The sequence below is a fragment of the Allochromatium palmeri genome, from assembly GCF_009720725.1.
GTDB lineage: Bacteria > Pseudomonadota > Gammaproteobacteria > Chromatiales > Chromatiaceae > Thermochromatium > Thermochromatium palmeri.
In genome coordinates, this window is record NZ_WNKT01000025.1 from 1 (window position 1) to 54,187 (window position 54,187).

Annotated in this window: 51 protein-coding genes; 21 read left to right on the forward strand and 30 right to left on the reverse strand. The window is 60.7% G+C overall.

The annotated features are described in order from the left end of the window. From GJ668_RS11880 to soxZ, 6 genes are all read left to right on the forward strand, one after another. Positions 1-294 (forward strand): transposase (locus GJ668_RS11880; protein WP_186343029.1); only part of this gene is annotated, 294 nt, incomplete at its 5' end. 71 nt (positions 295-365) lie between these two features. After that, complete coding sequence (locus tag GJ668_RS11885; RefSeq protein WP_155450368.1) at positions 366-1,409, forward strand: AAA family ATPase; 1,044 nt, start codon at positions 366-368, stop codon at positions 1,407-1,409. Beyond that, positions 1,402-2,580 (forward strand): vWA domain-containing protein, encoded by a 1,179-nt coding sequence (locus GJ668_RS11890; RefSeq protein ID WP_155450369.1) that lies wholly within the window; start codon positions 1,402-1,404, stop codon positions 2,578-2,580. Before GJ668_RS11885 ends, GJ668_RS11890 begins: the two co-directional genes overlap by 8 nt. 46 nt (positions 2,581-2,626) lie before the next feature. Continuing rightward, positions 2,627-4,078 (forward strand): M48 family metalloprotease, encoded by a 1,452-nt coding sequence (locus GJ668_RS11895; protein ID WP_246194826.1) that lies wholly within the window; start codon positions 2,627-2,629, stop codon positions 4,076-4,078. After that, positions 4,075-4,539: a thiosulfate oxidation carrier protein SoxY gene (gene soxY / locus GJ668_RS11900; protein ID WP_155450371.1), complete on the forward strand. Its 465-nt coding sequence runs from the start codon at positions 4,075-4,077 to the stop codon at positions 4,537-4,539. Before GJ668_RS11895 ends, soxY begins: the two co-directional genes overlap by 4 nt. Before the next feature lie 64 nt (positions 4,540-4,603). Beyond that, positions 4,604-4,918: a thiosulfate oxidation carrier complex protein SoxZ gene (gene soxZ, locus GJ668_RS11905; RefSeq protein WP_155450372.1), complete on the forward strand. Its 315-nt coding sequence runs from the start codon at positions 4,604-4,606 to the stop codon at positions 4,916-4,918. Between the two features lie 49 nt (positions 4,919-4,967). Here the strand turns inward: soxZ and GJ668_RS11910 are convergent, their stop codons facing one another. Continuing rightward, positions 4,968-5,633 (reverse strand): protein-L-isoaspartate O-methyltransferase family protein, encoded by a 666-nt coding sequence (locus tag GJ668_RS11910; protein ID WP_155450373.1) that lies wholly within the window; start codon positions 5,631-5,633, stop codon positions 4,968-4,970. A 143-nt stretch (positions 5,634-5,776) separates the two neighbouring features. On the opposite strand from GJ668_RS11910, the gene queF reads away from it, so the two are divergent. Genes queF through GJ668_RS11925 form a run of 3 tightly spaced genes read left to right on the forward strand, consistent with a single transcriptional unit; the run spans position 5,777 to position 7,689 of the window. Continuing rightward, complete coding sequence (gene queF, locus GJ668_RS11915; protein ID WP_155450374.1) at positions 5,777-6,166, forward strand: preQ(1) synthase; 390 nt, start codon at positions 5,777-5,779, stop codon at positions 6,164-6,166. A 45-nt stretch (positions 6,167-6,211) separates the two neighbouring features. Continuing rightward, the gene (rsgA, locus tag GJ668_RS11920; RefSeq protein ID WP_186343067.1) at positions 6,212-7,210 is read left to right on the forward strand and encodes a ribosome small subunit-dependent GTPase A; all 999 of its coding nucleotides are present in this window, start codon (positions 6,212-6,214) and stop codon (positions 7,208-7,210) included. A 14-nt stretch (positions 7,211-7,224) separates the two neighbouring features. Then, positions 7,225-7,689: an EVE domain-containing protein gene (locus tag GJ668_RS11925; RefSeq protein WP_155450376.1), complete on the forward strand. Its 465-nt coding sequence runs from the start codon at positions 7,225-7,227 to the stop codon at positions 7,687-7,689. A 34-nt stretch (positions 7,690-7,723) separates the two neighbouring features. Here the strand turns inward: GJ668_RS11925 and GJ668_RS11930 are convergent, their stop codons facing one another. The 5 genes from GJ668_RS11930 to GJ668_RS11950 form a co-directional block, all read right to left on the reverse strand. Further along, a complete protein-coding gene (locus GJ668_RS11930) occupies positions 7,724-9,532 on the reverse strand; it encodes an ATP-binding protein (RefSeq protein ID WP_186343068.1) in 1,809 nt (602 codons plus the stop codon). A gap of 28 nt (positions 9,533-9,560) precedes the next feature. Continuing rightward, the gene (locus GJ668_RS11935) at positions 9,561-9,917 is read right to left on the reverse strand and encodes a hypothetical protein (protein ID WP_155450378.1); all 357 of its coding nucleotides are present in this window, start codon (positions 9,915-9,917) and stop codon (positions 9,561-9,563) included. A 32-nt stretch (positions 9,918-9,949) separates the two neighbouring features. Further along, positions 9,950-10,288, reverse strand: coding sequence for an SET domain-containing protein-lysine N-methyltransferase (locus GJ668_RS21090; protein WP_186343069.1), 339 nt, complete (start codon positions 10,286-10,288; stop codon positions 9,950-9,952). After that, the gene (locus tag GJ668_RS11945; RefSeq protein ID WP_155450379.1) at positions 10,285-12,633 is read right to left on the reverse strand and encodes a Tex family protein; all 2,349 of its coding nucleotides are present in this window, start codon (positions 12,631-12,633) and stop codon (positions 10,285-10,287) included. Before GJ668_RS11945 ends, GJ668_RS21090 begins: the two co-directional genes overlap by 4 nt. 66 nt (positions 12,634-12,699) lie before the next feature. After that, positions 12,700-12,906, reverse strand: coding sequence for a hypothetical protein (locus GJ668_RS11950; protein ID WP_343032212.1), 207 nt, complete (start codon positions 12,904-12,906; stop codon positions 12,700-12,702). A 126-nt stretch (positions 12,907-13,032) separates the two neighbouring features. On the opposite strand from GJ668_RS11950, the gene GJ668_RS11955 reads away from it, so the two are divergent. Together GJ668_RS11955 and GJ668_RS11960 are read left to right on the forward strand one after the other, a co-directional pair. Then, positions 13,033-13,737 carry a 4'-phosphopantetheinyl transferase family protein gene (locus tag GJ668_RS11955; RefSeq protein WP_155450381.1) on the forward strand — a complete coding sequence of 235 codons (705 nt, stop codon included), beginning with the start codon at positions 13,033-13,035 and terminating at the stop codon, positions 13,735-13,737. Between the two features lie 43 nt (positions 13,738-13,780). Beyond that, complete coding sequence (locus GJ668_RS11960; RefSeq protein ID WP_186343070.1) at positions 13,781-14,596, forward strand: undecaprenyl-diphosphate phosphatase; 816 nt, start codon at positions 13,781-13,783, stop codon at positions 14,594-14,596. Between the two features lie 91 nt (positions 14,597-14,687). Here GJ668_RS11960 and GJ668_RS11965 read toward each other — a convergent pair whose 3' ends face one another. Genes GJ668_RS11965 through GJ668_RS11985 form a run of 5 tightly spaced genes read right to left on the reverse strand, consistent with a single transcriptional unit; the run spans position 14,688 to position 18,179 of the window. Continuing rightward, entirely contained in the window at positions 14,688-15,128 is a 441-nt protein-coding gene (locus tag GJ668_RS11965) for a type IV pilus modification PilV family protein (RefSeq protein ID WP_155450383.1), read from the reverse strand. Further along, positions 15,125-16,312 (reverse strand): hypothetical protein, encoded by a 1,188-nt coding sequence (locus GJ668_RS11970; RefSeq protein ID WP_155450384.1) that lies wholly within the window; start codon positions 16,310-16,312, stop codon positions 15,125-15,127. Before GJ668_RS11970 ends, GJ668_RS11965 begins: the two co-directional genes overlap by 4 nt. A 19-nt stretch (positions 16,313-16,331) precedes the next feature. Then, entirely contained in the window at positions 16,332-17,252 is a 921-nt protein-coding gene (locus GJ668_RS11975) for a PilW family protein (RefSeq protein WP_155450385.1), read from the reverse strand. Then, positions 17,236-17,769: a GspH/FimT family pseudopilin gene (locus GJ668_RS11980; RefSeq protein ID WP_155450386.1), complete on the reverse strand. Its 534-nt coding sequence runs from the start codon at positions 17,767-17,769 to the stop codon at positions 17,236-17,238. The genes GJ668_RS11975 and GJ668_RS11980 overlap by 17 nt, the downstream gene beginning before the upstream one ends. Continuing rightward, positions 17,760-18,179 (reverse strand): type IV pilin protein, encoded by a 420-nt coding sequence (locus tag GJ668_RS11985; RefSeq protein WP_155450387.1) that lies wholly within the window; start codon positions 18,177-18,179, stop codon positions 17,760-17,762. Before GJ668_RS11985 ends, GJ668_RS11980 begins: the two co-directional genes overlap by 10 nt. Before the next feature lie 187 nt (positions 18,180-18,366). Between GJ668_RS11985 and GJ668_RS11990 the strand changes: the two genes are divergently transcribed. The 5 genes from GJ668_RS11990 to GJ668_RS21265 all read left to right on the forward strand — a co-directional run bounded on the left by GJ668_RS11990 (position 18,367) and on the right by GJ668_RS21265 (position 22,856). Further along, positions 18,367-18,996, forward strand: a complete 630-nt coding sequence (locus tag GJ668_RS11990; RefSeq protein WP_155450388.1) for a MotA/TolQ/ExbB proton channel family protein — start codon at positions 18,367-18,369, stop codon at positions 18,994-18,996. Next, complete coding sequence (locus GJ668_RS11995; protein WP_155450389.1) at positions 18,993-19,421, forward strand: ExbD/TolR family protein; 429 nt, start codon at positions 18,993-18,995, stop codon at positions 19,419-19,421. Before GJ668_RS11990 ends, GJ668_RS11995 begins: the two co-directional genes overlap by 4 nt. Continuing rightward, positions 19,418-21,193, forward strand: coding sequence for a lipid A export permease/ATP-binding protein MsbA (gene msbA / locus GJ668_RS12000; protein WP_155450390.1), 1,776 nt, complete (start codon positions 19,418-19,420; stop codon positions 21,191-21,193). The genes GJ668_RS11995 and msbA overlap by 4 nt, the downstream gene beginning before the upstream one ends. A 102-nt stretch (positions 21,194-21,295) precedes the next feature. Continuing rightward, positions 21,296-22,768 (forward strand): 2Fe-2S iron-sulfur cluster-binding protein, encoded by a 1,473-nt coding sequence (locus tag GJ668_RS12005; RefSeq protein WP_155450391.1) that lies wholly within the window; start codon positions 21,296-21,298, stop codon positions 22,766-22,768. Continuing rightward, positions 22,737-22,856, forward strand: a complete 120-nt coding sequence (locus GJ668_RS21265; RefSeq protein WP_425482488.1) for a hypothetical protein — start codon at positions 22,737-22,739, stop codon at positions 22,854-22,856. The genes GJ668_RS12005 and GJ668_RS21265 overlap by 32 nt, the downstream gene beginning before the upstream one ends. Positions 22,857-23,216: 360 nt before the next feature. Here GJ668_RS21265 and ubiG read toward each other — a convergent pair whose 3' ends face one another. From ubiG to rpsF, 17 genes are all read right to left on the reverse strand, one after another. After that, positions 23,217-23,969: a bifunctional 2-polyprenyl-6-hydroxyphenol methylase/3-demethylubiquinol 3-O-methyltransferase UbiG gene (gene ubiG, locus GJ668_RS12020; RefSeq protein ID WP_155450394.1), complete on the reverse strand. Its 753-nt coding sequence runs from the start codon at positions 23,967-23,969 to the stop codon at positions 23,217-23,219. A gap of 106 nt (positions 23,970-24,075) precedes the next feature. Continuing rightward, positions 24,076-26,133, reverse strand: a complete 2,058-nt coding sequence (brxL, locus tag GJ668_RS12025) for a BREX system Lon protease-like protein BrxL (protein WP_155450395.1) — start codon at positions 26,131-26,133, stop codon at positions 24,076-24,078. 11 nt (positions 26,134-26,144) lie between these two features. After that, complete coding sequence (gene pglZ, locus GJ668_RS12030; RefSeq protein WP_155450396.1) at positions 26,145-28,643, reverse strand: BREX-1 system phosphatase PglZ type A; 2,499 nt, start codon at positions 28,641-28,643, stop codon at positions 26,145-26,147. A 2-nt stretch (positions 28,644-28,645) separates the two neighbouring features. Continuing rightward, complete coding sequence (locus GJ668_RS12035) at positions 28,646-30,367, reverse strand: DUF262 domain-containing protein (protein ID WP_155450397.1); 1,722 nt, start codon at positions 30,365-30,367, stop codon at positions 28,646-28,648. After that, entirely contained in the window at positions 30,367-31,851 is a 1,485-nt protein-coding gene (locus GJ668_RS12040) for an AlbA family DNA-binding domain-containing protein (protein WP_155450398.1), read from the reverse strand. The genes GJ668_RS12035 and GJ668_RS12040 overlap by 1 nt, the downstream gene beginning before the upstream one ends. Further along, positions 31,848-32,084, reverse strand: a complete 237-nt coding sequence (locus GJ668_RS12045; RefSeq protein WP_155450399.1) for a DUF2281 domain-containing protein — start codon at positions 32,082-32,084, stop codon at positions 31,848-31,850. The genes GJ668_RS12040 and GJ668_RS12045 overlap by 4 nt, the downstream gene beginning before the upstream one ends. A 47-nt stretch (positions 32,085-32,131) precedes the next feature. Then, the gene (pglX, locus tag GJ668_RS12050; RefSeq protein ID WP_155450400.1) at positions 32,132-35,623 is read right to left on the reverse strand and encodes a BREX-1 system adenine-specific DNA-methyltransferase PglX; all 3,492 of its coding nucleotides are present in this window, start codon (positions 35,621-35,623) and stop codon (positions 32,132-32,134) included. 4 nt (positions 35,624-35,627) lie between these two features. After that, complete coding sequence (locus tag GJ668_RS12055; RefSeq protein WP_155450401.1) at positions 35,628-36,167, reverse strand: hypothetical protein; 540 nt, start codon at positions 36,165-36,167, stop codon at positions 35,628-35,630. Beyond that, positions 36,164-37,228 carry an AAA family ATPase gene (locus GJ668_RS12060; protein WP_155450402.1) on the reverse strand — a complete coding sequence of 355 codons (1,065 nt, stop codon included), beginning with the start codon at positions 37,226-37,228 and terminating at the stop codon, positions 36,164-36,166. Before GJ668_RS12060 ends, GJ668_RS12055 begins: the two co-directional genes overlap by 4 nt. After that, on the reverse strand, positions 37,225-40,743 hold the full coding sequence (brxC, locus tag GJ668_RS12065) for a BREX system P-loop protein BrxC (RefSeq protein WP_186343071.1): 3,519 nt from the start codon (positions 40,741-40,743) through the stop codon (positions 37,225-37,227). Before brxC ends, GJ668_RS12060 begins: the two co-directional genes overlap by 4 nt. A gap of 14 nt (positions 40,744-40,757) precedes the next feature. Further along, a complete protein-coding gene (locus GJ668_RS12070) occupies positions 40,758-41,369 on the reverse strand; it encodes a DUF1788 domain-containing protein (protein WP_246194828.1) in 612 nt (203 codons plus the stop codon). Further along, positions 41,366-41,980, reverse strand: coding sequence for a DUF1819 family protein (locus GJ668_RS12075; RefSeq protein ID WP_155450414.1), 615 nt, complete (start codon positions 41,978-41,980; stop codon positions 41,366-41,368). Before GJ668_RS12075 ends, GJ668_RS12070 begins: the two co-directional genes overlap by 4 nt. 148 nt (positions 41,981-42,128) lie before the next feature. Continuing rightward, on the reverse strand, positions 42,129-45,794 hold the full coding sequence (dnaB, locus tag GJ668_RS12080; RefSeq protein ID WP_222930783.1) for a replicative DNA helicase: 3,666 nt from the start codon (positions 45,792-45,794) through the stop codon (positions 42,129-42,131). Positions 45,795-45,939: 145 nt separating this feature from the next. Then, on the reverse strand, positions 45,940-46,389 hold the full coding sequence (gene rplI / locus GJ668_RS12085) for a 50S ribosomal protein L9 (protein ID WP_186343072.1): 450 nt from the start codon (positions 46,387-46,389) through the stop codon (positions 45,940-45,942). 49 nt (positions 46,390-46,438) lie between these two features. After that, the gene (locus GJ668_RS12090; protein WP_155450404.1) at positions 46,439-47,344 is read right to left on the reverse strand and encodes a hypothetical protein; all 906 of its coding nucleotides are present in this window, start codon (positions 47,342-47,344) and stop codon (positions 46,439-46,441) included. A gap of 53 nt (positions 47,345-47,397) precedes the next feature. Continuing rightward, the gene (gene rpsR / locus GJ668_RS12095; RefSeq protein ID WP_007042066.1) at positions 47,398-47,622 is read right to left on the reverse strand and encodes a 30S ribosomal protein S18; all 225 of its coding nucleotides are present in this window, start codon (positions 47,620-47,622) and stop codon (positions 47,398-47,400) included. A gap of 42 nt (positions 47,623-47,664) precedes the next feature. After that, entirely contained in the window at positions 47,665-48,060 is a 396-nt protein-coding gene (gene rpsF, locus GJ668_RS12100) for a 30S ribosomal protein S6 (RefSeq protein ID WP_155450405.1), read from the reverse strand. A 226-nt stretch (positions 48,061-48,286) separates the two neighbouring features. On the opposite strand from rpsF, the gene GJ668_RS12105 reads away from it, so the two are divergent. Both GJ668_RS12105 and GJ668_RS12110 read left to right on the forward strand, forming a co-directional pair. Next, on the forward strand, positions 48,287-48,772 hold the full coding sequence (locus tag GJ668_RS12105; RefSeq protein WP_155450406.1) for a cyclic nucleotide-binding domain-containing protein: 486 nt from the start codon (positions 48,287-48,289) through the stop codon (positions 48,770-48,772). A 170-nt stretch (positions 48,773-48,942) separates the two neighbouring features. Beyond that, on the forward strand, positions 48,943-49,161 hold the full coding sequence (locus GJ668_RS12110; RefSeq protein WP_155450407.1) for a YgaP family membrane protein: 219 nt from the start codon (positions 48,943-48,945) through the stop codon (positions 49,159-49,161). Positions 49,162-49,232: 71 nt separating this feature from the next. Here GJ668_RS12110 and GJ668_RS12115 read toward each other — a convergent pair whose 3' ends face one another. Beyond that, on the reverse strand, positions 49,233-49,811 hold the full coding sequence (locus GJ668_RS12115; protein ID WP_155450408.1) for a hypothetical protein: 579 nt from the start codon (positions 49,809-49,811) through the stop codon (positions 49,233-49,235). Positions 49,812-49,979: 168 nt separating this feature from the next. Here GJ668_RS12115 and GJ668_RS12120 point away from each other — a divergent pair, with 168 nt between their 5' ends. Continuing rightward, complete coding sequence (locus tag GJ668_RS12120; RefSeq protein ID WP_155450416.1) at positions 49,980-50,519, forward strand: glycine cleavage system transcriptional repressor; 540 nt, start codon at positions 49,980-49,982, stop codon at positions 50,517-50,519. Positions 50,520-50,575: 56 nt separating this feature from the next. Next, positions 50,576-51,994 carry a PhoH family protein gene (locus tag GJ668_RS12125; RefSeq protein ID WP_155450409.1) on the forward strand — a complete coding sequence of 473 codons (1,419 nt, stop codon included), beginning with the start codon at positions 50,576-50,578 and terminating at the stop codon, positions 51,992-51,994. Positions 51,995-51,999: 5 nt separating this feature from the next. Here GJ668_RS12125 and GJ668_RS12130 read toward each other — a convergent pair whose 3' ends face one another. After that, complete coding sequence (locus tag GJ668_RS12130) at positions 52,000-52,662, reverse strand: L,D-transpeptidase (RefSeq protein WP_155450410.1); 663 nt, start codon at positions 52,660-52,662, stop codon at positions 52,000-52,002. Between the two features lie 145 nt (positions 52,663-52,807). On the opposite strand from GJ668_RS12130, the gene cbiE reads away from it, so the two are divergent. Next, positions 52,808-54,055, forward strand: a complete 1,248-nt coding sequence (cbiE, locus tag GJ668_RS12135; protein WP_155450411.1) for a precorrin-6y C5,15-methyltransferase (decarboxylating) subunit CbiE — start codon at positions 52,808-52,810, stop codon at positions 54,053-54,055. The last annotated feature ends 132 nt before the right edge of the window (positions 54,056-54,187 follow it).

Genomic DNA, 54,187 nt, shown 5'->3' on the forward strand with positions numbered 1-54,187 from the left:
GATGGCGCCTCCTATCATCGCGCCGGGGCCGTGCGCGAGCTCGCTCAGGAGCTGTCGATCACCCTCCAACCGTTGCCCGCCTATAGCCCAGACTTCATGCCGGTGGAAGCGCTGTGGCGATGGTTACGCGAGGAGGTCACCTACCATCATTGTCACGCCACGGCCGAGGAATTGGTTCAACGGGTCAACCACTTTGTTCACACCATCAATGCCGATCCCTTCGCCATCGCTGACCGACTCTGGACCAAAACTACGCTCGATCCAGAGGAAGAGAAATTACGCATCCCGGCCTAGTCGAGGTTTAAAACCTAAAACTTAACACTTAAAACTTAAACCCCCCCCCAACCCGAGGACTCACACCCACCATGCGCCCCGCTCAACTGCTCCGTGTCCTGGATCGCGAATTTCTCAGCACGGCCGAGGGCCATCACACCCCCGTAATGCTCTGGGGACCGCCAGGCGTGGGCAAGTCGCAGATGGTGGCCCAGATCGCCGCGCGCCATGCTGTCCCGGTGATCGACATCCGACTGTCGCAGATGGAGCCGAGCGACCTGCGCGGCATCCCTTTCCGCCAGGGCGAACGGGTCGAATGGGCGGTGCCGGCCATGCTGCCGGACGCCGAGCGCCACGGACCGAACGGCGTGCTCTTTCTCGACGAGATCACCTCGGCCCCGCCGGTGGTCTCGGCCGCCGCCTATCAACTGATCCTGGACCGACGCCTCGGCGAGTATCGTGTCCCGGACGGCTGGGCGATCTTCGCCGCCGGCAACCGCCAGGGCGATCGCGGCGTGACCTACAGCATGCCGGCACCGCTCGCCAATCGCTTCTCGCACTTCGAGGTCGAGACCCATCTCGACGACTGGGCGGCCTGGGCCTATACCAACGGCATCGACGAGCGGGTCATCGCCTTTCTGCGCTTTCGACCTGAACTCCTGTTCGACTTCGACCCGGCGCACAATCCGGTCGCCTTCCCCTCGCCGCGTTCCTGGGAGTTCGCCCATCGCGCACTCAAGAAGTTCGAGGACGCGCGCGATCTGCTGCAAGGTGCGCTCCAGGCCTGCGTGGGACCGGCGGCCGGGATCGAGCTGAGCGCCTTCGTCGACAACCTCGACCAGATGCCGGATCTCGACGCCATCACGCGCGGCGAAACGGTCGCGGTTCCGCGCGAGATCGATCTTCAGTACGCCGTCGCCGCCGCGCTGGTCGGACGCGCGATACGCGCGCTCGACACCCCGGATGGCCAGCGGGTCGTCGGTCACATCCTCGACTATGCCGGACGCTTCCCCGAGCGCGAGATGGGCGTGATGCTGGTCTCGGATCTGCATCGGGCGATCGGCGGACGGCTGTTCGAGGTGCCCGCCTTCGCCGGCTGGGCGCAGTCGGTCGCGGATGTGATGCTCCATGCCTGAGACCCCGCCGCCGACCGCGCCCGATGTCGTCGCCATCGAAACCAAGCTCACGGCGGCACGCACCCGGCTGATCCTGGACAAGCCCTTTCTCGGCGCGCTGGTGCTGCGTCTGCCAATGCGTGCCGCCAAACCGGACTGGTGCCGCACCACAGCCACCGACGCGCGCGCCTTCTATTACAATCCGGCCTATATCGACTCACTGAGCCTGGAACAGACCCAGTTCATGCTCGCCCACGAAGCCCTGCACTGTGCACTGTCGCATTTCGCGCGGCGTGGTCATCGTCAGCGCCAGCGTTGGGATCTGGCCTGCGACTATGCAATCAACCCGCTCCTGATCGCGGATGGACTGACACCGCCGCCGAATGCTCTGGTGATGCCGCTCTACAAGGGACTGACTGCCGAGGAAATCTACCCGCTCATCGACGAGCAGGACGACTCGGAGACGCTCGACACCCATGCCTATGACCGCGATGAACGCCAGGGCGGTAGCCAGAGACGTCCAGATGAGTCGCCCCAGCGGCCTGAGTCCCTAACCGCCGACGAACGCGAGCGACTGGCCGTACAATGGCGCCAGCGGCTGGCCGGCGCGGCCCAGCAGGCGATGCAGGCTGGCAAGCTCGGCGGCGAGCTGGCACGTCAGATCGACCATCTGCTCCAGCCGAGCCTGCCCTGGCGGATGCTGCTGGCGCGTCATCTGACGGCGATCGCGCGCGAGGACTACAGCTATCAGCGTCCATCGCGCCGCGAGGGTGAGTTCATCCGGCCGGGCCTGCGCGGTCAGCAGGCCGAGCTGGTGGTGGCGATCGATACCTCGGGTTCGATCCAGGACAGCGAACTGAGCGAGTTCATCGGCGAGATCGACGCGCTCAAGGGCCAGATTCGCGCGCGCGTCACCCTGCTGCCCTGTGATCGGGCGCTGGCACCTGGTGCGCCCTTCCAGTTCGAGCCTTGGGAAACCTTCGTGCGTCCCGAGCGTCTACAGGGGGGCGGCGGGACCAGCTTCCGTCCAGTGTTCGACTGGATCGACCGCCAGGACCGACAACCCGATCTGCTGGTCTACTTCACCGATGCCCAGGGCGAGTTCCCCGAGTGCGAGCCGTCCTATCCGGTGATCTGGTTAATCAAGGGGCGCGCCCAGATACCCTGGGGACAGCGTATTCAGCTCAATTGAATCCATGACGAAACGGACAGCCCACCGACCCCGCTTGACACGGCCAATGATCGCCTTCGGCGCCCTGCTGTTGACCGGTCTGCCTCAGCTCCAGGCCCAGGACTACCGTCTTCCCGACATGGGCAGCTCAGCCGATGCGCTCATGACCACGGGCGCCGAGGCGCGTCTGGGCCAAGCCTTCATGCGAAGCGTGCGCGAGTCACTGCCGGTCCTCGACGACCCGCTCCTGACCGATTACATCGAATCGCTCGGCGCCAACCTGGTCGCCGCCGATCCGAACGCCTCGGGACGCTTCAACTTCTTCGTCATCGATCAGTCGGTGGTCAATGCCTTCGCCGGGCCGGGCGGCAACATCGGCGTCTATGCCGGACTCATCCTGGCCGCCGAGACCGAGAGCGAACTGGCCGCTGTTCTCTCTCACGAGATCGCCCATGTCACCCAGCGTCATCTGCTGCGCGGACTGGAGGATCAAAGCAAGATGACCGTTCCGACCATGGCCTTGATGGTCGCCGCTGCCATCCTCGGCGCCCAGGTCTCGGCCGATGCCGGAGTCGCGGCCATGGTCGGCATCCAGGCCGCGACCCTGCAACGTCAGATCAACTTCACGCGCGAGAACGAGCACGAGGCCGACCGGCTCGGGATCACGACGCTGGATAAGGCCGGTTTCGATCCCTATGCCATGGCCGGCTTTTTCGAGCGGTTGTCCAAGTCCAGTCGCGTCTACGAGAACAACGCGCCTGAATTTCTGCGCACCCATCCGGTCAACGCCAACCGCATCGCTGAAGCGCTCGGCCGGGCCGATGACTTCGGCGCCCAGCAGCGCCCCGACAGTTTGCGCTTCCAACTCGCGCGCGCGGCCCTGCGCGAACGCGCCTACAAGCGCCCGGAGCAAGCGGTCGCCCATTTCCGCGATACGCTGCGCGAAGGCCGGCATCGCAACAGTGTCGCTGAACACTACGGCTATGCGCTGGCGCTGACGCGCGCCGGCCAGTTCGATGCCGCCCGCGCCGCGCTGGCCACGGCGATGCAGTCGCATTCCAGCCTGCCTGAGTTCATCGTCCTGGAGGCGCGCATCGATCTCGAACAGGGTCAGGTCGAACGCGCCGTGCGCCACCTGGGACAGGCCGTTAGTCTGTCGCCGAGTCACTGGCCATTGCGTGTGGCCTATGCCGAGGCGCTGATGAAGGCCGGTCGGCCTGCTCAGGCCATCGATGAGCTGACTACGGTCGCGCGGCTACGCCCCGGCAATCCCATGTTGTACGATAGGCTGGAGCAGGCGGCCTTTCGCGCGGGCAATCAGGGGGCGACGCACCGTTTCCGCGCCGAAAAGCTCTATGCCGAGGGCGATCGCGAGCCGGCGATCCGTCAGCTCGAAATCGCGCTGCGCCAGCGCGATCTGCCCTATCACGAGGCCGCCCGTATCCAGGCGCGACTCGAAACCTGGAAAGAAGAAGAACGCGACGCCAAACGCAAAGACAAGAGAGGAGAAAAATCATGATTGATGCCAAACGCCGGACACTCGTCAAAGGCTCGCTGGCCGCTGGAGCGGTCGTCGGCGCCGGACTCATGGCGCCCCGTGCATTCGCCGACTGGAACGCGGCCGCCTTTCAAGCCACGGACATCCCGACGGCCATGACGGGACTGCTCGGCAGCGACTCGGCCGAGGTCAGCGACCGGATCAAGATCAAGGCCCCGGACATCGCCGAAAACGGCGCCGTGGTGCCGGTCACAGTCGAGACCGATCTGGAAGGCGTCACCTCCATCAGTATCATTGCCGCCAAGAACCATTCGCCGCTGATCGCGTCCTTCGAGTTCGTCGACCCGTCCATGGTGCCCTTCGTCTCCACCCGCATCAAGATGGCCGAAACCGCTGATGTGATCGCCGTCGTCAAGGCTGGCGACACGCTCTACAAGAACGCCAAAAACGTCAAGGTGACCATCGGCGGCTGCGGCGGCTGATCGGCTTCTCGCGCCTGTCTCTCAAGTATCTAAGACTGAATACCGAACACGAGGAGTCGAGACGATGTCCGATATCAAGATCCGCGCCAAGCTCGAAGGTGACGAGACCACGGTCAAGTGTCTGATGAGCCATCCGATGGACAATGGTATGCGCAAGGACAGCAAGACTAAGGAAGTCATCCCGGCGCATTTCATCCAGGAGGTGGTGTGCAAGGTCAAGGGAACCGTGGTGATGAAGACGGCCTGGAGCGGCGGTGTCTCCAAGAATCCCTATCTATCGTTCAAGTTCAAAGGCGGCGCGGTCGGCGATCCGATCGAGATCGCCTGGACCGACAACATGGGCGAGAGCCAAAGCGCCACCGCCGAGATCAGAGATTGATGAGATAAAAGGCATCGAGGCCCAGGGTTGCCGGGGCCTCGACGAGTGCTCAGAACTCGAAGCCGACCGGCTCGGGCGCGTTGTGCAGCGGCGGCACCTCGACCTCGAACAGCGACTCGCGCCGATAGTCGTTGCGCCCGACACGGGTCACGCGCACGCATTCCATCGCCGGCGCCGTACCCAGGATGCAGAACAACCGCCCGCCAATGGTCAGTTGCTCGCGCAACATCGGCAGCGCGTCCTCGGTCGGCATCGACCCCTTCACGGCGATGGCGTCGAACGGCGCTCCACTCACCGGACCGGCCAGACCATCCCCTTCACGTACCTCGACCCAATCGAACTTGAGCGCTTCGAGCCGCTCGGCCGTCTCGGCGGCCTGAGCCGGGTCGATCTCCAGACTGATCACGCGCGCACCGAGCCGGCTCAGGCAGGCAGCGACATAGCCCGAGCCGGTACCGATCTCCAGCGCCCGGTCGCCCGGCTGGACGGCAAGCGCCTGCAACAGATGACCGACCACCTTGGGCGCGAGCATGAGCGTGCCGTTGCTGTTGGGGATCTCGATATCGGCATAGGCCAGTGCCCGATAGGCGTCCGGCACGAAGTGCTCGCGCTCGATCGTGCCCATGACCTCCAGCACCCGGTCGTCGAGCACGCCCCAGGGCCGGATCTGCTGCTGGATCATATTGAAGCGGGCCAACTCACTGCTGTTGTCCATGAAATGGATGTCCCCCGTCTGAATGCATGTTTTTGGAAAGCGACCGCGTCCGGCGAGACGCGGGGCAAATGATTATATAATAGGTGCCCAATCAGCCGACTGAGTCGACGGTCGGCCCATTCTTGTCAGCGGAGAGTCCCTTCATGCCCAGCGCCCCGAGCAAATCGCTCGAAACCTTCCCCAATCCTCAGCCCGAGCGCGACTATACGATCCGCATCCGGGTGCCCGAGTTCACCTGTCTCTGTCCCAAGACCGGCCAGCCGGACTTCGCTGAACTGACGCTCGAATATGTGCCCGAGCAAAAATGCGTCGAGCTGAAAGCACTCAAGACCTATGTCTGGTCCTATCGCGATGAGGGCGCCTTCCACGAGGCCATCACCAACCGCATCCTCGGTGATCTGGTCGAGGCCACGGCGCCGCGCTTCATGCGTCTGACCGCTGAGTTCAATGTGCGTGGCGGCATCTATACCACGGTCGTCGCCGAACACCGCGCAGCGAGCTGGCAGCCGCCGGTGCCGGTCACGCTGCCGTGAGGCGCCTGAACCGCCGCCGCACCGCTGGCCGGGTCGACTGACCCCGTGGCCAAGCGACGACTCTCCGCGCGCCAGATCGAGCGCATTCAAGCCATCCAGGAACGCCGCCGCGAGCGGCTTGCCGCGCGGCCCGAACGGGCGTTGGCCGAACTCGACGACGAGCTGGAACCGGAGGAAGGGCGAGTCGTCGTCCGGCACGGCGCCAATCTCGCGGTCGAGGACGAACAGGGCCATCTGATTCACTGTCTGGCGCGCCAGAACATCGGTCATGTGGTGTGCGGGGATCGTGTCGTCTGGCAGCGTCTGCCCGATGGTCAGGGCGTGGTCACAGCTATCCTGCCACGCACCAGCACCCTGAGCCGTCCGGACTACAGCGGACGCGACAAGCCGCTCGCGGCGAATCTGACACGGCTCGCCATCCTCATCGCCCCGGAGCCGGAGCCGAGCGGCTATCTGATCGATCAGTATCTGGTCGCGGCCGAGCTCATCGGTGTCGAGGCGATCCTGGTCGGCAACAAAATGGATTTGCTGACCGGGGCCGAGGAGCGCGCGGCGTTTCAGGCGCGTTTCGCCCATTACGGTGCGATCGGCTATCGGACGTTCTGGATCAGCCTGCTCGAATCGGAGTCGATCGGTGGACTGGTCGCCGAGCTGGCCGGACAGACCAGTGTGCTGGTCGGTCAGTCGGGCGTGGGCAAGTCGTCGCTGGTCAAGCTGTTGCTGCCCGATCAGGAGATCCAGATCGGGCGTCTATCGCAGGCGACCGGACTCGGACGCCATACCACCTCGGCCGCGACCTGCTATCGTCTGAGCGGCGATGGATTTTTGATCGACTCGCCCGGTGTGCGCAGTTTCCGGCTTGGTACCATTGATCGGGATGGACTCCAGCAGGGATTTCGCGAGTTCAAGCCGCATCTGGGCCGCTGCCGCTTCGGCAACTGCCGCCACGATCAGGAACCGGACTGTGCCATCCGTCAAGCGGTCGCGGATGGGTTGATTCTCCCCGAGCGGCTGGCCAATTTCCAGCATCTGCTTGGCGATTGACTGGGTGAGTCCTGATGCGCTACTGGTTGATGAAATCCGAACCCGCAACCTTCAGTCTCGACGATCTCGCCGCGCGTCCGGGCCAGACCGAGCCTTGGGATGGCGTGCGCAACTATCAGGCGCGCAATATGATGCGCGACGAGATGCGGCCTGGGGATCAGGTCTTTTTCTATCACTCCAACTGTGCGGTTCCTGGGATCGTCGGGATTGCCGAGGTCGTCGGCGAGCCGCGTCCCGATCCGACCGCCTTCGATCCCGAATCCAGCTATCACGACCCCAAGAGCACGCCGGAGAAGCCGCGCTGGCATCTGGTCGATGTGCGCTATGTGCGACACCTGCGGCGCGTCATCCCGCTCGCCGAACTCAAGACCCATGCCACCGGAGCCTTGGATGGGCTACCGCTGGTGCGCCGGGGCAACCGGCTCTCCATCATGCCTGTGACGCCCGAGCAGTGGGCCTTCATCCTTTCACTGGAATGATCGTTCCCGTTGGGTTCAGACGACACGAAACTCATCAGCCGGTCATCGCCACCGCCTCACGATGCACCAATTCCCAGCCGCTGTAGAGCAGCACGATGGGGTGCAGCGCGGCCTCCCCGAGCTGGGCGCGCACACGCTCATCCCCGGCATAGCGACGCAGCTGAGCGCGCGCATCGTCCAGCAACTGCTTGCGCTTGGCCGGACTGTCCTCCGAGCGGCTGACATATTTCAGCTCGATCAGATAGGCATGGCACATGTCGGGATACTGAAAATAAAAGGGCGCCAGATAGAGATCGACGAAACCGCCGGCCTGTTCCGCTTCGCTGAAGACCCGAAAATAGGGTGAAAGATTCAGCCAGGCCAGCAGAAACCCCTGGATCATCTTCTCCCCTTGCAGAAAATCCCTCACGCTCGCCTGTGCGGCGATCTGCTCGGCCAGATAGTCGAAGAAGGGTCTCCAGTCGCCGCGATAGGCCATGTGGCGCAGCATCTCCGCGACCCGATAGGTGCTGGATCGAAACACCCCGGCCTCATCATAGGCCGCACGCAGATAGCCGTACATCAACTGGCGCACGGTGCGATTGGGAATCCTCAGCAGCGGCGCCCCCTCACGCTCCCCGGCAAAACTCAGCAACCCGAGGTAATAGATCAGCGAGACGAAGTTCTCCGGCTCCAACAGCCCTTCGGCCGGAAAGCTGCTCTGGATCTGAGCCACCACTTCGCCGGATTCGATGATGGCCCGCAAGCGCGAAAAATTGCCGTTCAAGCGTGCCTCTGGCAACGGCAACTCACCGGGCATCTGGCCTTGGGCGCGCTCGCGATCGGCGAGATGTTGGTCGACCGCCAGCAGATGACGCAGCTTGCCGTAGTCGATGCGGACATTGTGGTCGATCAGCTCCCGCGGCGGCTTGTCGATGTCGACCAGCGAATGCAGGTAGTAGAGCGCCATGTCGCTGTTGACGACAGGTTCCAGGCGCTCGGCGTGGAAGTGGTAATGGTCGTACCACTCATCGATCACGGCACGATGGGCGCTGAAATCCTGCCCGAAGGCGTCGAAGAGGCGCTCCATCTCCGCGTGGGTGAAGCCGAGCAGCGCATTGAAGCGCGGATCCAGGCTGATGTTGCGCCCGATGTTGAACCCGCTGGTGACATCGTCGAGTGTGATCGGCGAGACTCCGGTGATGAAGAGCCGGGCCAGTCCGCTGCCGGTGCGCCCGACGGCTTCTTTGAGGACGGCGAAGAAATCGCGAAAGAAACCGCTGCTGTGGGTCAGCTCCCGATACGCCTCCCGCCCGGCGTTGACCAGGACGTTGTTGGCGAAATTGTCGTATTCGTCGATGAACAGGTAGAGCTGTAACCCGCTGCCCTTCAGCTCGGCGAGCAGACGTTCCAGACGATGCGCCAAGGTGCGCTCGGCCAGCACCCGCTCCTGGGTCTTGGGCGGCAGGCGGTTGGCGTGCGTTTGCAGAAACTCGATCAGAATGATCCGCGTGTAGTGCTCGAAGGATTCCTCTACCAGCTTCGGATCGGAGCGCACCGCCGAAAAATCGAACCTCAGCGTCAGATACTGGCCTTTCTCCGGCGTGGGATGTTCGGCGATCCAGGTTCCGGCGAACAGCTCCTCGAACCGCTCCGCCCAACCGGCGTCGTAATAGCACTCCATCACCGACTGCAGCAGGCTCTTGCCGAAGCGGCGCGGACGGATCAGGAACAGAAAGCGTCCGGCCTGCTCCAGGAGCGGCAGATAGCGCGTCTTGTCGACATAGTATTCATGCCCCTCGCGCAGCTTGATGAAATCCGCCACGCCATAGGGGATGCGCCAGGGGCGATCGGTTGCGCTCATGTTTGCGGTGCTCCGCCCCATTGATCGCTCAAAGTAGCCGCACGACACCGGAATCGGGTAATCCGAGCATCTGAGCGCCGACCTTGAGCGCCTGCTCGGCGAAGCGGTCGAGATCGCCCCAGCCGTCGTCGGTGTCGAGCGTTTCGGTCATGGCCTCGCTCACCACCCGCAAGCGATAGGCGCCATCGGCCCGCTCGGCCGGTGGTGTCGGCTCGGAGCAGACATAGAGCACGGGTTCGGCCTGTCCCTGGGCCACGAAGGCGAGAATGTAGCGATAGCTCCGGCCATCGCCGCTCTCGATCTCGCCGAGCAGCGAGGCGGCATGGCGTCCGGCCTGATAGCGGCGCTTGGGGATGGCGGTCTTGATGATGGGACGTTCCTGCATATCGGCGACCTCGGTGTTATTGGCTGTATGACTCACGACGAGCTGGCGCTATAGTCGATGGTGATCTCGCTTCCGACCGCAATCGTCAGCCGTGCATAGAGCTCAAACCCATCGAATTCGGCGTTCGGATCATCGCTGTGGTTGAGCCAGCGCAGCACATTGGTTCCACGTCGGCCGATCAGACGGTCGCGCTCGGGATCATAGACCCAGAGTACATGAGGGCCATCCTCTTCGACCTCCAGCCCCTCGAAGGTTCCGATATAGTCGCCCGGCTCGAAACCGATCCGGGCGAAACAGCCTTGGCCGTGAATGGACGAGAGCCCGACCCGCACGCGGCGATCGAGCGTCTCAGCGGCGGATCTTCGCCTCACTCCTTGCGCGCCTTGGCGAAGGCATCGGCCAGTGCGCCGCCCATACCGGACGCCGGCGCGCTGCTTGGGCGATTACGCTCCTGGTCACCACCACGCGCCCTGTCCGGAGCGGCCCCTCTGGACTGCGCCTGACGCCCGCCCCGCTCCGCCGTCTCCGACCGCCCCGAGCGCGCGCGTTCAGCCGGCTCGTCCAGACGCCGGCTCAGCGCAATGCGCTTGCGCTCCAGATCGACTTCCAGCACCTTAACCTTGACCAGATCGCCGGACTTGACGACCTCGTGCGGGTCTTTGACGAAGCGATCCGCCAGCATCGAGATATGCACCAGCCCATCCTGATGCACGCCGATGTCGACGAAGGCACCGAAGTTGGTGACATTGGTCACGGTGCCCTCCAGGATCATGCCCGGCTCCAGATCCTTGAGCGTCTCGACGCCGTCCTTGAACTGGGCGGTCTTGAACTCGGGACGCGGATCACGGCCCGGCTTCTCCAACTCGGCCAGGATATCTTTCACGGTCGGCAGCCCGAAGCACTCGTCGGTGAAGGCGGCTGGATCGAGCCGGCGCAATGTTTCGGTGTCGCCGATCAGACCGCGCACGTCCTTGCCGGTGAACTCGGCGATACGCCGTACCACCGGATAGGCTTCCGGATGCACCGCCGAGGCATCGAGCGGTTCCGAGCCATCAGGAACGCGCAAAAAGCCCGCGCTCAACTGAAACGCCTTGTCGCCGAAACGCGGCACGGCCATCAGCTTCTTGCGGCTGACAAAAGCGCCATTGGCCTCGCGGAAGGCGACGATGTTCTCGGCCAGACTGCGATTGAGCCCCGAGACCTGGGTGAGCAGCGGCACCGAGGCGGTATTGAGATCCACCCCGACCGCGTTCACGCAGTCCTCGACCACGGCGTCCAGGGTGCGTGCCAGGCGGTTCTGGTTGACATCGTGCTGATACTGACCGACGCCGATCGCCTTGGGCTCGATCTTGACCAGCTCGGCGAGCGGATCCTGTAAGCGACGCGCGATCGAGACCGCACCGCGCAGCGAGACATCCAGCTCGGGCAGTTCCCTGGACGCGAACTCGGAGGCCGAGTAGACCGAGGCGCCAGCCTCGTTGACGACGAGCGACTTCAGACCCAGCTCGGGATGCCGCGCGATCAGATCGCGCGCCAGGCGGTCGGTCTCGCGCGAAGCGGTGCCATTGCCAATGCTGATCAGCTTGACGCCATGCGCCTTGGCCAGCTGCGCCAGTCGCGCGATCGAGGCGTCCCACTGATTCTTGGGGACATGCGGATAAATGGTGTCGGTGGCCGCGACCTTGCCGGTGGCATCGACCACCGCGACCTTGACTCCGGTGCGCAGCCCTGGGTCCAGCCCCAGGGTCGGCAGCCGCCCGGCGGGCGCGGCCAGCAGCAGCGCCTTGAGATTGAGGCCGAACACGCGGATCGCTTCTTCCTCCGCCGACTCCAGCCGTCGCCCCTTGAGTTCGAGATCGAGCCGCGTCAGCAGCTTCACGCGCCAGGTCTTACGCACCGTCTCGATAAGCCAGGCATCGCCCGCACGCCCCTGATCGCGGATACCGAAGCGCGCCGCGACCAGGCCGCGACAGACCGCCTCGGGATCATCGCCCTCCCCGGCCAGCAGTTCCAGATTGAGCACGCCCTGATTGCGCCCGCGAAACAGCGCCAGCGCCCGATGCGAGGGCACCTTGGCGATCGGCTCGCGATAGTCGAAATAGTCCGAGAACTTGTTGCCTTCCTGCTCTTTGCCGACAATGACGGTCGAGATCAGGATCCCCTGCTCCCAGAGATGATCGCGCAGACGCCCGGTCAGCTCGGCGTCCTCGGCGAAGCGTTCCATCAGAATCTGACGCGCGCCCTCCAGCGCGGCGGCGACATCCGCGACGCCCTTGCCGACGTCGACGAAGCCGGCCGCCAGCGACTCGGGCGCCTGCGACGGATCGGCGAGGATGGCCTCGGCCAGCGGCTCCAGCCCGGCCTCGCGTGCGATCTGCGCCTTGGTGCGCCGTTTGGGTTTGAACGGCAGATAGAGGTCTTCGAGCCGCTGCTTGGTGTCGGCGGCCTCGATGGCTGCGTGCAACTCGGCGGTCAGCTTGCCCTGCTCCTCGATGCTTTTCAGCACCGCCACCCGGCGCTCGGCCAGTTCGCGCAGATAGCCGAGCCGCTCTTCGAGATGGCGCAACTGAATATCGTCGAGACCGCCGGTGGCCTCCTTGCGATAGCGCGCGATGAAGGGCACGGTCGCGCCCTCGTCGAGCAGGCGCACGGCGGCCTCGACCTGGGCCGGACGCGCGGCGAGTTCCTGACTGATGGTCGCGATGATTGGGATCATGATGAATACACGGACTCTGGACGATCGGAAGCTGGAGATTTGATGGATGGACGGACGATGCCCGGATCACAGGCGGCAGGTATCGCCATAGACGGCCATGATCTGTTTCAACTCGGCGAGCAGCCGGTTGCGCTCGTCAGACGTCAGCCCCTGGGCCTCGGGCAGCTCGACGCCGGATTCGAGCGCGACGATATCGCGCCGGACCTGACGACAGCCCTTGGCACAGAGCGCCTCCAGACGCGCTTCGAGCGATGAGTCATCCAGATGTCGCACGTCCACCCCCATAGCTTGGCTGGATGCGCGATTATACGGCGCCCGGCGCGGTGCTTCATCCGTGCACGCACGGATACGTACCGATAGCGTACAAACCACAGATGCACTCGATTCACCGACTGACGTATGACGGCTCACATCGCACTCTGGCACCCGGCACCCACTCGACTGGATCTCGGCGCGACACTGGAACCGGGCGCCCTGCATCTGTGGCGCATCGACACGGGTGAATGTGGCGCGGATCCGAACAGGAGCCGGACGCGGCTGAGCGAGGTACAGCGTGCGCGCGTCGAAGCACTGCGCCATGATGTCCACCGGGCGCGTTACATCCGCGCCCTGGCCGGTCTCAACCGCATCCTTGCCGCCTACCTGGACCAACCGCCCGAGCAGATCCGGATCGAACGCGGCCCAACCGGCAAGCCCTATCTGGACGGCGCGGACGGCTGGCTCTCCTTCAACTTCAGCCACAGTGGGGATCTGGCGCTGGCGGCCTTGAGCACCGGAGCGGACGCGGCGCTCGGTGTGGATTGCGAATGGATACGTCCGCGCGGAGATCTGCTGTCGATCGCGCGACGGATGTTCGAACCGGCGACGGTCGCTGAACTGGACGCGGTCTCCGAGTCCGAGCGCCTGGAGCGTTTCCACCTCGCCTGGACGGCGCTGGAAGCCGATGTCAAATGCGACGGGCGTGGCCTCTTTCGCCCGCGCCCGCCCGGAAGTGCTGTCCCCGAGGTCGCCCACCTCGTCCCGGCGCCCGGCTATATCGCCGCCGTCGCCCGCGCCCGACTGCCCCCCGTCGCGACCTGGCGGATGCTGGAATTTCGGGACTGATCCGGCGTTATACTAGCGCCCCTTCTACCAGGAGCCGCTGTCAGTGGACACCATCCAGATCCTCGTCCTCGCCTTCATCCAGGGCCTCACCGAATTCCTGCCCATCTCCAGCTCGGGCCATCTGATCCTCACGCCGCTATTGTTCGGTTATGAGCTTCAGAGTCTGGCGTTCGACGTGGCCGTGCATCTGGGCACGCTGGCGGCGGTCGTCGTCTATTTCAGACGTGAGATCGCGCGGATGCTGGTCGCGGTGCTGGATTCACTGCGCACGCGCCGCTTCGATGACCCGGACGCGCGGCTCGGCTGGATGATCGTGCTGGCCACGCTGCCGGTGGTGGTGCTGGGGCTGCCGCTGAAATCGGTGCTGGAATGGCTGCGCACCGACGAACAGCTCATCGCCCTGGTGATCGCGGGCACGACCATCGGCTTTGGTCTGCTGCTGTGGTGGGCCGACTGGCGCGGACGGCGCGAGCGCGACGAATACCAGCTCGGCTGGCGCGATGCGCTCGTCATCGGTCTTTTGCAGGCCATCGCCATCATCCCCGGCACCTCACGCTCGGGGATCACCATCACGGCGGGCTTACTGCTTGGGCTCACGCGCCAGGCGGCCTCGCGCTTCTCTTTTCTGCTCGCCATTCCGACCATCCTCATGGCCGGCGGGCTGGAGACGCTGGATCTGATCCAGGCCGAAGAGCCGGTCGACTGGAGCGGGCTGGTGCTCGGCGCCATGGTTTCCTATCTGGTCGCCTATCTCACCATTCATTTCTTCCTGCGCTTCATCGAGCGGGTCAGCATGCTGCCCTTCGCGCTTTATCGCGTCCTGCTTGGCGGGCTCATTCTGGGGTTGGTCTATCTTTGACAGGAGGCCGCCTCATCCCACCTATGATCTATTCGGAAGACCCGATCACGATCTTCAGTTTTCATGCGCTGCACCAACCCCGCGTTGGCTGTCAGGGCGCGATGAGCGTCCGGATCTCCGTCGACCGGGTCTCGCCGCCGATCCCCTCCCAGGCGGCGATCACCACGACCTCGTCGATGCGTGGCTCCGACCGGGGGCGGATGATCCAGGAACGCGCGAATCGGGTACTGTCGCCCGGTCGCTCGGCTGCAACGTCCTGACCATTCTGGAGCGGCTCGCCGGTGGCGGCCAGATCGCGCAACTCCTCGATCTTTTCGAGCACCAGATTGACGGCCGTCGTCTGGGCCTTGGTCTGGCGCCGATTTTCGTAGAGATCGCCCTGAAACTGAGCAAGCGTCAGCAGGCCCGAGGTCAGCACGGCGAGCGAGATCAGCGCCTCGTTCAGACTGAAGCCCTGTTGACGCTGGATTCGAGTCGGTTCGACTGTGGTCGGTTGCATGGCGTGGCCCTCGTCGTCGGGTTGAATACTCATGGATGGTTCCAGTCACGCCAGGTGCCTGGAACCCGGATCGCACCGTCGATGACTTGAAAGGCGGTGTTCAACGCGCTCCCGCGTCCCCGGTCGGTCTCGATGAAGACCGAACCGGACTCAGGAGCACCGGCGCCGCTCTCCCAGAGCACCGCGCCCTGGACACGCGCGCCGCCCCAGCCCTGACTGGCGCAGGCGGTGCTGGATTCGTAATAGACGATGCCGTGTATCCGAATGTCCGCCGCAAAGCGCGGACAGCCGCTCTCGCTCGGCACGATGAGCAGAATCGGCTGGTTCGGGGCGCCGATGGTGCGATCGTCGAGGCCGTCGCTGTCGGCGCAAAAACCGCTCAGGCGCGTGGCATCGATGGTCCCGGACATGCGGACCAGATAGATTCCAGGCGCGGTGCTGGCCCCGCAGGGCAGGCTGTGCTCGAAGACATGACCGGCGGTCTCGGCGCGATGCTTGGCCTCGTCTAGCGGCATGGCAAAAACCTGGTTCCAGACACAGTGCGCGCCTGGACAAGCGCCGAGGCGTGCGCGCTGGAGGTCGGCGCTTGCGCCCTTCTCATCCGGCGACAGAAGACGATCGTCATTGCTGTCACCCCAGACCCCGACGGCCAGAGCGCCTTGTGGCAGACAATCCGCGTCTGCCGGGCCACCGCTCAGGATAGCCGTCGCCTCCTCGTCCAACAGCCAGAGCTCGCCCGACGCCAAGGGGGCTTCCAGGCAGCCGGCGAGCACCAGGGGCGGCGGCGCGCGCGTCTCGGGATCGATGTCGAACAATCCAGTCTGGGTGAAGCATTCACGCACGATCGACTCCAGACCGGGATCAGCATCCATCGTCGCCCGCGATTGAACACAGATAGCCTTGTTCTCGGCGCTGAATTGCAGGGCGATCTGGAAGTGCTGACCATTCAGCCCCGGCATATCCGGTGCGCTCGGCGGTGCGTCGTCCGGCTGCCAGACCTGGACGCCGAGCCAGGCCCGGGCATAGTCCAGTCCGGCCTCGGCCGCCTGCTGGGCCGCGATCGATTGCTGCTCATTGGTCGCGATGCGCTGCTCAACCACGCCGGTCCGCGCACTGCCGAAGGCCAGGATGCCCGCGCCGATCAATAGGACCAGACCGAACAGCAGCGTCATGGAACCCTGCTGGCGCCGAGGCATCTGTGACTGATCGCTGGACATGAGCGGCACCGGTTTGGACTCAGGGTGTCTGGATGAGCCGATCGTTACGCACTGCCACGCGCGTGACGAGCTGACGCTGACTGGCCGGTTCGTCAGCGAGCTGGCCGCCGATCTCGATCGCGACCGAGCGCACCCAGCGGCAGCGATCACCGCTCTCGCAGGGAACCTCGGGGGTCTTGTCCGGTTGCGCGTTGACCACCGTGGTCTTGAGGCTGAAGTTCAGCGCCGTGATCTGGATATCCGGACTGGTGATGCGCTCCCAGCGACCGCTGTTGCAACCGAAGCTCAGATCCGCTGAATCCCGGCGTCCGACCCGCATGTCGATCCCGCCTTGACGAAGACGAAAGCCTTGCATCTCCATCTCGACGGCCTGGCTGGGACTGTCGGCATCGGCTGGATACCAGGCATGCCAGGCATAGGGTTCGTCGTTGCTGGCATCGAAGGGCGCACCGCTCGGCGACGGACAGTCCGAGGGGCTGGCGTTGGCCGCGCAGGCGCGGAGACCGACGCGCGCATCGCTGTCGGCGTCATAGCTGTAGGTGATGCATGACCCGGTCTGGACCCAGACCCGGCACTCGCCTGAGTCATACGCCGCCAGGCACAGTGGCGCGGCGCACGCGCCGCTGTCGCGCTCGGTGTCGATGCAGAGATCATTGTTGATCCGACCGTATTGGCGCTGAAAGGGGTTGTCGAGCGGGTCGCTGGAGGCCCAATAGCCGGCGCGGCGCAGATCGAGTCGCATCACATCGAGTGCGGCGCGCAATTCCTGATCGAGCCGGGCTTCTCTGAGCGTGTCGCGCGCGCTCTCCGAGATCAGCAGATAGGCCTGGAGCGTCGCGGAGAGCACCAGCAGCCCCACAGCCAGTCCCACCATCAGGCCGATGAGTGTGACCCCGCGCTGGCGATCCGGTCTCGGTGCGCTGTCAGCCGCAGGCGTCATAGCCGGCCAGATCCTGGGTGGGCGTACAGAAGCGCACCCGCCCGAGCCGCGAGAGCACGACTTTCAGTGACGAGCCGCTCGGCGAGGTCAATGTCAGGCTGCCGTTGATGGCCGTGGCCCGGCGTGGCTCGAAGCGGGTGAGGCTCAGTGTCGATTCCAGCCGCACTCCGGGGAAGGCATCGCCCAGAACACGCTTGAGCGAGCAGCTTCCCGCGACTCCGGGGGTGCGCCGACAGTCGCATCCGCTCTCCTCCGGGGCGACGCCATAGCACCAGTGTCCGGTATCGATGCTGAAACCGAGAGGCCGGTTGCGCTTGATCGCTTCCGAGCGCGCCCATTGCAGATCCTCGGCCAGCGCATGGGCCGCCGCCTTGAGTCGGTTGCGCTCGATCAGATCCTGCATGGCTGGAAGCGCGACCCCGAGCAGCAGGCCGAGAATCGCGATCACGATCAGAAGTTCGAGCAGGGTGACACCGCGCATCCGTGCCAGCCGGCCGCGGGCAAGCCTCACCAGCATGCGACCGGCTCCCGACGACCGTCCTGGTCGATCGTCAGCGGATCGCAGGCCTGATCGCTGGCCTGATGACCGATTGGCTCGGCACGCGCCAGGAATCCGGACGCATCGACCCCGGACAGGCTGAGTCGATAATGTCCGTCCGGGCTGTAGGTGCTCAACCCGAGTCCGGCGTTTTCGGCGCCCGGCGTGCAACCGGACGTGCCATCGATGCGATCGGCATACTGCGCACAGTTCGCCCGCCGGCGTTCCTGGGCGATCGCGACCCTGAGCAGCGCCGTTTGACCGTCCGCCCGTCTCGCCTGCCGTACATGCTGCTGATAGGACGGCACTGACAGCGTGCTCAAGATCGCGACGATGGACAGCACGATCAACACTTCCAGTAGGGTGAAGCCGCGTCGAGTGATGTGCATCAATCCTCCCTGAACGCTTCATTCTTTATCGGGCATGGCCTCTGAGACGACGTTCGCGGATGATTTGATAAACGATTCAGCTTGATCTGTCCAGTTAGATTTACATCTATTTGTGTCCGATATTGCAAGGTGCGCTTCGAGTATCATGCTGAACCTGAACAGGGTTGATGATCGTGGAGGACTACCCTTGCTTGAAATCATGTATGCCGGTGGCTGGTTGATGGTGCCGATCCTGGCCTGCTCGGTGCTGGCGACGGCGATCGTGATCGAGCGTGCCTGGACACTGCGCCGCTCACGCATCCTGCCCGACAAACTGGTCGAGCGGATCTGGCGGCTGCACCAGGAGCAGCGCCTCAACGAAGCCGCCATCACCCAGATCCGCGATGGCTCGCCGCTCGGACGTCTGCTGGCCGCTGGTCTGATCAATCGTCATCATTCGCATGAAGTGATGAAGGAGGCCATCAGTGACGCCGGGCGTCATGTGGTGGCGCAGCTCGAACGCTTTCTGAACACGCTCGGCACCATCGCCGCGATCGCCCCGCTGCTGGGTCTGCTCGGCACCGTGCTGGGCATGATCGACGTCTTCGGCATCATCATGGAGGCGGGTGTCGGCAACGCCGGTGTACTGGCCGGTGGGATCTCCAAGGCGCTCATCACCACGGCGGCCGGACTGTCGGTGGCCATTCCAGCACTCATGTTCCATCGCTTCTTCGACAGCAAGGTCGGTCGGCTGGCGCTCGACATGGAGGAGCAGGCGCTGCGGCTGGTCGAGGTGCTCAAGGGCGAGCGCGAGGCGGCTGGCGAGGCGATGCAATGAATCTGCGTCCGCGCCGCCGCCAGCCGGTCGACATCAATCTGGCGCCCCTGATCGATGTCGTCTTCCTGCTGCTGATCTTCTTCATGGTCTCGACCACCTTCAAGGACGAGGCGCGTCTGCGGGTGCAACTGCCCCAGGCCCAGGGCGAGGACATCCCGGCTCAGGAGCCGGCGATGATCCAGATCGTCATCGATCGGGCCGGACACTTCTTCGTCGACGACCGCGAGATCAGCGATACCCGCGCCGCGACCCTGGCGCGCGTCCTGACCGAGCGGCGCGGTGAGGACAGCACGATCCCGGTGCTGATCCAGGCCGACGCCAACACACCGCATCAGGCGGTGATGACGGCCATGGATGCCGCCAGCCAGGCCGGGCTGTCACGCATCGCCTTCGCCGCGACCCGCTCGGAAAACGCCGCACCATGAGTCAGGACGCCGTGATCTCTTCGACCGAAGCGCGTGTCGTCTACCGGCGGCTGCTCGGCTATGTCCGGCCCTATTGGCGCACCTTCGGGCTGTCCATCGTCGGGATGCTGATCTTTGCCATCACCGAGCCGCTGTTCGCGGCCATGATGAAGCCGCTGATCGACGGCAGCTTCGTCGATCGCAACATCGAAATCGTGCGCCTCATGCCCTGGCTGCTGGTTGCGCTGTTCTTGGTGCGCGGCATCGCCGGCTTCGTCAACACCTATTTTCTGAGCCGGGTCGGGCGGCGCGTGGTCGCCGATCTGCGCCAGGAGATGTTCGAGCATCTGCTGCGCGCGCCGTCACGCTTCTACGACACCCAGGGTTCGGGGCACATCCTGGCCAAGCTCACCTACAACGTCGAGAACGTGGCCAATGCCGCGACTTCGGCGATCACGACCCTGGTGCGCGACGGCTTCACCGTGATCGGGCTGATGGCCTACATGCTCTATCTGAACGCCGGGCTGTCGCTGATCTTCCTGGTCATCGGTCCGGTGATGGCCGGCGCGGTCAAGTACGCCACCAAGCGCTTCCGCCGCCATAGCCGGCGCATCCAGGATCGGGTCGGCGATCTGACTCATGTCGCGCAGGAGGTCATCGATGGACAGCGGCTGATCAAAGCCTTCGGCGGTCAGGCGCGCGAGTCGCAGCGCTTTCGCTACATCAATGAGAAAACCCGCTCGCTACAGATGAAGATGATCGCCACCGAGGCGGCGAGCGTACCCCTGGTGCAGTTGATCTCGGCGGCAGCCATCGCGGTGGTGGTCTATCTCTCGACCATGCAGGGACTCAAGGACAACATCTCGGTCGGCACCTTCATGTCGTTCGTGGTCGCCATGGGCCTGCTGCTGCCGCCGGTCAAGCGCCTGACGGCGGTCAATGGTCAGTTGCAGCGCGGTATCATCGCCGCTGAGAGTCTGTTCGAGCTGATCGACGCCGAGACGGAGTCGGACACCGGCTGCCGTGTTCTGGAACGCGCGGCGGGACGGATCGAATATCGCGGGGTCAGTCATCAGTATTCCGCAGACAAAGCGCCGGCTGTGCAGGGTCTGGATCTGATCATCGAGCCGGGCGAAAAGGTCGCCCTGGTCGGGCGTTCCGGCAGCGGCAAGAGCACCATCGCCAACCTGCTGCCGCGCTTCTATGACCCCACAGCCGGCGAGATCCGGATCGATGGCATCCCCATCCGCGCGCTGACGCTGGCCAGTCTGCGCGAGCAGCTCTCGCTGGTCAGCCAGGACGTGGTGCTCTTCAACGACTCGATCGCCAACAACATCGCCTATGGTCGCACTGAGCCGCCAAGTCGTGACGCGCTGGAGCAGGTGGCGGCCAGCGCCCATGCGCTCGAATTCATCCAGGCGCTGCCCCAGGGTTTCGAGACCCTGATCGGCGACAAGGGCGTGCTGCTGTCGGGCGGGCAGCGCCAGCGGTTGGCTATTGCGCGCGCCATGCTCAAGGATGCGCCCATCCTGATCCTGGACGAAGCGACCTCGGCCCTCGACACCGAGGCCGAACGTCATATCCAGGCCGCGCTGGAGACCTTGATGGCCAAGCGCACCACGCTGGTCATCGCCCATCGGCTCTCGACCATCGAGAGCGCCGATCGCATCCTGGTGTTGCAGGACGGGCGGATCGTCGAGCAGGGGCGTCATTCTGAGCTAATGGCGCTCGGCGGCTATTACGCGCGGCTGCATCAATTGCAGTTCAATGAGTTGCCGCTCGTGAGCGCTTAGAGACGCTGTCGCGTGCGGGTCGCGGCGCGCTCAGGGTTTAAAAACGGCGTCCGAGCGACGATCATCGCGGACTGGGTCTTCAACGATCGAGGCAGTTTGAGCATGGACTATCTGAGTCTTTCACGCGCCGCGCGTCTTGCAGGTGTTACCCGGGCCGAACTTCAGGCCCGCATCCGCCGTGGCGAGATCCCGACCTTCGAGGGCGCGGTGGCGATCAACGACCTGCTGCGCGCCTATCCGAGCGTGACGCTCGCCAACGACGACGCGCTGGAGCGGACCACGCGCATCAAGGCGCTGGCCCATCCCAAACTCAACAATAGCGGCGAAACCACCCTCCCCGACCCCGAGGTGCTGCTGTCGCGACTCCAGGGTCTGAGCGCCAGTCTCGCCGAGCGCGCCACGCGGCTGGAGGCGGCCACGGCGTTGCTCGACCAGATCGGCGAGCAGGTCGACGAACTCTGCCGGCTGCCGCGCGATCAGCTCGAAGAGTCCCTGCTCGCGATGCGCGACTGGCTCAGCGGGGAACGCGCACAACTCGCGGCGGCGTCCAATCCAGACCAGCGCGCCCAACTCATCGTCAAAGACGCTTTTTTGCGACTCATGGCCGCCAACGTCAAACTCATCCCGAGCGGGCACGACTTCTTCGTCGAGGGCAACGAATCCATCCTCGAAGCCTCGGTGCGTGCCGGCCTGACGCTCAACTATGGCTGTTCGAGCGGCAACTGCGGTGACTGCAAGGCGCGCGTGGTCAGCGGCGAGACCTGGCGTCTGCGCGAGCACGACTATGTGATCAGCGAACGCGAAAAGACGATGGGCTATATCCTGACCTGCTCGCATACGGCCATCACCGATCTGGTGCTCGAAGCCGCCGAGGCCAATCGGGTCGAGGATCTGCCCTATCAGGAGGTCCGCGCCAGTCTGCGCAAGCTCGAACACCTGGGGCCGGACCTGGTCGCGCTCAGCATCCAGACGCCGCGCACCCAGACATTGCGCTTCATGGCCGGACAGCGGGCGATCCTGACCCTGGAGAGCGGTGAGTCGTGCGAGCTGCCGATCGCCAGTTGTCCCTGCAACGGACGTCATCTGTGGTTCTATGTCAGGCGTCAGGCGGATGCCTTCTCGGCGGCGGTGTTCGGTGGCTTGCGTCCGGGACCGCTCGTCACGGTCAGCGGACCGCTCGGCCGCTTCGTGCTACGGGACGACGCGTCTGAACCGGCAATCTTCATCGCTCACGGCGACGGCATCGCCCCGATCAAGAGCCTGATCGAGCATGCGGTCTCGATCGACCACATCGAGTCGTTCCATCTCTATTGGGACACCCGGTATCCGGAGGCCCATCATCAGGCCCAGTGGGGACGTGCGCTGCGGGATGCGCTGGACAACTTCGGGTTCACGCCGCTGGTGAGTGGACGTGCTGAGGATCTGATCGCGCTGATCCGTGCCGACCTGCCTGATCCGACTGGAGCGCGCTTCTATGTTGCGGGGCCGTCCGAGCCGGTCACAGCGACGCGCGCGGCCCTGCTCGCCCTGGGGGTCGAGGCCGATCGGATCGCCACGGAAGAAACCGCGACCTGATCTCGATCGGCTGTGGCGGGATCTCAGGCGGCGCGTGGCCGGGCCTGCTCGGGGGGCAGGAACACTGTGCCCTTGCCGAAACGGTTGACGGCGACATCGCGCACCCAGCTCGGGGCGTCAGCATAGAGCCGGATATAGGTGTAGCCCAGATTGCCACGCTCCATGGAAGCCACCCAAGCGTCCAAGTCTTGTTGTCTTTTTTCCATCACGACGTACTCCAAACCAACGTCTGTCACTCCTCATTAAGAGCCGGAACGCGGCTCCAGGCGCGCGTCCGATCGGCTCCGGTTCCTGGGTCGCTCGGCCAGCCGGCCTGGCTGGCCGCGAACGCTCAGTGTTATTAGACGTTAAGAATAGGTTTTCAGGCGCATTCGTTCAATAGCCAGGATGTTCGACCGAAAGCGCGCGAGATGCTGAACGGCAGCGGAATGGATCGCACAGGCGCACATCAGTCGTTACGCCGCTGCCAGACCATCATGTAATTGACGCCCTTCCAGCGCGTGTAGCCGAAGACACGATTGAAGGGATTCACGCGCACGCCGGTCTCGTGCACCAGACGGTAGCCCTCGCCCAGTCCATGCGCGACCTCAGCAGGCTGCACCAGCTTGTGATAGTGATGGGTGCCGCGCGGCAGCCAGCGCAGAATACGCTCAGCGCCCAGGATGGCCATGACCCAGGCGGCCGGTGTGCGGTTGATGCTGGCCACGACCATGACCCCGCCCGGACGCGCCAGACGCGCACAGTCGGCGAGAAAGTCGGGCAGATGCTCGACATGCTCGACCACTTCCATGTTGAGCACGACGTCGAACTGAGTCCCCGCCTCGGCCAGTTGCTCGACACTCTCCAAGCGGTAGTCGATCTCCAGTTCGCTCCACTGGGCATGCATCCGGGCCACCTGGAGATTCTTCTCGGTGATGTCGATGCCGGTCACCTGGGCGCCGAGTTGCGCCATTGACTCACTCAGGATGCCGCCGCCACAGCCGATGTCGAGTATCCGCAGCCCCTCGAACGGGCGCTCGGCGCTCGGATCGCGGTCCAGGGTGGCGCACAGGTGCCGGCGGATGTAGTCGACCCGGAAGGCATTGAGCCGATGCAGTGGCCAGAACGGACCCTCGGTGTCCCACCAGCGATGGGCGAGTCGCTCGAAATAGGCGACCTCTTCGGGATCGATGCTCGGCGCGGAGAGATGGACAGCGGACATGGTGGATTTCCTCGATCGAGACGCGGAAATCATAGGTGGTGGCGCACAGCGCCAACGCAAGGATGAGGCTTCGGGCTCAGTACATGTTGCGTCCCGCCGAGCTTGGTTATGCCCGGCTCTTAATGAATGTGACCTCGAACGCCTTGCAGGATCGGTATTGCTGAAGACGGTTAGCAATCGTGAACGCGTCATTCATGTCGTAATGCTGGAAAATATCGAGGCCGCGATCCAGGGAAATCTTCCATCCGTGGTCGGTGACGATGTGGCGCGCATGGATCGTTCCGGACCGATCGAACTCCCAGGTAAAGTCAACCCCGACGGCCCCGGCAGAGTCCTTGATTTTCTCAAAGTGATCATTCTGCTGCGGCCCTTTGAATTCATCTTCCGTTGTAATGAGGCGTAATGCGACTTCTTCTTCTGGGGCTTTGTTTTTTACGATGGTTTCCAAGAGTTCCATAAAGTTGCGAACCTGATAGAACAGACGGATGTAAGGATCGGTAACGGTAATCCTCTTCGCGCCCCTCAGATACGGCCCCAGAAGAGCATCGAAAGATATCCCTTTCTGATTTTCCTGAAACGTCAAGTGCTGTTCCTTTAGAACGGGCTCTGGCGGGACTGGCCCGCTAGAAGCCGCCGTCCCCGCTTCTTCGGACGCGCCGACGTATTCAGGCTCTTCTTCCTCGCCGCCCCCGACAGTCTTGTGGTAGTAATTGGAGTATTCCCGCTCTTCGAGTGTGGTGACCGGTTTTGCTTTCCCGGAAGCATCTAAGTACGAAAACTGGACGCTGCCATAGGTCGTATCGATCCGCATCAGTTGGTCCTTCACGCGCTTACGTCCCTCAATGGAAAACTTCAGCAGCTCCTCGATCTCTTCCTTTGTCGCCCCGTCTTGGGGGTAAAGAATCTTCATCAAGCCTGAAAAGGTCTTGTTGATGGCATCTCTATCACGCGTGGAGATATCCGACGACAGCGAGAAATGCTCTTTATAGCGGTCGGAATAATCGTGATTGCGTAGCGAGCGCAGGATTTCCGCGAGATAGTCAACCACGAAGCCGTAGGCGTCGGAGAACATCTCTCCGCGAATGATGTCGATTTCCCAGCCAGGGATGTAGAAGTGGATACGGTCAAGAAAGGCGGAATCGTAGAACTTGTCCGGCAGCTCGTCGAACAAGTCCGAATGCTTGAGCATGTAGGGCACGGTATGCTGCGTGTTGCCGACGAAAACCATCGACGCTTCCGCGCCGAGGGTTTCGACACCTCGGGAGAACGACTTGTTCGCCATATAGTTCTTCATGATGTCCACAAGCGCCTTGTCCACGCGCTTCTTCTTCCCGGCGAATTCGTCGAAGGCTACGACATCCCAGTATCCGACTAACCCAATCTTTCCGCTTGCATTGTTGACGAAGAGCTTTGGAACCGTCACCTCCCCGCCAGATATCAAGATTCCGTGAGGCGAAAATTCAGAGTAGATGTGCGACTTGCCTGTTCCCTTGGGGCCAAGCTCGATGAGATTGTAATTACGTTCGCAGAACGGAATGAGGCGCACCAGTTGAGTCAGCTTGCTTCGCTTTCCGAATAGCTCCGGATTAAAACCCACGCTTTGGACCAGAAGGTCGATCCATTCATCGATCGTGAACTGCTTGCGGGCTTCGAGATAAGCATCGAAATCGAAATGAGAGAGCTGAATCGGTTTTAGCGTTGAGAGAATCCAAGGGCTCGCGCTCTTGTCCTCGGCGAACTCATACTCGATGTCAGCGATGCACCAGACCCCGCTGACCAGCAGCTTCGGGTGGGCCTTCACCGTCCCGGAATCCACCAGCACTTTCTTGATACCGAGACTGGAGAATTCTGCTTCATAGTTGTCGGTCTTCTCGTTCAGGGCGACGCTGATCTTATCGATCACCTTGTACCGGCCCTTCTCCCTGATGTTCGAGCGGACCAGTCCCGCTTCATTCCGGTGCACATAGTGCTTGCGCAGGATCTCCTTGACCGTCTCGATACCGGTTTGAATCGACGCCTCGTCGCTGGTCGCGCAGTATTGCCCCAGCAAATACTCAAGAACGTATGACGGAACGATCGCGTTCCCCTTGACCGTTTTCACAAGATCCTTGCGGACGACCAGTCCCGGAAAGTGCGTGTTGATCTTCTGGTCAAGCGCGTTCATGGTCATCGGTCCTAAAAGTCGAAGTCACTGGTAAATGAGCGCCGCATCTGATACCTCAGCGACTTGTACTCCTTGTAATGCGACGTTCCGGCGAGCTTCTCATCCAGCTTGAAGATGACCTCCTGGCCGTTCGACTCGTCGGCCTTGCGGATAAGAACGAAGCGTACCTGCAACTCCCTTTCCCTCGGGTTCTCAGAGGTCAGATCGAACGTCAGGTCGTGGCTGTCAGAAATCAGCTCACCCGCCTGGCTGTAGAGACCGGCGCGCAACATCCTGGACTGCACCTTGTCGGTGACCGGTTGCGCCTGATAGAGCGCCACCGCAAGCTGCCCGGACGTGATGACTGAGTTTGCACCGCGTAGGATGTCCACTTCGACGGTGGAGATGTCGCTCTGCCGCTTCTTGTTGACCCGCAGGACCGGGATCACGATCTCCTGCAACGAAGCGCCTCCATGCACAAAGCGGCTTCCCGATCCCTTCAGGCGCAGCCGGTTGATCGACTTGGGAATCTGCACCTCGATATCGCCGCACAGGCCAAGGTCGGAGGGTTCAAACGTGCGCAGGCTCGGGTTCGCGTCCATCCCTTTGCCGAGAACAAAGCGCCGGTCGCGGTACAGCACGAGATCGCCAGTGGCATCCACCTCGGCGAAATCGCTCTCTTCCAGGGCGCGGTTCTGATAGAGGAAGCCGTGATCGGCGGTCATCAGGATGTTACTTGCGTTCGCTGACGTGAGCTTTTTGACGATGCGCACAAGGTCTTCCAGCGTTTGCTCTGCCGCCTCGAATGCCTGCCCCTCCGAGTGCATCTTGTCGCCGGTGTGATCGATCCGGTTGTGGTAGATGTACAGCACATCGTTGGCCTTGAGCAGCTCGCGGCTCTCCTCCTTGTTCATGGTCATCAGGTCTTCGCTGGTCACGGCCTGGCCGCGCCCCTCGGTCGCGGCCTTCAGAATCTTGGTGCGGTTCGCCGTCCCTTGCGAACTCTGGCCGTCCACCAGAACAATCCCGGTTTCATTGTCCGCGATCATCAGCTCCCTGTTGGGGAGCAGCGCTGCCATGCCCATCTGGGTGTAGCTGGGAAGCATCGCCAGCGCCGGTTCAAGCTCCGCGCTGTAGCGGTCCTCCTTCCGAATAAGGCCAAGTAGCTCATCGCCAATCTCAAACCGCATGGCGTCCGAAATGATGACGCAGACCTTGTTGTCCTTGCGCAGGAACGGCCGGACGCAGCGCTCGAAGAAGTTCCGTTGCAGCAAGATGGGCGGCGCGTCCCACTTGACTGCTTCGTCTGCAAAGCGCTGCCAGCGATCATTGATCTTCAGCAGGTAGTTATTGGTGTAGAGGTTCTCGATCTGATCCGTCAGCGCACCCATCAGGGACGCCTGGCCTGATAGGCGCACATGGTAAGTGAACTTGCGGTAAAGCTGGTCCAACTGATACCAGAACCGGCTGTAACGCTGCACCCCGTCCGCGAGGCCCTCCATGTCGAGCTTCGCCTCGCCCAGCGCGTTCATGAACTGCGCGGCGAAATCCACCGCCTCGTACAGGTGCCGGAACTCCTGATACCAGTGGCTCTGCCGGCGTTGGCGGACCCAGAGCGCGACATCGCCGCTGGACACCGTGCGCGCGGCCACGGCCTTGACCAGATCGCTGATGATCTTCTGGTCGATCAGCCTAAAGTAATCCAGCTCGATCAGCTCCCGGAAATCCCGCTTGTCCAAATCCTGTTCGATGCTCAGCGCATCCCCGCACTCGGCGGAGAGCTGCTTGAAACAGCTCTCGAACTGGCGGCTGTCCTTCCAGCGCTTCAGGAACACCAGGGCATCGCCCGTCAGCCGGACCTTGCCGTCCGTGCCCATCGCATAACAGGACTTGAACAGCTCGATGACGAAATCGCGAATACTCGCCTCTTGCGACTCGTAGCCAAAGAATCGGGCCATCTGTTGCCACAGAAACGCATCCAGTCCGCAGCGGGCAATCAGCCGGATTTTTTCTTCGCGCTCGTCGGCCAGCTCCTGCAACAGGTTCTCCACCACCGTATCCATCCGCGGCTCGCTGCCCGCGCACACCGCCAGCATCTTCAGACGGATCAGACCGGCGGTATCGTCGGGCTTCAGAAGCTTCCTGAGCGCCTCCTTGCGCTTGATCGCCTGAAAGAACTCCGCGTGAGACTGCACCACGTCGGCGAACTCAAATCCCAGGTCAAGCTCTGAAAGCCACAGCGCCGCCTGGTCGGCACGAAACTCGCCTTCGGCCAACTGCACGTCGAGCAGCCAGTTCTCAAGATCGTCCGGTTGCGGCCCCTCTCGGTACAGCAAAAACTTCTGCTCCGGTTCTTCCCGCAGGATGCGGTACTTCAGGCCGTACTCGTTGTTCTTGACTTCGAGTTTCTCGATGCCCGGCAGCCTCAGCGCCTCGAAGTCACCGCGCAGCTCCTCCTTGGTGTCGTACCAGAAGACGATGCGGTGTCGCTCGAAGAGCTTGGTCAGTGCCTGGGCGACGCGATTGTCCAATACTAGCCTCCAAAGTCGATTCTCCAGATACCGGCGGCGATGTTGGCCAGTTGTTTTTGCCTGGATTCAATTTTTTGTTCATCCCAGCGATCATAGTGCTCAGCAATGGCCTTCGTGATGTGGAAAACACTGTCTTGGTAGATCAGTCGTTTTGCAGCGTAATCGCGATTACCCAGATCGCGATTCCGGTTCGTCTCCAGCGGTGTCATGTTGCCGAGCCGATAGATCAAGCGATCCTGTTTTGCCTCTTCGAGATGCGACCAAGCTTCGGATGGCGACTCAGGCAGGATGTGCTCAAGATTGTACGTGGCGCTTTCAAAATCAAAATCTTGCCCAGATCGCTGACGCTCGATCTCGAAGAAGATATAGCGAACGACTTTCTTGTTCCGGCTGTTCGTCGTCCGCAGTTCCTTCTCGGTGAATGCGGATTTGAACTGGGCGTCGTCGGGATAGATCTCTCGCAGTGAGGCGATCACCTCATGGACATGAGTGAGGGTTCCGTTGGACACCTTCCAGGCGATGTCGTTATAGAGGCGCTCCTGCTCATGGGTTTGGAGATTGCAGATCACGTTGTAACGGAACGACACGACCGCGATGGCGGTCAGAATGCGCGTGAATGCACTCCGCTCAACTTCATGGAACCTGGCATGACACGCCATGAGCATTGCCAGCGGCTGGCGGACATTGAACATCGAGAGCTGTGCAAGGGCCTGCTTCTCTTCGCGGTTCCAGGAGGCGTCTTGTGGGTCACGTAAAGCGGCATAGACGGATGCCGATTGATCGAGATCGCGCAGAAGCTGAAACGCGGCCTCCCGACTCGTAATCCGCTTGCGGATCGTCTTGAACAGATCGGACTTGCGCACCAGCTTGTGACGGCTGTTCCAAAAGACCCGCAGAAACTCCGGAAAGCTCTCGCTGCCGAGCAACCCGACGATGCGTTCCCAACGCTCCTCAAGAGATTTGAGTTCGGTTTCATGGGTGTCCGGCGTACTGACGACCGAAAACAGGTAATTCTTGAGCAGATCGGTCGCCGACAGCCGGACCCCACGGGCATTGAGCGTTTCAAAGACCTTGAAGGCATTGAGTTCGTCGGTGACGGTGATCACCGTGAAGAAGAGTTGATCGACCAACTGATCGAGAAAGGCGGCCAGCTCTCGGCCACTCGTGGCGGTCATGCCCACATAGGCTTTGATCCGCTCCTTGAACCAATGAAACGCCTTGCGCAATTGATGCTCGGAGGCATTCAGCCCGCGCTGCGGCAGTTTTTCGAGCGGAACCAGATAGGTCTGATAGAAGCGGTTGTTATGGCGATTCAGTTCCAGTTTGGAACGGGGCACGAGGCTGACCGGATCGAGATAGCCGATATAGCTGTTTTGGAGCTGCTCCTTGCGCTTGGCATTGTTCTCCGGGTCGAGCTTGGCGGCCACCAGATCCTGAAGAGACCCCAGCGCCGCCAGGATCATGATGCTGAGCGTAGTCAGGCGCTGCTGTCCATCGATGATGTCGAACTCCTTGCTGTTCGAGGATTGCAGCACCAGATATCCCATGTAGTGTGAGGACTCTCCGTCCTCCTCGAACAGGGCCAGAATGTCCTGCCACAGATCGTCCCATTCGTCCTCGCCCCACGAATAATCGCGCTGAAAGGGCGGCACGCGATAACTCAATCCGTTGCCCAACAACTGGCGGAAGGTGGAATTCGTGGTGTTGAAGTTCAGCGTGGCCATCAAGTGTCAACGCCTAGACCATCTTTGCCGATTTCGGTGATGCGGTATTTCTGCAGGCGGCTGCTGGGCTTGTCGGGGATGGTGCGTTCGATCACACCAGACGCGAGCAAAGGATTCAAATAATTGGCCTGAAATGTTTTCCAGTGCTTCAACCCGAGCATCTCCATGATTTCCCTGGCGGAACGTGGCTCCTGGCAAAAGGCTCCGATGCGTGAGGCGACCTCTGCGGTGACTTGTGCGGTGACTTGTGCGGTTAGGTCTGAACGGGGCCGCGAATCCGTCTCTCCGTCGTTTGCGTCTTGTCTTCTTTTCCGCGACTGTCCCGGCGCAAGCGGCTGGATGTCTTGTAGCGGTACTGTAAACCGAACGCGGCCAGCCAGTTCCTCGATGGTCGGTTCTGGCAGGTTCTCGGCCTTGACCTGACGATAGATGCCTGGAATACCGCTGCCCCATTGTTCCACCAGATCCAGTTCGCGGAAAACGCGGGCGATGACCGGATTGCGGATCTGGGACACGCCGAGTTTCATGTCCTCGACGGTCAAGCCCGGCAGGAGCAGTCCGGGGCTTTCCACCTCGATACGGTTGTCGAAGAAGGCGATGCGAATGGGGGTACCGCGATGCGAGTAATCGGCATGCACCAAGGCGTTGATCACCACCTCGCGCAGGATATTGACGGGAATGCTCCAAATATCCTTGCGGCGGATTTCGGAAAAATCGGCGCCGCGCATGGCGTGTTTCTTGAGAAACAGCATGATCTCATCCACTGCCTTGGGTAGTGGATCATGGATATCGAGATGGTCGAAGATATCGGCCTTGTCGTTGCCGATGAAGCGTCCGCACTGAATCCAGGCATCGTCGAAATGCTGTCGTCGATCCAACCCGTACAGCAGCATCCCGCCATGACTTGGTACCAGGCGGTTTTGATCCTTCACCAGCACTCGCAGGCTTTGCAGCATCCGCTCATCAACGGCTTTCCGTCCTGAAAAATCCTTTTGGATCGCTTTGAGGTCGAGCGCCTCCAGGCTCAAATCCGGCATGGGCAGGGCATCGAAACTGACACCTGCCACGCCTCGCTGCAATTCGACGATGAGGGGCGCATCGGCCTGGCGATTGCTTGACCCCAGGCGCACATAGACGCCACGCTCCCGCCCCTCGGCCTTGAGGTAGTGCGGTCGCGTTCCGCTCAGAAACACCTCCACCACCAACAGCGTTTTACCCTCCACCGTCGTCAGTTCGATATTCGGCACCAGGCGCGGGGCAATGGAATCGGCAATCAGGCTGCCTAGCCGCTCTTCCTCGTCCAATGGATCCTCGATGCCGAGCACTCGCCGATCATCCGACACTCCGAGAATCAAGCGTCCACCCGCCGAGTTCGCAAAGGCCACCAGCGTCTTCAGAAAGGGGCGCGGCGATGATAGGTCACGCTTGAATTCCAGGGTCTTGCTTTCTGGATCCTGAATGAGCTGGGCGATGGGGCGGGTCATGGCATGTAAGCCCGAAAATCCTTCAGGTGCTCATCATCCTCCACCAGTACCTTCAGTTTGCCCACGGCACTGCCCGGCGTCCGCGTCCGTCGTTTGGCCGGCTGCAAGTCCCGCTCGGACGCTGATTTCAATGCGTACCTGGCCTCGATGAAATAAACGAAATCGAGAACTTCGCGCGCTAATTCGTCTGGTAGTGTCTGAACTTCTTCGTAGATCTGTTCGGCGATGGGCATGGATGCAATCTCCGCGTTGGCTGCTCTTTCGTGGGTTGCGCGACTCGTCAATCGTCTTTCGCCTCAAGCCCAGGGATCTTCTTCAGCGCCTGTCCGAACTTCGGATAGTTGACCTTCACCCCGTCGTCGAGGTCGATCTCGATCTGCTCGGTGGCCAGCGGGTAGAGCACCTCGCGCTCCCAGGTGTCCAGCTCGTCGATGGTCTTCTTCAGGGTTTCGATTTCCTTCAGGGCCTTGGTCTTTTCGCCCTGGGACGCGCTAGCGCTGATGCTCACCGCTTCCAGGTGGTTCTTGCGGGAGGTCAGCTTGGCGCGGAACTCGCGCAGGTACTCGTTCATCACGACGCTGACGGTGTCCGGGCGGTAGCGATGCATGTAGATGAGCGCGTTGAAGCTGCCCTTGGGGCTGGAGAACAACCAGTAGATGGGCCGCTTCTTGTAGCGTTTGACATGATCCGTGTAGAAGTCGCGCAGGAAATATTTGCGGATGTCCTTGCCCAGCGCCTGCTCGATGAATTTGAGGTTTGCCTCGTAATGCTCGTCGCCGAAGGTCACGCGCAGGAATTGGCGGAAGCGTTCGGTGATATCGTCCGTGAACCAATCGCCGTCGAGGATGGGGATGACGTTGTTGTCATCCGCCGGGAAGCTCGGCCCCGGAACCCGCTTCAGGTAGTCCTCGATAGTCTCGCCCTGGTTGGCGAGGATCAGGCCCGGCTTGTCCAGCGCGTAGCGACCGAACATGCAGCCGACGGCATAGGAGACCAGCTCGCGTAGGGTGTCGGCCAGCAGCAGCGCATCCAGATCGTCTTCGCTCTTGTCGCCACTGTAGCGGTAGTGCGGGTTGCAGGTCAGGGTGATTTCGTGCAGCGGCACCTCGGGTGTCAGCTCATCTTGTAGGCCGTAGGCATCGATGAAGATGCGGTTGTTCTCTTCCTCCAGCCGCTGCATCTCCAGCGTCATCTCCCGCCATTGAGCGCGGAGCTTCTGGTAGGTAGATTTCAGGGTTGGCTGGCGGTAGTCGGGATTCAGTAGCGGCAGACCGGTGAAGTCTCTTGAATTCTCATATCCATCCCAATCCGTTTTTCCGTTAGACAATATATCTACCACACCTTCCCTGGTCAGATCTTTGAGTCGTTGGATCTTCAAGAGCGGTATTGCTCCAATATCTTCGAGCTGAAAATTTATAGTGGGGCTCAAGAACTGCAAAAAGTGAGATGATATCTTAGAATTTAATAAGCCAAGTAAGAAACGAGCATCATCCTCAGTTTTTTGGAGGACAGCGGTTTCTTGATACATCTCATTAGTGGATAAGAAACGAAAACTTGCTACGACGGAGCCAATTTTTCCCCAAGTAACACCTGGTAAATCCCAGAACTCTTGTCGAATTATCCTACCTGCAGGGGTTTTTCTATAGAAAATGCGTGCCTGCTCGGACCAATCAATGGCATGAATGATATTTCCAAACCACTTTCTAAAATCCCCGCCCATTGCACAAGGCAGCCATTTTTTGTCAAAAGCTCCTATGCTTTCATGACTAACTTCCCAAAAAAAACGGATGAACCTTGCATTGTCAGTGGTTACATTTTTTCCTTCAGAATTTGAAATACTTAAAACAAGTGATTCCTTATTATCGAATGCCCTTACAACATTCTTGCTCAGCCAATACGCAATAGGATTTCCTGGTAATTTTAAAAAGTCGGCAGAATCTGTGTGATAAAACCAGCCACAGCTTGGTTTTTTTGTTGCCTCAAGAATTGCAGCTTTTTTTTCAGCCTCTGAATTACCATGCAGCAATCTTAAATAACTGCCTTTCTGATTAGAATGGCTGCCCTTTTCTATAATAAATGCTGTGGTTGAAACTACATCGCCGCTAATACTGTCGAATGCACGCGATCCGAGATGAGCCATAGATAGAATCGTGTGTTCTCGAAGAATTTGTGTCCGGAGAGTTTCAAGGGATGATAGAAACATCCAGCTTTGCATAGTTATCATCGCGACCTCCCCTTGTTTGTTAGCGAGGTCGATATTACGCTCGATAAACATCGCGAAAAGATCAGATTTACTTGCCTTGTAATGATCTTGTGCGAAAATCTTTAATCTCCCATTCATTCCGCCGCTCCCCATATACGGCGGATTGGCAATCACCACCTGGTATTTGGGGTTCAGGTAATTGGCCTGCCGCAGGGCTTGCAGCACCTTTTGATGGGTCATGCTGAGAAACAGATGCCCGGAGACATTCTTTGACTCCAGAATCCTGAGCATGCCATCCACGTCGGTGACATCGGGACGGATCAGGGATCCGAAGTTGTAGGCATCTTCAAACTGACGCAGGGTGGTTTGCAGTGGCGCAGTGAACAGATCGCGCCCGACAAAATCCATGTAGTCTTTTAGCTCGGCTTCATCGAACCGGACATTCTCCAGCACGCAGATATTCGGCTTGATCCCCTTGTTGAAAAACCGGCGCTGCTTGGCGCGGGCCTTCATGGTCAAGGCAAAGGCCGCCAACTCCCCGGCGCGTTCGTCGATCTCGATGCCGTAGAGGTTGTGGGTGAGGATCTTCTCCGGAATCTCGGCGGGCTCGTAGCCTTCCTCCTCGTAGATGGCGTAGAGCAGATCAAAGGCATAGGTGAGCATGTGGCCGGAGCCGCAGGCCGGATCGCAGATTTTGATCTCTTCCGGTTTACCGATGTGCAGGAAGTCCGTTTCGGCGGCTTGATCCCCCTCGGCGGGCTTGATGTAGTAGTCCATCTGCTCGACCAGCTTCGAGCCGGGACGGTTGAGCAGCCACAAGCGGCCTAGGGAGTTTTCCACCAGGTAGCGGACGATCCAGTGCGGGGTAAAAAGCTGGGTCGCGGCGGGGATGTTTTCGGGCGTGATCTTCTTGTTCTTTTTCAGGCCGTCGAAGACCTCGTCCTTCTTCTCCGAGATGTAGAACTGGTAGAGCCAGCCGATCACCTCGACATCCTCGCTGGCATCCGGCGTCATCGCTTCGCGGGTGTAGGCCAGGATGGAGTTGCCCGAGAGCAGATCGTCGGGCATCAGCAGTTCGGTGTAGTCATCGATACGCTGGAACAAAAAGGGCATGGCCTTGTTCCAGAAATTGCAGGCGGCCACCACCAGCAGTCGGTATGCCTCACCCTGCGGGTCGCGGCTGGGTGCTTTGCCGTCGAGCAGGGCAAAAATCTGCTGCCGCGCCTTCTCCGGCACCATCGCTTCGTCGATATGCCCCATCTTGGCCTCGGCCAGCATCTCGGGCTGGAATTGCCCCTCGGCGGGCGAGATCACCCCGATGCGGTTATAGCGGTTCACATCCATGAAGCGCAGCGCGCAGAAGCGATTGAACCAGGTATAGGCCACCCGCTCGATGACCTGTTCCTTGCCGTGGCGCTTGATCGCCTCTTCGAGCGTCTTGACGGCCTCGACGCGCTCACGCCGCGCGGCACTCTCCTCGGCCAGCACCAGACTCAGCTTGGCCGAGACCTGTTCGATCAGACTGCGGCGCGCGTATTGGGCGAATTTTTTGAGTTTGGCGGTTTCCATCGAATCAGACTCCTCCAGTCGTAGCCGTCGCGAGACGCTTGACCGGCCACTTCGGAAAATTTTCATTCCACTTGTCCACATTGAGGACATGACAGCTCGCCGCCAAAGAAAGAACCCAACGCGGTGAGACCTTGCCTACGGGTAACTCCTGCTTCAGAGCTTTCTGCATACGGCTGTTCAAGGCATTCTCAAAAGTGAGCAAACAGATGTAGTGAATGGGTTTGTCAACCCTTTGTTCGGCATGCCGGTAGAGATAGGAATCCCGAAATTTATACTTCAGATAGTCCTTGAGCCACTTGAATCCGGCTTGCCTCGATCTTTTCTCATTGCCGTTCGTCGCGCACATGACGTCATAAACCGAAGGATCGTCATAGTCCTTGACCTCCACATAGACATAGGCGTCCTCGAACTCCACAACCATATCGACGCCTTTCATCGGCGCGCCGTGAAATGTTGGCTTAGTGCGGTCTTTTTCATCGAAAATGAAGGCGTCCAGGGCATCGCTAAATCGAAACTCAAACCCATCAACCTCTAAAACCTTCATTTGCCAAGGACTCCCATCTCCTTCTCGATCTCCTGGTTGATGAGAACACCAAAGGCTTCATCGATGGGATTCGGCCTGATGTTCAAATAATCATCGGTAGAGCTGACCTTGATCTCACGGCTCTCCTGATCACGGTACAGGCTATGGAAGCGCACATGATCACCTTTGCCAGCGTCCATGAGCAGATCGAACCACTTGAGTAACACATAGTCATGGCTTGACAGAATAACTTGCTGTCCATTGCGCGATAGCTCCAGCAAAATCTGAACGAGCAACTGCATCAGCTTGGGATTCAAATTCGATTCAGGTTCATCCCAGAACAGCGGACCGCTGACACCCGGTTGAATCGCGCCGGTTTCCAGAAGACGTGAGAGTATTCCCACTTTGCGGAAACCCTCGGCGATGGCGTTCGCCGAGTATTCAGCGTTCTCTGTTTTGAACGTGACATTGCCGCCGCCATAGAAAACGAAACGTCCCCCACAGATGCCTTCGATCTCCGCCATCGCCCATTTGGATTTTTCGTGCAAGGTTTCCGTGCGGACTGCTGGAAGGTCTAGCAGTAGGCAAATATCCTGATAGGTTTGATCGAATGAAAGCTCGTATTTCTCGTACAGGCTGTTAAAGCCTTTCATGAACGAGAGGACTTCCTTGGTCGGGATGAAAACTGCCTCGGACTGATACTGCTCGTAGTGAGCGCGATCCTGGATGGCCAGCGCCTTGGAGTTATTGAAAAAGGTCGCAGCGATCATCTGCCCTTGAGCGAATCGGGCAGACAGATATCCCTGCTCTGTCGCACCCTGGCGATGCATCTTGCCGAGCTTATCGTCCAGCGGCATGAAGAGCCGAAGGAGATTCGTCGTCAGCGCGATTTCAAGCTCATCCTCGCTGGTGTCGGGCTTGTTCTTAAACAGCGGGGCGCCGGCGCAAAGCCCATAGGCCGCCTTGAGCAGATGGGTTTTTCCGGTGCCGTTCTCACCAATGATCACGTTGATCTTGGGCGAAAGATCCAACGCAAGGCTGGTGAATGCCGTGAAATTCCTCAGTTCAAGACGTTTGATCATATTTGAATCCTTCTGCCTTTACGGATTTCTTCCAGAAGCGCCTCACGCATGGATTCCAGGTAGCGATCCACATCGGTCTCGTCGGCCAGCCATGCCTTGTCGTAGGCCACCTGAATCTGTCGCGCGGGGATGTATTGGATCTTTGGCTCGGCGACCTTCTCTGCGTCTTTATCGCACTGATCATCTCGATCGTCTGGCGGGCGAGGTTTGGGCGTTGCCAGCTCGACCATCTTGGCCAGAATCTTCTGGTAGCCCTGATCCTCGAAGTACCTGAGCCGGTCATTGATGACGGCGATCAGTTGTTGCTGATCGAAATGATCGATCAGATCCTGGTAGGGTTTATCCAGATCCGCCTTCCGGACATCGGGTAATCCTTGATAGTCATCCATGCTCTGCATCCGGGACTGCATGGCCTTCAGCGTCTTGATGGCCCGAGTGCGAGTCTGCTGTACCGCCTCATCGATACGTCCCTTCAGCACATCCAACCGCGTCTTCATCTGCTGGATGCGGTCGCCTTTGAAACAATCCGGATCGCTCAAGCTGGCGCTCACGTGAGCGGATTCATCGCCCTCAACGTAGGCGAAATTGGGTTCTTGGCTTTGGATAAATTGGCGGGCGCTATCGAAGATAGCTTTCTGCGGACCGCTCATGAATTTGCGGACCGGATCGATGATTCCTTCCTTGAGATCGAGGAGCGAATCCTCCTGCCGGGCCAGTTCTGTCAGATACCAGGTGTAGGGTTTGCCCGTCAGCTCTTTCAGTGTGTCGATCACGGGCGTCAGCGCGGTCAGAAACGGATACTGCGATGACTGCGCGGCGAGCGGGGTGAGCTGATGCATCAACGCTTGCAGGGCGATCCCGGTCTCTTTGCCCAGCGCCTTGGCCTCGCTGCTCTGTGGCGGTGCGTCGAAGAAATCCTCGTAGAACGCCTTGAGCCCCTGAACCTGCGAGGCCGTGAATTCCACCTGGGGCTCAAGAACGACGTTTCCGTGGCCGTGACTGTTGCGCAAGGCGCGCTCCAGCACCTCGTCTTCGAGCAGGTTGCCGTCCGTGCGGACCTCCACCTTGCCCCGCGCGCACAGGTGCGCGAGCGTGCACAGCACGGCCGCGTAGGACCAGCCGTAGGGCTTGCGCTCGAACTTCTCCACGAGGTTCTTGAGCGTCGTTCTGACGCCGCCCCGGTTATTGCTTTGAATAAACGCTAGAACCTCTTGTTCCGGTTCGGAGAGGTTCGCCACCTCCCCGAGCGTCCCCTGGGTTGAGGTCAGAATCGTTTTGACCTGTTCTTCTTTGTACTCAACCGTTCTCAGCATCCGCAGGTTCGGATAGGCGCGCGCAATGAGTTCGTAGAAACCGCGCGTGATGCGCGTCAGCACATCCTCAGCGCCAATGTCGATGTCGCCCCCCGCCACGAGCAGCTTGGCGTTGCCAAGCAAGCGCTGGACGCGCGCTTGCAGCTCAACGTAAAGCTCCCGGTTCTGCGACGCCTTGTTCTCCAGGATGCGCTTGACCGTCTCCTGTTGGGTCACGGAGATGTTCTGCCGGATGTATTTCTCCGTGCGCTTGTACATCAGAAGGTCGCGCACCAGGCGCTCGTCAGGCGGCATTAGCACCAATAGCTCATCCCGCCCTATATTTTGCATCCGCAGGATCGATTCGTTTTCCGCGTGCTCGTGGAACGGGCTGATCACATGGATGGCAAGCTCGTATTCGCGTCCATGCAGCCGGTCATCCAGCTTGCGAGAGTAAGGATAGTCCGGGCCGTTGGCGTCGTATCGAATCTTCCGGTTCTTAATCACATGATCGAAGATGATCTTTTCGAGTTCAGCCGCAACGTCGGTGGACTCCACTTCCGTGTTTTTGATCTCCTGCTCGACATCCTTTTCTTCGTCGGTCAGAAACTCATACAGATCGCCGTTGCGCTGAATGTAGGTCTGCTGTTCCAGCAGGCTGAGCGCCTCTTCCACGTTTTGCCGCAATTGCCGAAGATCCTGGTCGAACCCGTCTAGCATCAACACGCAGACGTTGCGCCGTGTCGGCTTGAATTCCTTGACGTATTTCACCAGGAACAGCGCCTTGAGAATCCGGATCGCAAAAAGATTGTCGAGATGTTTCTCGGCCTGAATGATGGCTTTCTGGATATTGGATTTCAGGGCGGTACGAATGCCCTCGAACATCAGATCGAAGGTCGCGAGTTGTCCGATCTCGTGATGGCCGATCTGGATGGCGACTTGCTGGAACACGCCCAGCATGGAGCGCTCGCCGACGGAGCTGTGCTTCCCTTCAAAGGCGTTGTGCTGCGACAGGTTTTGAATGGCCGACTGGAACAGCGCAAACTGATAGGGAATAAAGGGGTAACTGTGGATGAAGTGGTCGCGATCCTGGAAATTTCGGTAGGTTGTTGAGCCGTCCGCGAAGTCGAACAAAGTTTTGAAATTGTTGGATTCCGCGTGGTAGATCGTCGAAAGCAGTCCAATGCCCGCATCGTCTTTCATGAGCAGCCGCTTCTGGATGACCTCCGCTACATCCGCGCTCGTCAGCTTCATGCGGTTGGCAAACCGAGCCTGAATCTTTGAAAAGTCGTTTCCCTGCTGGCGGTTGAACTCACCCACAACCGTGTTCATGTCTTCTTGTGCAGTGACGATGACCCAGGCCCGGCCACGGCACTTGGTCGCGAGACTCTCCGCAACCGTTTGCAGGTTGGTCATGAGCTTCACATTTTCAGCAACGTACTGCCCGACCTCATCGACGAAGAAATTCAGCCGGAAATCCGGCGACTGGCTTTCCAGGTAGGCAAGCACCTTCTCCGCGAAATCTTCGATTGAGACGCGGTACTCGCTCCGGTACTTGTCGAGGATCCCCACGGCCTCCGACTCGGCGTTGCCGGTGACCTGCGCATAGGCTTTAGCAATGTTCCTGGACTCCAGGAGTGCCTGCTCTCGCCCTTTCTGCCAAGGGCGTCCCGCCAGTGACGCATAGGCGGCTTTGAAGTGGTCGTAGACGCCACGACTGTCGAGATCCCGCTCGAACTGGGCGATGTGCCCCTGCTTGCCGTAGTAGCCGCATAGCTCGTCGAATACCTTGACGAACACCGCGAGCAGGGCGTCGATCTGGGTCTTGCTGATCACATCGGCTTTCTGATCGATGTTGAAGAGAATGCTCTTGGAGGGAATTGCGACGGCGCGTTTCAGATCGCCCCGCAGAATTTCGTTATCGCCGCATTTCGGCAAGAAGAGATCAAGCGTCCTGGCGCCTTCGACCTCGCGGTCCTCCAACAGCAAGGCGAGCATCTTCAGAAGGTGCGATTTCCCGGACCCGAAGAATCCCGACACCCAGACGCCATTTGCACCCGCATAATTGTTATAAGCGTCGAGAAAAGCTTCGAGACGCTTTTCCACCTCGTTCGTCAGAACATATTCCTCGATCTCAAGACGAAGGCTGGCTTCGTCATCGGCTTTGATGACCCCTTCGATCGCGCGGTCAACGGGCTTTTTGAAAATGGCCTTGAGTGTCATCAGGTGTTCCTTCATTATGCTTCGCAGTGAAATATGTTAAACGCCCGATAATATTTATCGTCGCGGAGCTTCCCGAATAGATCCAGCGATGCCCCGGTCTCCGTGGAATAGGTATAAGCGCCCGGAAAGAACATCAGTGTCGGCTTTTCTTTCGCCGTGCTTTGCAGATTATTGAGTACGTTATGCGAGCGGATATAGGGAAAGACTTCGCCAACCCCGGTGAGGAATAACACGTCAAACTCAGCGTTTGCCATTTTAGAAGCGATGGCTGGCACCAGGTGTGTCTCTGGATCCAGCACGCCCTGAAGCAACTCTTTCAGCTCGTCCTTTGACACCGTCGATTCCATGTCCAGGATTTGCTCCCAGATGTCACGATTGATTAAGAGTTCGACAGAAAGGTCGTAGAGATTGATCTCCAGCACGCCGATCCCGGCTTGTTCCAATCGATTGACAAGCTGCCTCTCAATCCGTGCCATGTCGACAGCTTCGCTCGGTTTAAAGGGGCAGATAAAGAAAGGAACTTCGTTGCCCAGGCTCTGCTTTTTTAGAAAGCGCTCCCCGGAAATCACCGCAAACAAATGCTGAAATCTCTGCTGCATGGGGCGATTTTCACCATCTCGATTCAAGGTGTCCTCCGCTGCTGTTCAGGATCATTCACTGGGAAGAGCAGGAGATCCTGCGCGTTGCCTTGTTTTAAAAGTTCGTCAACACGGGGACTGATGAGTGCCGGGGTAATTGTATAAGCCCCGGATAGCAAATCGGCGTCTTGCAGAATCTTGAACAGCACTTGGCGCAGCTTGTTTCTGGTGGAGGGCTTGATCGCTTCAAGCTCGGAGTGCCATTCGGATTTGTGATTAAAGAATGAATCAAAGTCCGCATGCTGGAGATCAGGTTGCAGACCCCTGTGCTTTTCGTGCAAAACTTCGACAGCAAAATCCGCAATGAATTGGTAGCGGCGGCAGAGGCTCACCCATAAGAGCTGCGCCTGCTCCTGGATACTGCCTTGGACGAGCAAGTCCAATTCGCCGGACGACAGCATTTTCAAGCGGGAGATGATTTCCCTGCAAAATCGCTTCGACGTATTGACTGTTCTTGCTTGCAGGATGTTGTCAGACAGCGCCTTGTCACGAACGGCAGTCCAGTCTTTGAGATCAAGGTAAAGTTGCGCGAGCTGGACGGATTCCTGTTGCAAGAGCCCGCCGGCGGTGAATGACAGTCTGTACCGGGCACTTTCCATCGCTATTTTGGTTTCTGAGTGCTGTTGGCCGAGCCGCCGGCTTTTACCCAATCGTCGACTTCGGCCTTCTTGAACCTTCAGAGGCGCCCGACCCTGTGGGCTTCGGGATTAACCCGATGCGCCAGCGGCCGTTTGGCTCGGCCTCGCGCTAATGTTCGTCCTCGCCGTAGTAGCTGCCGATATAGTTCTCGAACTTGGTGTATTTACCGAGGAAGGTCAGCCGCACGGTCCCGATCGGACCGTTACGCTGCTTGCCGATGATGATCTCGGCGATCCCCTTGTCGTTGCTTTCTTTGTTATAGACCTCATCGCGATAGATGAAGACGATGAGGTCTGCGTCCTGTTCGATGGCTCCCGAGTTGTGACTGACGATACCATCTGCTAACCAACTCGCTGGCCCAGGAACGGTTAGATCGAAGACGTCTTCCTCTCCATCGGGTTCAATAGCGACAACAGTATCCCAGAACAAGTCGCTGGTGGCGGCGGCCTTTAACTCTGGATCTTGAAGTCGCTCTCCGTAATCTGCCAATACATTTCGCGACGGAGCAAACCTAAAATGCGAAGAACCACCGTAAGCTGTTCCGCGCAATGCAGCCATCTTTCTGTGAGATATTCCATGCTCTTGCATTAATGTTCGTACTCGATCAAAAATCTCACGCGGCAGCGTATCGACATTCGTGTTTGATTTGACATCATTCAATGCCGTTTGCAATGCAATGGCCTGAGATACGCGTGGGCCAAAAGCGCCAACTTGATTCAAAAACTGCCTTTGATTATCAGCGCCTCTCACCCAAACCATATAGGTTGTTCGATAACCAGCTTGGAATACAGACTGAATCCGCGCGACGATTCCTAAACGCAGTAATACAGCCGCCACATCTTCCGCAAGACCTCGACTATTCGTGCTCAGATGTACTCCATGGCTGCCTTTCTGTCCTGGCTTACGTAGCGAAATTGTGCCATCCGTCGCCCAGAGGTGGCGCAGAAATAATGCTAGTTGGTCATTATCTAAACGGAACAGATCAGTCGGCAGACGCTTTTCGTGAGAGCGTTGTCCAAAAATCCCAATCTCACGTAGCCAGCGATTTATACCAGCTGGATGCCAGCGGTTTCCGTTACCACTAAAAACAAGTTGATGCCAAGCACCAACTCCTGCATGGCGGTTGATACGCACACCAAATCGGGTGGCACATTCAGACACGATGCGACTGTTTTCCTCCGAAGCGGTCGTATACCGCAATGGCTGGCCACTCAGATAGCTACCATCACCGATCAAGTGAGCTAGTAATATCAATTGATGTTCTGGCCACTGCATACTATTCACAGGCGTAGGCAGCCGACGTGCGATCGCCAGACGTGACCCTGGACTCAATTCGCCAACGGTTTGCCAACCATTCGCGCCCAGCAAGCGATGCTCAGCCGTTGCTCGGATCTGGCGCCCGCTCGCGAGCCGGACAACCGAGACAGGACGACGCCCAACACACCACACACAGTCAGACGTAGCCTCGATCAAGCGGCCCGATTCGTCCACGGACACTACATCAGGATAAGTGCCAACGAGATCCCGAATCGGGATACGACGTCCATCCGCCAGCACCACCAGGGTGTCACCCGTCACGCACTCTCTGAGATCCGACATCATCGGCCGCTTGTTAGGACGGTTCTCCAGACTGCGGTTGAGCTGCGAGAGTGCGATGACCGGCACGCTCAACTCCTTGGCCAGTCCCTTGAGTGCGCGTGAGATGGCTGAGATCTCGGTAGCCCGATTCTCGCCCACGCCGGGCGCCTGCATGAGCTGGAGATAGTCGAGCACGATCAGCCCCAGATCGCCATGCTCGCGTTTGAGTCGGCGGGCGCGGGCGCGCACCTCGGTCGGCGAGAGCGCCGGGGTGTCGTCGATGAAAATCGAGGTCTCGGACAATAGATTGACCGCTGAGGTCAGACGCGGCCATTCGTCGTCTTCGAGCTTGCCGGTCCGCACGCGATGCTGATCGATCCGCCCGAGCGAGGACATCATGCGCATGGCCAGCGAGTCGCCAGGCATCTCCATACTGAAGACCGCCACCGGACGCTTGGACTGGATAGCAATGTTCTCGGCGACATTCATCGCGAAGGTAGTGTTATGCACGCAGATGTCGTTGGCGACGAAGTTATGCGTCTCGGGGATGGTCAGATCATAGACCTGTCGCTCGCCAAGCGACTCGATGGAAACAATCCGGTCCCAATAGACATCGCTGGCAGCCATATCCGCTAAATCGTGATTTCCAAGCGCCTTCCGTGCGTGCCCCTGCTCAGCTTCTAGCGCCCAGAAACCAATCTCAGTGGCAAAGATCTTGATCGATTCAGCATCCGTGATATCGAGTTGCCAGACGCGCGATTCGCCTAGTGCACATTCGATAGGCCTTTGATAGCGCTTAGCGATGACACCAAAGCGCAATAATAGATGTTGCACTTGTAAACTCAAACGCCCACTGAGCGTCGAATAACCAAGCCCAGGCGTCTCCTGTGCAATCGATGGAGTAGTGGCTAAGTCAGCTGCGGTGAAAAGCCGGTTAATGAAGAGTGCTAGCTGGTTCTTGGGTAAGCGAAAAACAGCTTTGGGGATGAATACAGCATCTGCGGCGCAGTCACAGAGTCCAAACGCATCGAGCCAGAGCGCCAGTGCATTAGGCGCCTGCTGGGCGTTCTCGCGAAACTTGGATAATCCTGCAATCATAGACTCGACAGCCGCGCTGAAGTCCGCCCGAATCCGAGGATCGGAATTAGTGAACAGCGGCCTGGTTCCAGTGAGACTGCCATCGCCGATCAAATAGCCAAGTAGCTTGACCTCGCAGTCACGCATCGTCTCCTGGCCAAAGATCGGCAGACGACGCGGCACGGCGATCGACTCCCCAACCTGTAACTCAGACAGCGGGCGCCAGCCGGAAGGCGTTAAATAAGGATGCGGGGCCGTGGTCTCGATCTGGCGCCCCAATCGAGTCGTAACGCGAAACACCGGCTTATGGCCGTCATCAACGAACGCACTCGGTCGCGTCAACTGGAAGCGCCAGTCATCCCCCAGCGTCAATAGGCGCGCCCGCCCCTCGCGCACGATGTCCTCAATAGTGGCGACCCGGCCATCGTCGAGCAGGATCTCGGTGTCGGCCGCCACGCATTTGCCCATCGACGGCCGCCCTGCCACGATGATGAGATCCGAGGGCTGAAGCCCCGAGGTCATTTCGTCGAAGTCGGCAAAGCCCGTGGCCAGACCCGTGATCGGTTCTTCGCGCAGATAGAGCGTATCGATACGCTCGACGGCCTGACTCAGCAGGGTCCGGATCGGCTGGAAGCCACCACCGCCGCGTGATTCCTGTTCCGCGATGGAAAAGACCCGCCGCTCGGCCTCGTCGAGCAGTTCGGACGCCTCGCGGCCATCGGGATTGTAGGCACTATCGGCGATAGCCGTGCCGGCCGCGATCATCTGGCGCCGTACCGAAGTCTGGCGCACGATCTTGGCATAGGCCTTGATATTGGCCGCACTCGGTGTCTGACTGGCCAGCGTCCCCAGGTAGGACAGCCCGCCGATCTCGGCCAGGTGACTGGAGCGTTCCAGGGTCTCGGCCAGGGTCACGACATCGAACGGCTGATTGTCGATGGCGAGCTTGGCGATGGCGCCGAAGATCAGGCGATGCTCGTGTCGATACAGGTCACCCTCGCTGACCATATCGGCGACCCGATCCCAGGTGCTGTTGTCGAGCAGCAAGCCGCCGAGCAAGGACTGCTCAGCGTTGAGATTGTATGGCGGGACACGCAGTTCGTCGAAGCCGGAGGCCATGCCCGACCTCCTGGCGGTCTCTGAGTCGAACATGGCACCAGACCATTCAGCGTCTGAATAGACGAGACGCGCCCGAGAGCGCGTCTACATTGGTGCGCGACCTGATGGCCAGGCGCACCCGAAGCCGTTGCAGCCGGCGCGCGGCTCAGTTGCCCGGAACGACGTCGATCTTGACCTGAGCATCGACGTCGGCGTGCAGGTGAAGCATGACTTCGTACTCGCCGACAGCGCGGAACGGACCCTCGGGCAGACGCACCTCGGCCTTGGTCAGCTCCAGACCCGCCTCGCACGCCGCCTCGGCGATGTCAGCAGCACCGACCGAGCCGAACAGACGGCCTTCGTCGCCCGCCTTGCGGGCGATGGTCAGACTCACGCCATCGAACTTCGCCTTACGCGCCTCAGCGGCGGCCAGCGCTTCGGCAGCGGCGCGCTCCAGCTCGGCACGACGGGCCTCGAAGGCCTCCAGGTTCTCGGCGGTCGCCGACACGGCAAACCCACCGGGGAGCAGATAGTTACGGCCATAGCCGGAACGGACTTTGACCTTGTCCCCGAGCACGCCCAACTTGGTGACGTTTTTCAGCAGGATGACTTCCACTTGTGTATTCCTCTCGACAAATTCATCTTGGATGCCGCCGCCGGGGACTTTAAGGCTTCCCGGAGACACGTTGCGCGACACGGGTGCGGATGTCCGCCCAGAGATCGATCAGACCGAGACTGATCAGCAACAGCGCCATCTGCGGCATAAAAAAGACCAACAGCACATAGAGCGCGACCAGCCAGCCCTGATTGGCGCCCCGCAGCTCGCGTAGACGGTGGACTACGGCCAGCCCTTGCAGCAACAGGAGCAGACCCAGAACCGGCACTAGATCCAGTCCCAGCCCCTGGGCAAGCACTCCCCAGGCCAGACACAGGACGAACAGCCAGCCCACCGATGCCCCCACGCGCAGCGCCCTGAACTCCGCGCCGAATCCGCCTGGATTGTAGAGCTGGGCCTGCCAGGCACGCGCGACGAAGAGACTGACGAGATACTGCAACACCAGGGCGGCGGCAAAGGCACCGGTCATCCATTGGGCCAGGCGATCGAAGAGCACCTGACTGGTTGCGGCCTCGACCAGACCATCGCTGAGCAGTGACTCACGCAGCGGTTCGATGAGTTCGCGCCAGTAGAGCGCGGGATCACCCAGGGTCAGATGCACGACCAGTACCACCACGACGCCACCCAAAGCGGCGAGCCGCGCAGTCAGGCTCAGCGAGCGCGTGCCACGCAGAATCGCCGCCAGACCCCAGATCGGCACCCAGAGCACGAGCAGCACCCCGAGTCCGATCAGCGGACTGCCGAGCGCCAGCCAGGCGATGAGGCCGCTCGCCAGCGTCGAGGCGCCCAGCAACAAGGCACCAGGACGCACGCCCTGACGCAGCGTCACCAGGCCGACCGCCGCCGAGCTGATCACGCCGATGAAGGGGATCAGCAGCGACAGCAGACCCGCGACCGTGGTGACCAGGGTCGCCGGCGAGTAGCCACGCATGATGAAGTTCGCAAGCGGCTTCATCGCCGATGAGGCTCCGGACTGGACGCGCGCGCTGGGTCGGCGCCGATCGACGCTTAGTGACCGTCGGTGTAGGGCAGCAGCGCCAGATAACGGGCGCGCTTGATGGCCTGGGCGAGCTGGCGCTGGTACTTGGCCGAGGTTCCGGTGATGCGGCTCGGGACGATCTTGCCGGATTCGCTGACATAGGCCTTCAGCAGGTTGAGATCCTTGTAGTCGATCTCAGTGATGCCTTCGGCGGTGAAGCGGCAGTAGCGCTTGCGGCGGAAAAAGCGTGACATGGTGTTCTCCTGGAGTCAGAAGCACGCGCCTGAGCGCGGTGCTCAGTCGTCGCTGTTGTCGGTGTCGTCGTCGTTGCTGTCGGAGTCGTTGTCCGACTGCTCGGAACGCTCGCGCTCATCGCCATTCTTGGCCAGCGGCGAGGCTTCGGTCACAGCCGAATCGCGCTGGATGATGAGATTGCGCAGCACCGCGTCGTTGAAACGGAAGGCGTTGGCCAGCTCGTCGATTGCCTCCTGATTGCACTCGACGTTCATCAGCACATAGTGGGCCTTATGAATCTTGTTGATCGGATAGGCGAGCGGACGACGCCCCCAATCTTCACAGCGATGCACCACACCGCCCTGCTTCTCCAGGCCACCCTGATAGCGCTCGATCATGGCGGGCACCTGCTCGCTCTGGCTCGGATGAACCAGGAAAACCACTTCGTAATGTCGCATTGCGGCTCCTTACGGATTGGACAGCCTCCCGCACGGCGCGGTGAGGCAAGGAGACCCCGGAATTCGGGGAATCGCGCATCATACTGGAAAGCGGCCTGATGTCAAAACGATGATTTTGCGCTGTTTCGGGATGTTTTTGCGGTATCGACCGCTTGCCCCAAACGCTCGCCTGAATCAAACTGGCCGTCTAAAATTTAGCAAATCAGAATATAGGGGGACATCGATCATGAGCACCGAACAAGACTTCGACTCACTGCGTCACTCCAGCCTGAGCGCCAATCTCAGCGACGAACAGGTCCGGGCCCTGACCGGCATCGCGTATTGTCGTCGGCTCGCCGATCAGGAGATCCTGATCCAGGAGGGCAACATCGACAACAGCCTGCATATCATCACCGAGGGCGCCATCGCGGTCACGCGCGACCTGGGCAAGGGTGAGTACACGACTATTCATGTGCTCCGCACCAGTGATCTGGCTGGCGAGATGGGCTTCATCAGCGGCCAGCCGCACACGGCGACCCTGCGCTCACTCGGACGCACTCAGGTCTGTAGCTTCGAGCGCGAGGCCTTCGAGTCGCTGCTGGCCGAGCATCCCTGGCTGGTCTATCGGGTGATGCAGAACATCGTCAAGGTCAGCCAGGACATCCTGCGCCGGATGAACGCTCAGCACGTCGAACTGACCAAATATGTGAGCAGTTCGCACGCGCTCTATTGAACGTTTGAGTGCCATTGAGCGTCTGAACGCCTCGACGTGGACGCAGGTTCGACGGATTCCGCATCACGAGCCGGCGCGAACGCGGCTATAATCGCGACCAGCCCCGCCTGAACCCTGTCACTCTCGTCATCCGAACCCCAACCTGTCCAATATAAATGGAGAAAGAACGCATGAGTCTGCTACAGAACCTGCCTAAGAATGTCGGCGAGATGGACCGTACCATTCGTTTGGCCGCCGCTGGCGTACTGATCCTTGCCGGTCTCATGGTCGGCAGCGTGAACTTGCAAATCATTCTGAGCATCCTGGGCCTGATCGTGTTGGCCACCGGCGCTATCAGATTCTGCCCGGCCTACACGCTGCTCAAGATCGACACCAACAAGAAGGACTGATCAGGAGCGTTGCCGCTGGCCAGGCGCCGGCGGCCAATCCGCCACGGATGGCGATCAACAGACCTCCCAGCTTATCCGCCCGCCAGTAGCGCCTCGTAGCGCGCCTTGAACGCTTCCTGACGCAAGCGTCCCGCCTCCTGCTCGGTCGGCGCCAGCGGCGCATCCATCCAGGCACCCGTGTCATGGTCGAAGACCGAGAAGCGGTAGCCGCGTCCGACCCTGAAGACCTGGGTCACGTCGCGCCCGGCCTGTTCCATCGCCGCCAGTTTGCTCAGACCCGCGCCCGCCGGTTTGGACGTCGCAGGTGACGCGGCCGTCGCCGTGTTCTGAGTCATCTCGAAGCCGGTATTCTGGATCTCGCCCTGGATGTCCGGCTCGACCGACTCCAGCCCCGGCAGGCGATCCAGAAGATAGCCGGCCATGAGCGTCCCGAGCTTGAGATTGCCGGTCTCGATCGCTGTCAGCAGCCGATCAGCGACGATCTGAGCGCGCTGGATCCGGTCAGGCGCCTCGACCCAGTCGCGACTCATCTGCCAGCCGCCGTCCATGTCACGGTCGATCTGATCGAAGTAGTCGCGCGCCTCGGCCAGAAGCGCGTCCGGCACGTTGATCTCGTGGGGTTGGTCGTCGATGATGATCTTCAGAATCATTGGTTTCCTCCTCAGTTAGAGTTTGATCGCAAGGTTGGATGAGGGACCGTCGAGACGGCGCAAAATATGCTCTGGCCGCTCCCCGATACGGCGCCCGCGTGCACCATGCTAGACTTAAACACTCTTGACTCGATCCATTTTCTCCAATCCCCGACCATCGGCACGGATATGACTAGGCAGAAGACCTACCTCGTGATCTCGGCACTGGGTGAAGACCATCCAGGCATCGTCAACCAGCTCTCCAAGGCTATCCTGGAGCAGGGCTGCAACATCGAGGACAGCCGCATGACGGTCCTCGGCGGGGAGTTCGCCGCCATGCTCCTGGTCGAGGGCAAGTGGAACACGCTCGCCAAGATCGAGAACGCCCTGCCTGAGCTGGAGCGCCAGCTCAGCATGACCATCATCAGCAAGCGCACCGGCGAGCGTGCCACCGGGCGCAATCTGCTGCCCTATGCCATCGACGTGGTCTCGCTGGACCACCCCGGCATCGTCAACAACCTGGCCGGATTCTTCGCTGAGCGCGACATCAACATCGAGGATCTGTCGACCAGCACTTATGCCGCTGCCCACACCGGCACGCCCATGTTCGCGGTGCACATGACGGTCGGCATCCCGGCCGATATCCATATCGCGGCGTTGCGCGAGGATTTCATGGACTATTGCGACGCGCTCAACCTCGACGCCGTGCTCGAACCGCTCAAGGGCTGAGCCGCGCGGCGCCCGAGCGCCCTCCCCACTCCGATTCAGGCCAGAGGTGGAACACCATGATCAAACGCGAAAACGACAAGCCCTGTCTGTTCGTGCTCGACACCAACGTCCTGATGCACGATCCGACCTCGCTGTTCCGCTTCCAGGAGCATGACGTCTTCATTCCGATGGTGGTGCTGGAGGAACTCGATCGCGCCAAAAAAGGCCTGTCGGAAGTCGCGCGCAATGTGCGTCAGGTCAGCCGCTTCCTCGATCAGCTCATGTGTGATGCCGACAAGGCCGAGATCGACGCCGGTCTGCCGCTCGGCCCGGACTCCACGGGCAGCGGCGCGATCACGCTGCCGGCCAGCGGTCGACTGTTCTTCCAGACCGAGCCGCTCGATATCCATCTGCCCGACTCACTACCCGGCGCCTCGCCCGACAACACCATCCTCGGTACCGCCCAGGCGCTGCGCGAGAAGCGGCCCGAGCGTCAGGTCATCATCGTCTCCAAAGATATCAACCTGCGCATCAAGGCCGCCGTGCTCGGCATCCAGGCCGAGGACTATTCCAACGACCAGGTGCTCGACGACGCCAATCTGCTCTATACCGGGCTGGAGGTGCTGGCCGATGACTTCTGGGAGCGGCACGAAAAATCGGTCGAGGCCTGGAAGGAACAGGGGCGGACGTTCTACCGTATCACGGGTCCGGACATCGCCGACTGGTATCCGGCGCAGTGTGTGGCCTTCGGTGCCGACGGCGAGTTCGAGGCCATGGTGCGCGACAAGCCGAGTCTCAACGAAGCCATCGTCGAACTGGTCGACGACTACCGCCTGCCGCGTCACAACGTCTGGGGTATCAACGCGCGCAACCGCGAGCAGAATTTTGCGCTCAACATGCTGATGAATCCTGAGCTGGATTTCGTCACCCTGCTCGGCACCGCCGGCACCGGCAAGACCTTGCTGGCGCTGGCCGCCGGACTGGTGCAGGTGCTGGAGCGCAATCTTTATCGCGAGATCATCATGACCCGGGTCACGGTTCCGGTCGGCGAGGACATCGGTTTCCTGCCCGGCACCGAAGAAGAGAAGATGACGCCCTGGATGGGCGCGCTCATGGACAACCTGGAGGTGCTGACCCGACCCGAGGGCGGCGACTGGGGACGCGCGGCAACCAATGATCTGGTGCGTAACCGCATCCGCGTCTCTTCGCTCAACTTTATGCGCGGGCGTACCTTTCTCAACAAATACATCATCCTCGACGAGGCCCAGAACCTCACCGCCAAGCAGATGAAGACCCTGGTGACCCGCGCCGGTCCGGGCACCAAGTTCGTCTGTCTCGGCAACATCGGCCAGATCGACACGCCCTATCTGACCGAGACCACTTCGGGCCTGACCTATGTAGTCGATCGCTTCAAACAGTGGCCACACAGCGGGCACATCACGCTCATGCGCGGCGAACGTTCGCGTCTGGCCGATTTCGCCTCGCAGGAACTGTGAGCGAGCTAATTCGCGACCAGGATCGGGTCGCCGATCCTGAGGCGCTCGAACAGAAAGCGCGCGTCTTTCTCACCGACCCGGACGCAGCCGTGTGAATCCGGGTAGCCGGGGAGCCAGCCTTCGTGCAGGAAATAGTGACCGTGGAATTGGATCGAGTACGGCATCCAGGCCTGCATCCCGAGTTGATTGGTGTAACGCGAGGAGACCTTGTCCGCGTTCTTGCTGAGCACCTTGAAACGGCCGGCGGGCGTCGAATGACCCGCTTTACCCGATGAGATGGGACCGGCGTGGACCACGGCATCATCTTCCTTGTATTCGAAGGCCTGATCGCTGAGCGAGATCGTCAGTGAGCGGCGCTTGGTGGTCTCTGTGGCGTTGGCGTCCTGGGTCGTCGACTCATCGGTCATGGATTCGACCGACGCCGGCATCGATTCAGCGACGACAGCTTCGGCCTGGGTTGGTCCGGCTTCAGAGGACGTGGCTTCACTCGGGGCGCTCGTCGTCGTGGGCAACGCCATGAACCCCAGGCCCATGTCGGCTGACAGACCGGCGGCATCATCACCGATCCGCCAGTCGGTCTCGCGCGGTTCCGGTTCCGAGAGCGTTTCGTTGGGTGTATAGGCACAGCCGACGAGCGACAGCGCGGCGAGTAATGACAGAAGGCGCATGGACTGTGGACTCATCTCTCACGTGTCTCATTCTGGACGCGGTTTAATCACATGGAACCTACAGTTTAGCCGCGCGCATCACCTTTGGTCGCACTCAGTGGTGAAGCGCTGGACGATTCGATTCCCGAGGATCGCTACGATTTTCATGAGCAACACTCCTTCTTCCACGACATCCCCCTGGCTCACTATCGTCGGACTCGGTGAGGACGGACTCGCTGGGCTTAGCGAAACGGCGCGTCAGGCCATCGACGAGGCGCGCCTGCTCTTCGGCGGTGCGCGGCATCTGGCGCTCGTCCCGGAGCGTCCCGACCAGGAGCGTCAGCCCTGGCCGAGTCCGTTCGAGCTGGCCTATGAACAACTTCTGGCCCGGCGCGGTCAGCCAGTATGCGTACTCGCCAGCGGCAATCCCATGCTGTTCGGCATCGGCGCGACGCTGGCGCAGCGCCTGGCGCCTGAGGAACTGCACATCCTGCCTGCGCCCTCGTCGGTCTCACTGGCGGCGGCGCGGCTGGGCTGGGCCTTGCAGGACGTCACGGTGATTCCGGCGCATGGCCGGCCGCTGGCGCGCGTCAATCTACATCTCGCACCCAGCGCGCGGCTACTGGTGCTCTCTGCGGATGGCTCGACACCGCACCAACTGGCGGCGCAACTGGTCGCACGCGGCTATGGCCCAAGCCGGCTGACGGTGCTGGAGCGGCTCGGCGGTGCGTTCGAGCGCCGGTTGGAAAACACGGCGGCAGAGTGGCATCAGCACGACGAAGCCGAGGCGTGCGCCACCCTCAATCTGATCGCGGTCGAGTGCCGGGCCGATCCGGACGCCCTGCCCCTGTCGCGTCGCGTCGGACTTCCAGATGCGGCCTATGAGCACGATGGCCAACTGACCAAGCGCGATATCCGCGCCGCGACCCTGGCGCGTCTGGCGCCGCTGCCGGGCGAGCTGTTGTGGGACGTGGGTGCTGGCTGTGGTTCGATCGGGATCGAATGGATGCGCACCGACGAGCGCAGCCGTGCCATCGCCATCGAGTCCGACGCGGGACGCCGCACGCTCATCGAACGCAATCGCGATGCGCTCGGCGTGCCCGATCTGCGGCTGGTGGCCGGGCGCGCGCCCGAAGCCCTGGATGATCTGGAGCCACCCGACGCCATCTTCATCGGCGGTGGACTCACGGTGGAGGGCGTCGCTGAGCGTTGCTGGTCGGCGCTCAAACCCGGCGGACGGCTGGTGGCCAACGCGGTCACCATTCAGAGCGAAGCCTTTCTCGTCGCGCTGAGCGAGCGCATCGGCGGTGAGCTGACGCGGATCTCGGTCGCGCACGCCGCCCCGCTCGGGCGCTTCGACGGCTGGCGCACGGCCATGCCGGTCACGCTCCTGACCGCTGTCAAACCGCGCTGAAGCGGCCGCGATGATGAGACGCCCCTCCAGTTTGCAGGGTCTGATCTACCGGAATTAAGTACATCTATTAAATAATTTTAACAAAATACCTGTTTGAGTATATAATAAATATCTCTGCCATAAGCAAGAAGC

Bases quoted from the DNA above. Each gene is read 5' to 3' on its own strand.
- GJ668_RS11885 (WP_155450368.1), top strand. From the start codon at position 366: ATGCGCCCCGCTCAACTGCTCCGTGTCCTGGATCGCGAATTTCTCAGC.
- GJ668_RS11890 (WP_155450369.1), top strand. From the start codon at position 1,402: ATGCCTGAGACCCCGCCGCCGACCGCGCCCGATGTCGTCGCCATCGAA.
- GJ668_RS11895 (WP_246194826.1), top strand. From the start codon at position 2,627: ATGATCGCCTTCGGCGCCCTGCTGTTGACCGGTCTGCCTCAGCTCCAG.
- soxY (WP_155450371.1), top strand. From the start codon at position 4,075: ATGATTGATGCCAAACGCCGGACACTCGTCAAAGGCTCGCTGGCCGCT.
- soxZ (WP_155450372.1), top strand. From the start codon at position 4,604: ATGTCCGATATCAAGATCCGCGCCAAGCTCGAAGGTGACGAGACCACG.
- GJ668_RS11910 (WP_155450373.1), bottom strand. From the start codon at position 5,633: ATGGACAACAGCAGTGAGTTGGCCCGCTTCAATATGATCCAGCAGCAG.
- queF (WP_155450374.1), top strand. From the start codon at position 5,777: ATGCCCAGCGCCCCGAGCAAATCGCTCGAAACCTTCCCCAATCCTCAG.
- GJ668_RS11925 (WP_155450376.1), top strand. From the start codon at position 7,225: ATGCGCTACTGGTTGATGAAATCCGAACCCGCAACCTTCAGTCTCGAC.
- GJ668_RS11930 (WP_186343068.1), bottom strand. From the start codon at position 9,532: ATGAGCGCAACCGATCGCCCCTGGCGCATCCCCTATGGCGTGGCGGAT.
- GJ668_RS11935 (WP_155450378.1), bottom strand. From the start codon at position 9,917: ATGCAGGAACGTCCCATCATCAAGACCGCCATCCCCAAGCGCCGCTAT.
- GJ668_RS11945 (WP_155450379.1), bottom strand. From the start codon at position 12,633: ATGATCCCAATCATCGCGACCATCAGTCAGGAACTCGCCGCGCGTCCG.
- GJ668_RS11955 (WP_155450381.1), top strand. From the start codon at position 13,033: ATGACGGCTCACATCGCACTCTGGCACCCGGCACCCACTCGACTGGAT.
- GJ668_RS11965 (WP_155450383.1), bottom strand. From the start codon at position 15,128: ATGAGTATTCAACCCGACGACGAGGGCCACGCCATGCAACCGACCACA.
- GJ668_RS11970 (WP_155450384.1), bottom strand. From the start codon at position 16,312: ATGTCCAGCGATCAGTCACAGATGCCTCGGCGCCAGCAGGGTTCCATG.
- GJ668_RS11975 (WP_155450385.1), bottom strand. From the start codon at position 17,252: ATGACGCCTGCGGCTGACAGCGCACCGAGACCGGATCGCCAGCGCGGG.
- GJ668_RS11980 (WP_155450386.1), bottom strand. From the start codon at position 17,769: ATGCTGGTGAGGCTTGCCCGCGGCCGGCTGGCACGGATGCGCGGTGTC.
- GJ668_RS11985 (WP_155450387.1), bottom strand. From the start codon at position 18,179: ATGCACATCACTCGACGCGGCTTCACCCTACTGGAAGTGTTGATCGTG.
- GJ668_RS11995 (WP_155450389.1), top strand. From the start codon at position 18,993: ATGAATCTGCGTCCGCGCCGCCGCCAGCCGGTCGACATCAATCTGGCG.
- msbA (WP_155450390.1), top strand. From the start codon at position 19,418: ATGAGTCAGGACGCCGTGATCTCTTCGACCGAAGCGCGTGTCGTCTAC.
- GJ668_RS12005 (WP_155450391.1), top strand. From the start codon at position 21,296: ATGGACTATCTGAGTCTTTCACGCGCCGCGCGTCTTGCAGGTGTTACC.
- ubiG (WP_155450394.1), bottom strand. From the start codon at position 23,969: ATGTCCGCTGTCCATCTCTCCGCGCCGAGCATCGATCCCGAAGAGGTC.
- brxL (WP_155450395.1), bottom strand. From the start codon at position 26,133: ATGAACGCGCTTGACCAGAAGATCAACACGCACTTTCCGGGACTGGTC.
- GJ668_RS12035 (WP_155450397.1), bottom strand. From the start codon at position 30,367: ATGGCCACGCTGAACTTCAACACCACGAATTCCACCTTCCGCCAGTTG.
- GJ668_RS12040 (WP_155450398.1), bottom strand. From the start codon at position 31,851: ATGACCCGCCCCATCGCCCAGCTCATTCAGGATCCAGAAAGCAAGACC.
- GJ668_RS12045 (WP_155450399.1), bottom strand. From the start codon at position 32,084: ATGCCCATCGCCGAACAGATCTACGAAGAAGTTCAGACACTACCAGAC.
- pglX (WP_155450400.1), bottom strand. From the start codon at position 35,623: ATGGAAACCGCCAAACTCAAAAAATTCGCCCAATACGCGCGCCGCAGT.
- GJ668_RS12055 (WP_155450401.1), bottom strand. From the start codon at position 36,167: ATGAAGGTTTTAGAGGTTGATGGGTTTGAGTTTCGATTTAGCGATGCC.
- GJ668_RS12060 (WP_155450402.1), bottom strand. From the start codon at position 37,228: ATGATCAAACGTCTTGAACTGAGGAATTTCACGGCATTCACCAGCCTT.
- brxC (WP_186343071.1), bottom strand. From the start codon at position 40,743: ATGACACTCAAGGCCATTTTCAAAAAGCCCGTTGACCGCGCGATCGAA.
- GJ668_RS12075 (WP_155450414.1), bottom strand. From the start codon at position 41,980: ATGGAAAGTGCCCGGTACAGACTGTCATTCACCGCCGGCGGGCTCTTG.
- dnaB (WP_222930783.1), bottom strand. From the start codon at position 45,794: ATGGCCTCCGGCTTCGACGAACTGCGTGTCCCGCCATACAATCTCAAC.
- GJ668_RS12090 (WP_155450404.1), bottom strand. From the start codon at position 47,344: ATGAAGCCGCTTGCGAACTTCATCATGCGTGGCTACTCGCCGGCGACC.
- rpsR (WP_007042066.1), bottom strand. From the start codon at position 47,622: ATGTCACGCTTTTTCCGCCGCAAGCGCTACTGCCGCTTCACCGCCGAA.
- rpsF (WP_155450405.1), bottom strand. From the start codon at position 48,060: ATGCGACATTACGAAGTGGTTTTCCTGGTTCATCCGAGCCAGAGCGAG.
- GJ668_RS12105 (WP_155450406.1), top strand. From the start codon at position 48,287: ATGAGCACCGAACAAGACTTCGACTCACTGCGTCACTCCAGCCTGAGC.
- GJ668_RS12110 (WP_155450407.1), top strand. From the start codon at position 48,943: ATGAGTCTGCTACAGAACCTGCCTAAGAATGTCGGCGAGATGGACCGT.
- GJ668_RS12115 (WP_155450408.1), bottom strand. From the start codon at position 49,811: ATGATTCTGAAGATCATCATCGACGACCAACCCCACGAGATCAACGTG.
- GJ668_RS12120 (WP_155450416.1), top strand. From the start codon at position 49,980: ATGACTAGGCAGAAGACCTACCTCGTGATCTCGGCACTGGGTGAAGAC.
- GJ668_RS12125 (WP_155450409.1), top strand. From the start codon at position 50,576: ATGATCAAACGCGAAAACGACAAGCCCTGTCTGTTCGTGCTCGACACC.
- GJ668_RS12130 (WP_155450410.1), bottom strand. From the start codon at position 52,662: ATGCGCCTTCTGTCATTACTCGCCGCGCTGTCGCTCGTCGGCTGTGCC.
- cbiE (WP_155450411.1), top strand. From the start codon at position 52,808: ATGAGCAACACTCCTTCTTCCACGACATCCCCCTGGCTCACTATCGTC.